Consider the following 57,341-nt stretch of genomic DNA (forward strand, 5'->3'; position numbering starts at 1 on the left):
GGAGCGGGTGGTCGGCGCGACATTTGAACCGGACGCCAATGTTTGGAGCTTGCGCGATCGGCCGGCATTCAAGGATCGATGACGGACGCTTTGATCGCATTGGTAGCCGCGGCCACAGAGCGCACGGGACTGCCGCTCCCGGGTCCAGCGGCTTCACTTCGTCCAAGTTTTCAGGCTCTCTCACATTCTCCCGAGCAGCCAGATCAGCCCAGCGTCCGGCTCGGCCTCAGTGCTGCTGGTACCTGACGCCCTTTCGAGGGCGCAATGGATGTTTCGCAAAGTCGAGGTGCATGACTATCATAGTTAATTGTAACTGCTGGTAACCTTGCGTAACCGGTAGCCATCAGTAGCTTTTGAGCAGAGAACGGTATGTTGTATCCTGGTCGTTTTTTGGGGCCGAGCGATATTGTTATGCTTGCCCACGTTTGTCACTCCGTCTGCAAAGAGCGCGGCGTAGCCCCTGCTTCGAACGAAGCAGCGCGCATTGCTGCGCACGTCCTCAGGCTCTTTATGAACGGCCTGACTGAGGAGGATGAACTGCTCGATGCTGAGAGGAACTGGGCTCGACGGCTCGACCCGTCATACCTGCAGAATCCCGTCAATTACGCTGAGACGGAAGAGGCCGCGTAATCCCCAGGCGCTTGTCAAAGGTGAAATTATGTCGGTCGTGCAGACCGATTAGATCAATCACCAGCCGCGAGCTCCGGATCGGCCGGCTCAAATCATTGGACGAAGATGCGTTGCCGCTAACGGGCAAAGAACTCTGCTAGCGGTCAATTGGGTGGGCGAAATTCTGTGGGCCCACAACGCCAGCAGGATCGCCTCGTACGCACTGCCGATCTCCCAGTCGAGGTAATTTCGGCTGTCATAGCCGATGATTTGCTCCATTGCTTCCTTATCTCGGGCATTGAGAGCTCTTGGGTTCGCGGTCAATCGGACCTCCTGCGCAACCAGCCGCCCAGCCATTCGCCATCCCGTGGAGAAAATTCGCCATCCCGTGGAGAAAAGATGACATGGCGGCCCTCCTCGGGCTCTCTCGATCGGACCAAGGAGCCTTATCAGGCCGAGGCGGTTCGGACGTTTCACGCGCCTCGGAGAAGTCGAATGACCAAAGACCGTCCCCGTTCATTGTCCCGACGTGAAGTCATGGCGGCAGCAGGAGTCGGAATAGCGGCCGGCGTCTCGGGTACGGCCAGCGCCCAGCAAACAACGACCAAAATCTCAGAGAACGGACCCGCGATGCAAGATCCCCGCTCCAAGTACCCGAAGCCGCCATTCGAAGCACAGACGCAGCCCTGGCCCGGCCTGGCACGCGACATGAAGCCGAAACCCGACCACGGAGAGACCAGCTACAAGGGTTCAGACCGGCTTGCGGGTCGCAAAGCTCTGATCACGGGAGGCGATTCCGGTATGGGCCGGGCCGCCGCTATTGCTTATGCGCGCGAAGGAGCGGATGTCGCGATCAACTTCTATCCGTCGGAAGAGCCCGACGCGAGTGAGGTGATCCAACTTATACGAGATGCCGGCAGGACCGGAGTCGCGCTTCCCGGCGATTTGCGGGAGGAGGCTTTCTGCCAGAAATTGGTTGCCGACGCCCTGCAGCAGCTCGGCGGGCTCGATATCGTCGTCTGCAATGCCGGCCGGCAGCAGGCGAAACCCTCCATCCTCGACATAACGAGCGAGGACTTCGACGCTACAATGAAGACCAACATCTACGCGCCGTTCTGGATCATCAAGGCGGTGCTGCCGCATCTGAAGCCAGGATCCTGCATAATCGGAACGACCTCGGAACAGGCCTACGATCCTTCGCCCGAGCTCTACGACTACGCTCAGACCAAGGCCGCGACTATGAACTACGTGAAGTCGTTGGCGAAGCAGCTCGGACCTAAGGGTATTCGCGTAAACGGCGTGGCCCCGGGACCGATCTGGACGCCCCTGCAGATAAGCGGCGGCGCGTCGGAGGAAAAATACAAGAAATTCGGCAGCACAACTGCGTTGGAACGGCCGGGTCAGCCGGCGGAACTGGCCTCCATCTATGTGCAGTTGGCAGCCAACGATGCAAGCTTCGCAACCGGAAATATCTACGGGTCCGGCGGCGGCCAGGGGCAGCCATAAGCAAACAAAGGGGCAAAGGTGATGCTCCCAAGCGGATCCTTCATCACCTCGTCGCCCGCAAGATCCGCTGAGCGGCTGAGCGATGCCATCAGCTCCGCCTGCGGGGATATTCGCCGTGCAGGAGGAACATTTCGCGAGGGGGGCAGTTTGCGATCTGTGTCTTCCACTTCCACGAAACAGGTGCGAAATGACCGTTCGCGAGCTTTTAGAGCAGATCAAGGATTTACCGCCGGACGCTGGTCTGCAGCGCCGAAGTGGACGAAGCCTTTGGCATGAATCCTACTGCGGTAGAAATCGTTGACGACGCTCAAATTGGTAGCCGCAAGTCCGATGGCACCGAGGCGATCCAACTGGGCGGCGGGAGAGATAAGGTGATCGTCATTCGCTGGTGAGGCGCCGAGGGCAGCTTCCGTTCTTCAATAGAATTCACGTCAGCCATCGACGGCAAAGGCAAAACCGAGTTTGGAAGGAGCTTTGTCATGGCCATGCAGTCGAAAGCGCCGGCCTCGTGAAGCGCAGAAGGAGACCGTTCAGCGGGTGACGCACGAGTACAACCACGGCCCGCTATCGCGCCTGGAACTGGAAAGCCCGAAGGGAAGGGGGCCCGGTCTCATCGATGCTCTCAGCACGAAGGGGAATGTCGGCGGCATGATATGTGTTTCGCAGGACAGACCACGTTCCGTGATCCGGCCCCGAGGGCTATCGAGCTTCACACAAACCTTTGAACCCGGTCGGGCAAGCGCGGGATCGCCTGGCGAGGGATGCCGAGTTCGGGACAACTTGCAAAGATCGCAGCTTTCTCTTCACCGAACTGGTCTCATCTCTGCTTCGAATGATGCGAACCCGACCGGGCGCGAGCCAGTGCATGCTTCGTGTGTGGCACGCTCGACTTGAGCGCCGGTTGATGCTTTCCTATCTGGCTGGAGAGGCAAGGAATTGCATGGCAAGACTCGTTCGTCTCATAATCTGGCTGTTGATCGCGCCCGGTGACATTATCTCGATCTCGGATCGGCTTGGCGTTACCAAGGACCAAAACCGCGACCTTGTTCGCATGCTCTTCAATTCGCTCTTTTGGATATTAATCGTCATCATCGGCTTGGCGATCTGGACGTCACGAATGCCGGCGTTTGGCTCGCGCTAAGATATGGTAGTGTCTCGGCCGTCTAATCGCGGACCGAAATGCAAATTTGTATTGGGATGTCGTTTGCCGGGAGCACGGTCGAAATAATCCTGCTGCTGCCAAGCCGTGCACGACGCGGACAAGACCGACGTAACTAGCCGCACGGGCAGTGGCCCTCCGGGAAGCGTATCCGTACGTTTCGCCTCCCTGCGATCGTTTGGCAGAGCAAGTAGCCAAGCTCGCAGCTATGGAAATCGATCAAGGATGACTGGTGAGTGGACAGTTCGCCCCCCGAAACTGATCTTTGACATCGCCACAAGGCGACTAAGCCATCGAGGCCGAGCCCTTGCAAATACGCATGAAGGCTTCGCCCGGAACACCGGCACCGTATCGGGATGAGGTCACGATTTGGTTGATCATAGGAATCGGACTTGCTGTCGATACAGGGGACAGCAATGATCATCGTCTACTCCGCTGGGCCATCGAAGGCTTAAAAGGCCGGTTGTCCAAGCCGTCGGCAGGAGATTGTCATGAAGAAGCATACTTCTCGTGAGGACACATCCGCCGTCCTGTCGAACATGGGCAGGCTGCTGCCCGATCTTGAGGCGCTCTACAAAGACATTCACGCCCATCCGGAACTGTCGATGCAGGAGACGCGAACAGCGGGCATTGCCGCTGAAAGGCTCAAGAACGCCGGTTACGAGGTAACAGCCGGGGTGGGCAAGACGGGTGTGGTGGGATTGCTCCGCAACGGCAAGGGGCCGACGGTGATGCTGCGGGCCGACATGGACGCGCTCCCGATCGCCGAGAATACGGGCCTCGCCTTGGCCAGCAAGGTCACGGCGACGGACGCCGAAGGGAACACGGTGCCGGTAGGGCATATGTGCGGCCACGACATGCACGTCGCCTGGCTTGTCGGTGCGGCCACGCTGTTGGCGCAGACGCGCAAAGACTGGAAGGGTACATTGATGGCCGTCTTCCAGCCTGGTGAAGAAACCGCCCAAGGCACCCAGGCCATGATCGATGACGGTCTGCTTAAACGCTTCCCCACGCCTGATGTCGTGCTTGGCCAGCATGTCATGGTCGGTCCCGCCGGCACCGTCGCCGGCAGCGCCGGGCCAATCACCTCCGCGGCGGACAGCCTTCAAATCCGGCTGTTCGGACGAGGGGCCCATGGGTCGATGCCGCAAGCGAGTATAGATCCCGCCGTTATGGCGGCATCCGTCGTCCTGCGACTTCAGACCATCGTGTCCCGCGAGGTTGCCGCCACCGATGCGGCAGTGGTCACGGTCGGTGTGTTGCAGGCCGGCACCAGTTCACGCCGGGCCTGATCACGGACGGCGGCGAAGTCACAGTCGAATCCACGCAGGAGTTCTTGCGCAACTACATGGCCGAGTTCCATATGTTCATCGCACGGGTCCTTCAGGTGCTTCCAAAGGATGCCTGATGTTGTCACGGAGCCCCTAGACGGCTGCGATCCGGAGGCTGAGGGAAGGGCGGCCTGCTTGCTGCCTTTCGCAACAATGCGAGAGTGATTGATGGCGGATGGCCCACACCGAAGATATCTTCAAGGGAACGGGTAACCCAGAAATGCCACTACGAAGGCATAGTCGTGGAAATGCACTACCACAATCTGCAGTGGCGTCTTTCGGTCGCATTGTGGTGCCGCAGTCAGCTCAATGCGTGGCCAGCCAATCCATAAACCCACGGTCCGTTTTCTTCCCGGTTCAGGAAGCGACGCCCTTTGGACATGGTCGTAACGGTTTCGGCAATGCCAAGGCCGCACTGCTCGAGAAACGCGGCAAACATGCCATCCTTCTCCCGGGTATCGACTCGGGCGAACCGTCCTGCAAGATTTCTCAGATGGACGGCTGTGAGATGGACCGCGTCCAGATCACTGCGCGCGACCATCGGGCCGATCACGTAGCCACGCCCGAACTCGCGACACATGGAGTAGCCGACGATCTCGCCGCCACGGCTCAAAGTGCAGATCGAGGCATCCGCTGAGAGCAATGCGAGCAGCCTCTCGCGGTTTGTTCCAAACGCGCGCGTATCCAGCTCGATGATCTCATTCAGCCTGTCGCTCGGCAGCGTCTGCAATTCACCTTCCAAATCAGCCATGGCCGGGAGTACCAGCGGAACCTCCCCCTGTCGCATATATACGATGGCCTCGGTCGTGAAGCCAAGTGAGACATAGAGAGGATAGGCGACATGGGTGGCGTTGAGCGCCAGATTGCGATCGCCACACTGCTCAAGCACTTGGTCCATAAGCCATCGGCCACCGCCTTGCGCTTGCGTGCGGGGCGTTGTGATCACTACGCCAATGGTGGCGAAATCGTCCCCTTGCGGAAACCACATCGCGCTGCCGAAAACCCGACCAATGCCGTCTACGGCAACAATGCCGCGGCCGGCGCGGCGCAGAATATCCCAGTCCTTTGGCCGATGCGGCCAGCGGACTGAGATCGACAGCGCGTGCAGCAACTCGACGTCAACATCATCGATGTCCCGCGCGACCAGTTCGAAAGACTTCAGGCGCACTGATCTCTGCATTTCAGTCGACCTGCTCCTTATATCCAACTCGCGAGCACGTCCTGTCGTCGCTGACGGTGCCGCAGCCGTCTTTTGCCTTATGATTACACCCGAAAGCCAGCAGGTTTCGCTGGTTCCGGGCCAATATTCGAAATCTTCGGCCAAAGCATAGCTTCATTCGGCACGGAATGCTCTCGCCTGCTGCCACACTTGTCGCATCCAGCGAACTGCGAGTGGAGCGGCGCCCGGTGAATGTCGAAGAAATTCTAGCGACGCTGATCGCGTTCCCCTCGGTCGTGGGCTCGCCCAACGGCGCGATCGTCGACTGGGTGCGTGAATATTGCGAGGCGGCCGGAGCAGAAACGACCGTCCTTTGCGGCCCCGAAGGCGACCGGTCCAACCTGTTTGTCACGATCGGGCCGCGGCGTGCCCGCGGCTACATCTTGTCGGGCCACCTGGATGTCGTGCCGGCCGGTGAGCGGGAATGGAACTCGGATCCCTTTGTTCTGCGCCAAGATGGTGCCAGGCTTCATGGCCGAGGCACCTCCGACATGAAGGGCTTTCTTGCCTGCGTGCTGGCTGCGCTGCCGCGGCTTGCGGCGACGAACTTGCAGCGGCCCATTCATCTCGCATTCTCCTATGACGAGGAGGCGGGTGCCCGTGGTGTGCCGCATCTCATCGCCGCCCTGCCAAGCCTGTGCGAGAAGCCGCTTGGCGCGATTATCGGTGAGCCGAGCCGAATGGAAGCCGTGCGGGGGCACAAAGGCAAGGCGGCCGCGCGGCTCGAGGTGATAGGCAGGTCCGGTCATTCTTCACGGCCCGAGCTGGGACTGAATGCCGTGCATGCAATGTCAGGTCTCGTCACGCAGATCGTGGCCTATGGTCAGACCCTTGCGGATGGGCCGTTCGACACGGATTTCGCGCCTCCATACTCGTCATTGCAGGTTGGTGTCATCGCTGGCGGCCAAGCCGTCAACATCATCCCTGATCGCTGCACCGCCGATATCGAGCTCCGTGCCGTGCCGGGTGTTTCCCCATCATCATTGCTTGAGCCGGTAAAGGCCCAGCTAATCGCTCTCCGTGACAGCGGCTTTGACGTGGCGTGGCATGAGTTGAGCGCGTATCCCGGTCTTTCGCTCCCGCAGAAGAGTGAACTGACAACCCTTCTGGCCGAGTTGACGGGGCAAGAGCCGCTGCCTGCGGTAAGTTACGGCACCGAGGCTGGCCTCTATCAGCAGGCCGGCATCGACGCGATCATCTGCGGTCCCGGCGATATCAGCCGGGCTCATCGTGCCAACGAATATATCGAGATCGGCGAACTTGTTGCCTGCCGGAGCATGATCGAGCGTCTCGGCACGCGCCTAGCCGCATAGCCGGAGAGGGCGGTTTCATGGCTTTTCTTTTCAATTCCGACCCGGTGCGCGCAGCGGTCTTCCGCAAGGTTTTCGCACGCGAGCTCCCGGACGTCGAATTGTTCCACAGCAGCGAATGTGTCGACCCGGAGAAGGTGCGCTACCTCCTGACTTGGACGGCACCAGATGACATCGCGCGCTATCGCAATCTCGAAGTGCTGTTTTCGCTTGGCGCCGGCGTCGACCAGTTCAAGCGTGAGAGCCTGCCTCAGCAGGTGAAGCTGGTGCGCATGGTCGAGGACGGCATCATTCGCATGATGCAGGAATATGTCGTTCTCGGCGTGCTGAGTCTCCACCGGGATATGGTGGCGTATCGTGAACAGCAGAAGCGCCAAGCGTGGCTCGGTCTTGCCGCTCCGCAAGCCGCCGAGCGCCGCGTGGGCTTTCTCGGCCTCGGCATGCTGGCGCAGGCGGCTATCGAGCGATTGCTGCCGTTTCGCTTTCCCCTCGCTGCCTGGAGCCGAAGCAGGAAGGAGATCGACGGCGTCACCTGCTTTTATGGAGCGGATCAGCTTGCCGGTTTCCTCGCGCGCACGGACATTCTCGTTTGCCTGCTGCCGCTGACGGAAGAAACCCGTGGCATCCTCGATGCGGCCCTCTTCTCCCGGCTGCCTGCCGGGGCGAGGCTGCTGCATGTCGGCCGCGGGCCGCAGTTAGACCAAACCGCCCTGCTTCAGGCTCTCGATAGCGGGCACCTTGATGCCGCAATGCTCGATGTCACCGATCCCGAGCCGCTGCCGGACGGCCATCCGCTCTGGCGGCACCCGAAGGTGATGATCACGCCGCACATCGCTTCCGTAACGCAAGCAGATTCCGCGGCGCAATCCGTCGTGGACAATATCCGGCGCCACCGCGCCGGGGAAGAACTGATCGGCCTCGTCGATCGGACACTCGGCTACTAACAGGGAAACATGACATGTCACTTCTGATCACGATCGACACAGATCCAGCCTTCGCGCCGAAGGAGGCATTGCCAACTCCAGAGCGGCTCATTTCGGGCAATCCATCCTTCAAGACGTGGGCGCAGGATGCCTCGAAAGGCGAAAAGGTCCTGACCGGCGTCTGGGAGGCGACGCCCGGCGAGACGCATTCGATCAAGGGCACTACCTGCGAGTTCTGCCACATCGTTTCGGGTCTCGTCGAGATCGAGGAGAAGGGCGGTGAGACCAAGACTTACGGTACCGGAGACAGTTTCGTGATGAAGCCCGGCTTTGTCGGCGTCTGGCGCACGATCGAAACCGTGCGCAAGATCTACGTCAGCGTTTACGACTGAGCTCAACGCTCAAGGTCCGGCCGAATAGCGCGCGCGGCGGTTCCAGAACAATCGACTTTCCAGATTCCGCCCGACGCGATTCGACGCGGTCGGGCGGCTCATTCTCGGCGAAAAATGCGGCGCGCTGTCGACTATTGTTCTGATGAAACCAGGTACGAGATGCCGAATGTCGCTGCAATGTTGAGCAAGCTGCGACCTTCGGTGCCCGTCGGTCTCCAGGAGGACCTCAATGAAGGCTTACACGATAGCGCACATCCCAGGCGACGGCATCGGCAAGGAGGTGACCGAGGCGGGATGGGACGTGCTGCAGGCTGCGGCAAAGCGAGGCGGTTTCGCCCTTGAGAATACAAGGTTCCCATGGTCGTGCGCCTACTACCTGGAAACCGGTGCGATGATGCCCCCAGACGGCGTCGAGATCCTACAGAAATTCGATGCGATCTACCTCGGCGCCGTGGGGTGGCCAGCGAAGGTGGCCGACTCCGTATCGCTTCACGGACTGCTCCTGCCGATCCGCAAAGGATTCACGCAGTATGCCAACATACGGCCGCACAGGCTGTTGCCAGGCGTTCGGGGACCCCTTCGCCGTGATGGTTTCGATATCCTGTGCATCCGCGAGAACACGGAAGGCGAATATTGCGGCGCCGGTGGGCGCATTCATACCGGCACGGCCAATGAGGTCGCGATCGAGACGGCAATCTTCACGCGTGCGGGTGTCGAACGGATCCTTCGCTTCGGATTCGAACAGGCGCGGACGCGCCGCAAACAGCTTGCATCCGTCACCAAATCCAACGCGCAGAGACATTCCATGGTTTTCTGGGATGAGGTCACGCGCGAGGTGGCGAAGGACTACGCCGATGTGGAGGTCTCGCAATACCACGTCGACGCCATTGCCGCCCGCATGGTGCTGGCGCCTGAAAGCCTCGACGTGATCGTCGCCTCCAACCTTTTTGGCGACATCCTCACGGATATTGGAGCGGCCATTCAGGGCGGGCTGGGTTACGCCGCCTCCGCCAATATCAATCCCGATCGCAGCGCGCCTTCGATGTTCGAGCCGGTCCATGGTTCGGCACCCGATATCGCAAATCTCGGTATCGCCAATCCGATCGCCGCGATCTGGTCCGGCGCCATGATGCTCGGGCATCTGGGCGAGCGGCAGGCGGCAGCCGAAGTGATGTCGGCAATCGAGTCCGCAACCGCACGCGGGATAGGCACGATTGCAGGCAAGGACAGGACTGAAGCAATCACGCAGGCCGTGCTGGCCGGATTAAGCTGAAAGAGCAGAGGAAAAGAACCATGAACGCAATAACGAAGATTGGTTTCCTGAAGGATGCGGACCTGTTTCGCCAGCGGGGACTCATTGGCGATGTCTGGCAGCATGCGCACAGCAACGCGACTGTCGATGTGATCGATCCGGCCAGTTTGGAAGTGCTTGGAACCGTACCCGACATGGGCCGGGATGAGACAAGGGCTGCAATAGATGCAGCGCAGGCAGCGTTCAAGGACTGGAAAGCCAGGACCCATGCCGAACGCGGAGCGCTTCTGGAACGCTGGCACAGCCTGATACGGGAAAATGAAGAGGACCTGGCGTTGCTGCTGACGCTGGAACAGGGCAAGCCTCTGGCGGAGGCACGCGGTGAAATCCGCTATGGCGCCTCCTTCGTGAAATGGTTCGCCGAAGAAGCACGCCGGATCGGTGGCTCGACCATTCCGTCGCCAACGCCCGACCGCCGCATTCTGGTGCTGAAGGAGGCCGTCGGCGTCTGTGCCATCGTCACGCCATGGAATTTCCCCAACGCGATGATCACGCGCAAGGTGGCGCCGGCGCTGGCCGCGGGTTGTACGGTTGTCATTAAGCCGTCGGAATTCACGCCATTCTCGGCGCTGGCGCTCGGCGTTCTGGCGGAACGGGCAGGTATTCCGGCCGGGGTGATCAACATTGTCACCGGCATGCCCACCGAAATCGGCAACGAACTGATGGCCAACGAGACGGTGCGCAAGATCTCGTTCACCGGCTCGACCCGCGTAGGAGCGCTGCTCATGCGTGGCGCGGCCGATAGCATCAAGCGGCTCAGCCTCGAGCTCGGCGGCAACGCGCCCTTTATCGTGTTTGACGACGCCGATCTGGGCAACGCAGTCGAGGGGGTGATCGCATCCAAGTTCCGCAATGGGGGTCAAACCTGCGTTTGCGCGAACCGGATTCTCGTGCAGGCGGGCGTTTACGAGGCTTTCGCAGAAAAGCTGAGCCAGCGCGTATCGCGAATGAAGGTTGGCGCAGGGACCGATGACGGCACTGAGATCGGCCCGATGATCAATTCGGCCGCGATCGACAAGATCGAGCGTCACATCGCGGATGCACAGGCGAAAGGCGCGCGGATCATCGCCCAGAGCGAGACGGTGCCGGACGGCAAGCAATATGCACGGCCCGTCGTGCTGGGACAGGCTACGACCGATATGCTGCTGGCATCGGAAGAGACGTTCGGCCCGGTGGCGCCGCTTTTTCGCTTCGAGACGGAGGAAGAGGCTATCGCGATCGCGAACGGTACGCCATTTGGCCTTGCTGCCTATTTCTATACGGAGAACCTCAAGCGCTCGTGGCGTGTGGCCGAGGCGCTGGAGTTCGGCATGGTCGGGCTCAACACCGGCCTCATCTCGACCGAGGTTGCGCCTTTCGGCGGTGTCAAGCAGTCAGGAGTGGGCCGCGAAGGATCGCAGCTTGGCATCGAGGAATATCTCGAGGTCAAGACCCTTCATGTTGGCGGGCTTAACTAGGAAGTAGGTGGAAACACCTGCAGCTTCCAAAGTGTTGGAACAACAAGAAAGGGGCGGTGAAAACCGCCCCTTTCTCCGTATTGCGACCGGTGATCATTAACGAGGTGGGGAGCGCCGCAGCTTGGCGACTGCACTGGCAACAGACGTTCAGGCGAATTCACGAACGGGCTCCAGCCCGACGGCGCCGGCCAGACCGCCGATGTCCTTGATCTCGGTGTATTCGTAGAAGGGGTTCGCGGGCTCGTGGCCGCGATTCACCCAGACCTTGCTCTTGATGCCAAGATCATAGGCGGTCATGAGATCGTAGCGGAACGAGGACGACACATGCGTAATGTCTTCCGGGCCGCAGCCGAGCTTGTCGAACATGTGCTCGAAGCCCTTCATATGCGGCTTGTAGGCGCCGGTCTCCTCGGCCGTGATGACCATGTGGAAAGGTGCGCCGAGTTTCTCCACGTTCGACATGATCAGGCTCTTCATGGAGTTCGACAGGATCACCAGCGGAATCTCCTTGGCGACCTTGGCCAGCCCCGCCGGTACATCCGGGTGCGGACCCCATGTCGGTATTTCCGCATAGATGCGCTGGGCGTCCTCAGGCCGGAACGTCACATTGTTGCGCTTGCAGGCGCGCTCCACGGAATTGTGCACGACCTCGCTATAAGGCTTCCAGGCGCCAAGAACCTCATCGAGACGATAGGCCGAGAAGTCCTTGATGAACTGCGCCGTCACGGTTGCGGATAGTCGCGCGCCATAAACGCGTCGCGCCGCGCCGGCCATGTCGAAGTTGGTCAGCGTGCCATAGCAGTCGAAAGTGATGTATTTCGGTCTGAACTGGGTCATGGGCGTCGATCCTTCCAATCTTTCGGCACTGCGTGCCTTTAACAGCGAGGATCATAATGAGAGCCGAACAAGACGAGTCGCCGCATTCGATGCGCCCCGAAGCAGATTGTTTCGTATCGCGGTAGAGCCTTGGCAGAGAGTTGCGCCCGAGACCGTTTCGGTCTGCGAGGGGAGCGCGATCGGCCCGCTGTCCGTCCGCATAACATGCGGCGCCGGCGGCAAAGGAAAGTCAAAACACCTATCGCTCAGCTCCTGGTCGGAAGGAACTGCTGTCTGCGGCAGCCTACCTTGAGCTCAGAGAATTCAGGCCCGGACTGAACCATGACCACGCAGCAAATTACGCTGGAAACGATGACATTCGCGCATCTGAGGGATGCTCTCGAATTGTCACGTCATGTTGAATGGCCGCACCGTCGTGAAGACTGGGAACTGATGCAATCGCTCAGCCAAGGCGTCGTTGTCCAGGAGGAAGGACGCGTGGTGGGGACGATCTTGATGACGCCCTATGGCGACGATGCCGCCACCGTCAACATGGTCATTGTCGATGCCGCAATGCGTGGTCGCGGGCTCGGTCGCAAGCTGATGGAGGAGGCGCTTGCCAAGGCAGGCGGGCGCACCTGCTATTTGGTGGCGACGCAGGAAGGGCTCGCGCTCTACGAGAAGCTGGGATTCGTCGCGACCGGCAAGATCGTGCAACACCAGGGCCTGGCGCCGTCTGTAGACGCACCGGCACATGTGTCATGGGGCAAGGACGGCGACCACGCGCGCCTTGTTGCTCTGGATCGCGCGGCGTTTGGTCATGACCGGTCGGCGCTCATGCGCTCGTTGCGCGAGCGCGCGAAGTTCGCCGTCGTTCGCGATGAAGGCAATGTTCAGGCGTTTGCCGCAGTTCGTCGGTTTGGCCGAGGGCTGGTGATTGGGCCGGTGGTGGGGAGGAAGCTTCACGAAGCGAGATGCCTGATCGACTTCCTGCTGGCCGACAGTGCGGGCGAGTTTGTCCGTATCGACACCGACGAATCCACGGCTCTCGGCGAGTGGCTCACCCGTCGCGGGCTGGCCCACGTCGGCGGTGGCATCACGATGCGACGAACCGCAGACGAGCCGAAGGTCGAAATCAGGTCACACCAAACTTATGCGCTCGTTAGTCAGGCGCTAGGCTGAATCGGAGGAAGAAATGCTGGCCAACTCATTGATCGAACTCGATCGTGCACATCTGGTTCACCCATTTTCAAGCTATCGGAGCCATGAAGAGACGGGCGTGCGGGTGCTCAAATCCGCCAAGGGCGCAACGGTGACCGAGGCAAGCGGGAAAACCTTGCTGGACGGGTTCGCGGGTCTCTGGTGTGTCAACATCGGATACGGGCAAGAAAGCGTCGTCGAAGCAGCGGCGAAGCAGCTAAGAGAGCTTCCTTATGCGACAGGATATTTCGGGCTAGGATCTGAGCCCGCCATTCGTCTCGCAGCGCGCCTTGCCGAACTGGCGCCTGGCGATCTGAACTATGTCTATTTCACGCTGGGCGGTTCCGACGCGATTGACAGCACGATCCGTTTCGTTCGCTATTACTACCATGCCAAGGGGACGCCGCGAAAAGACCAGTTTATCTCGGTCGAGTATGGCTACCATGGATCCTCTACGGTTGGCGCAGGTCTGACCGCGCTTCCGGCTTTCCATGCTGGCTTCGGCGTGCCTTACGACTGGCAGCACAAGATACCTTCGCACTACGCCTATCGCAATCCGGTCGGTTCCGACCCGCAGGCGATCATCAACGCATCGGTCGCGGCACTGCGGGACAAGATCGCCGAACTGGGTGCTGATCGCGTCGCGGCCTTCTACGCCGAACCCATCCAGGGTTCGGGCGGTGTCCTGGTTCCACCGGCAGGCTGGCTGAAGGCACTGCACGCCGTGTGCAAAGAACACGACGTCTTGTTCGTTGCCGACGAAGTCATCACCGCCTTCGGCCGCACCGGGCCCCTGTTCGCATGTGAGGAAGACGAGGTCGTGCCGGATTTGATGACCACGGCAAAAGGACTGACGTCGGGCTACGTGCCGATGGGCGCCGTCTTCATGACCGACCATGTTTACAATACGATCGCGGACGGGGCCGGCAAAACGGCTGTCGGCCACGGCTATACCTACTCAGCCCATCCGGTGAGCGCGGCGGTCGGGCTGGAATGCCTGCGTCTCTATGAAGATGGCTTGCTCGAGAACGGCCGGAAGGCCGGGAGGCGCCTGATGAAGGGCCTCCGCTCGCTCGCCGATCACCCGCTGGTTGGCGATATTCGCGGTCGCGGCATGCTGGCCGCGGTCGAACTGGTGACCGACAAGGCGCGCAAAACGCCGCTGCCGGCGGCGGCAGATCCGGGACGCCGCATCTTCGACCGCGCTTGGGAGAATGGCCTTGTCATTCGCGCCTTCAACAGCGGCATTCTCGGCTTTGCACCACCGCTCTGCTGCACGGACGACGAAATCGATGGTATCCTGGAACGCACCCGGATGACGCTGGATCAAACCCTCGAAGACAAGGATGTGCGGGCGGCGATGAAGGGCTGATCCTCGCCATCGCCGGAGCTCCCCCGTCCAGGCGGCAGACGCCGAGCGGGGACGAAGCAAACCCTCAGGGTGGTGCCGCATTCCGCCAGGTGCCAAGCAAGTTGCAGCTATGGGACCTCAGCAGAAGAAAACACCGGCGCGCGCTCCAGGTGTTCAGACCGCGGAGCGGCTTTTCATTTGTCGAAAATGACATCGAGAGGCAAATGGGATTTTACGATCGGTGACTTCAGCACGACGAAGCTGAAATATTTGTCGATCCCGATATCCAGTTCGAGCATGCGCTCCATGATCGTCTGATACTCGCTTATGCCCGCTGTGACGAACTTCACAAGATAATCATACCCGCCCGAAATCAGATGGCATTCGATGACGGAATCCACTTTCTGAACGGCTGTGAGAAACCTCGCGAAGTCGTTTTGTTGATGGTGCTTGAGCGTGACCTCGGTGAAGATCGTTAGAGTCTGTCCGAGCTTGGACACATCGATCTGGGCGGAATAGCCGGTAATGAAGCCTTCCGCCTGAAGCTTTTTCACCCGCATCAGGCAAGGGCTCGGCGAGAGGTTGACCAGGTCGGCAAGCTCGACGTTGGTGACCCGCCCGTTCTTTTGCAGTTGGGATAAGATCTTGATGTCGATCTTGTCGAGCTTCATCGCAAACCTGTCACACGTTCGAACTGCGGATCGTCCGGCAGACGGCGTCCGTCACGTCCTGCGTGGTCGCTGTGCCACCCACGTCCGGCGTCAGCACGCCCTCACTGGTCACTGTTTCCACTGCGCTCATCAACCGGACGGAGGCTGCGCTTTCGCCCAGATGTTCGAGCATCTGGGCAGCGGTCCAGAAGGTGGCGACCGGGTTGGCAATACCTTTGCCGGCGATGTCGAAGGCCGATCCGTGAATTGGCTCGAACATCGAGGGGTAGCGCCGCTCGGGATCAATGTTGGCGGTCGGTGCAACGCCGAGACTGCCCGCCAGCGCGCCCGCAAGGTCCGACAAAATGTCGGCGTGAAGATTGGTGGCGACGATCGTATCGAGGCTGCGAGGTTTGAGTGTCATACGCACCGTCATAGCATCAACCAGCATCTTGTCCCACGAGACGTCTGGGAACTCTTGCGCCACCTCGGCTGCGATTTCATCCCACATTACCATGCCGTGACGCTGCGCGTTGGATTTCGTAACCACAGTCAGGAGCTTTCGCGGCCGTGACCGCGCCAGCCGGAATGCATAGCGCATGATGCGCGTGACCCCGACGCGCGTGAAGATCGCGACTTCGGTTCCGACCTCCTCTGGGAGGCCGCGGTGGGCACGGCCGCCATGGCCGGAATACTCACCCTCCGAATTCTCCCGCACGATCACCCAATCCAGATCGCCGGGGCCAACGCCCGCCAGCGGCGAAACGATGCCCGGCAATATCCTGGTCGGCCGCACATTCGCGTATTGATCAAAGCCTTGGCAGATCGGCAGCCGGAGACCCCAAAGCGTGATGTCGTCGGGCACATCGGGAGCGCCGACCGCACCAAAGAAGATGGCATCGAAGCGCTTCAGTTGCGCCACTCCATCTTCGGGCATCATCCGGCCATTGGCCTTGTAGTAGTCCGAGCCCCAGTCGAAGTGCTGGACGCGCAGCTTGAAGTCGCCGCAGCGCTGCTGCAGCGCCTCAAGCGCCTGGAGACCGGCGGCGATCACCTCCGGGCCGATCCCGTCGGCAGGAATGGCGGCAATCTCGTATTCGCGCATCGTCACTTCCCTGTTTTCAGCACGGCTGCTCGCAGCCTTAATCTCGTGTGCGACCGATTGTTACCTGTAAGTTGATCTTCTCAGAATTCAGCGACCTTGCCCCACGCAGCGGTCTTCAGGCGTTCGGGCCTATAAGGACGCGGGTCGACAATAGGCTCGCTGCCTGTAATGATGTCGGCGATCATATGCCCCGCGCCGGGGCCAATGCCGAAGCCGTGACCACTGAATCCCGCCGCCAGGATGAAGCCCGGAATCCCCTCCACTTCACCGATCGCGGGAATGCCGTCGGGTGTACTGTCGATATAGCCCGCCCAGGCATCGGAGATTGCGACGCGCTGGAGTTCGGGGATCAATTCACAGGCTCTTCGATATGTCAGTCGAATCTGTCCCATGTCGGGCTTCGGGTCGAGAATCCGGTTCCGTTCCATTGGCGTAATATCGTCAAGGCCCCATTTGCGCAGGCTTTCATGGCCTTGGCGCCAGCCCTCGAAGGCGCCCGGGGCGAGATTGCGCCAGCGGCGGGCGAACATCGGGATAAACTCGCGGCTGAACCTGAACTGCTGCGGCGTTGGATCGACGCGAGCCCGCCCGCTGATAGCCAGCGTGTATCCACCGTTGCTGCGCCGCGTCAGCGAGACGCTCGCTGTATGCAGGGCATCGGGCAGGCCGCTTGCGCCTGGCGCCACGGCTAGAATGGATTGACGCACGGCAGCTTGCGGGAAGCGCATACCAAGCTGGTTGCAGAAGGAGGAAGCCCACGCGCCTCCGGACATGACCGCGGTCTTCGTACGGATGGTTCCCGCTTCCGTAACGACGCCACTGACCCTGCCAGCGCTCAACTCCAGCCCGCGCGCCGCGCAATGCTGATGGACGGTACCGCCGGCCGCCATGATACCGCGGGCGGCAACCGGCACTGCCTTGGACGGATCCGCCGTTCCGTCAGTCGGTGAGAAAACGCCGCCCTTCCACTTGCGTCCGGTCACCTTGCCCTTCTCGGTGGCTTCCTCCGCGCTCAGCACATGCGTCGTAACGCCCACTGTCCCGGCGAAGTCACGCCACTTCGCCCAGCCCGCCAGCTCATTTTCGTCTTGTGAGAGATAGAGGAGCCCGCACCGGCGAAATCCAGTGTTCTCGCCAGTCTCCTGTGCCACCTTCTCCCAGAGATCGAGGCTCTTGGTCGCCATCGGCAGCTCGCGCGCATCACGGTTCTGCTGGCGGCACCAGCCCCAGTTTCGACTGGACTGCTCGGCGGCCACCCGCCCTTTCTCGACCAGGGCGACGCTGAAGCCGCGGCGTGCGAGATAATACGCCGTGAACACGCCCACGACGCCGCCGCCGATCACGACGACGTCCGCCTCGCGGGGCAGGGAAGGGCTGCACTCGATGTGCATTAGCGGCGCGGGCATCTACGGGACTCCGGTTACTCTGAAGCATTCTAACCCGCGCCGAGAATAGACAGGCTGCGGAGTTGTGTGCCTGGACGGAATATCCTGCGGTTAGTGAGCCTTAGGACATGCAAATTATTGCGTGAAAAGCTCGCTGGCGTCCCACCTCACAGAGGGGAGGTAGGCTGAAGCCTCAAAGCCATCTCGTGTGAAGGGGCGTCGATTGCGTAAGCGGCCTATGGGGTCGAATCCCACGTGCCCGCATGGCAATCCGCGCCGTCGCTGGAGAAGACGTTGTCGCTGCGGCATTGCGGGGCCGGGCCAAGCAAGGCCTCGGCCGGTAGCGAAGCAGACGGCTTGATGTCGGCGTCGGCGAACAGTTGGACAAGGCCGGGCTTCGTCGGTTTGTCGCAAGCGGCTGCGCAGAACGAAAACCGCACGCCTGATCCGCTCTGGATCCGAAGCGCGGTGCCACATCCGATGACAACGCCCGCTTGCGGCCCGAGCACCAGCGGGCCGTCCCGGTCGCCGTGGGGATCAGCTCTCCTTCCACCACGACGATGGTTTCGATGTGGGGGAAGCTTGCGACTTCGAGCTCACCAATAAAGCTGGTTCGGCCCACGATCATCGAGTCCGGTCCTTCCCAGGCGATTTCGCGATGCCCCACCAAGGGGTCGTCCTTGCCGAACGCTGCCCTGCGGAAAGAGCTTGCAACGGGTGCGCCGTCGGCGCGATGCAGCACTATAGCCACGGTCATGATTGCTCTTGCGCCTTGCGTCATGATTTCACTGAAACCTAGCAGTCGGTTCCGTCGTGCTAAGCAGTCAACTGGGATCGCTCAGAGTGTGCGAGATCAGTTCCCGCGGGTGGGTAGCAGGGTAGAGCGGTTGACGTTGCCAGCAACACTTCACATCCTTCCTCGCCCAAGGCCACCGCACTGTGCTCAACGCCATATGGAACGACGATGAACTCTCCGGGTTCGATGATCTCTTCACGGTCACGAAATTTCATGAGCAGGCGTCCCCGGTGAACGAAGAACAGCTGATCGTCGTGCTGCCGAAATGACCAGTTAGAGCTTCCCTTGAACAGGGCGACCTGGATTTGCATGTTGTTGACATGCACCTCGACTTTAGGCTCCCAAGGCGCGTGCAGCCCGGCAAACTCAATTGACAAATTCTTCTTGTGAATTGGCGAAAGGTGCTTGTTCAGGGCAGCGACGTCGCGAATGATCGCGGTGAGTTGGCTTGGTAGGTCATTCCCATTGGCCGGGTACTTGCCATCCAAAGCCGCAGTCCCAATCGTAAAACCAGCTGCGCCTGCGCTTTGGACGACTGCGATTCGTTCAGGGGTGTCGATCGAACCTGCAATGTAGACAGGCTTGGTGACCGCAGCGCAGACAGCCTTCATCAACTCGGGCACGTTCTGCGCCGAACGGTATGCCAGCAGGTCCAGGCCATGCACTCCATCGCGCCCTGCAATCGTCTTGGCACTTTCGACAATTTCGTCGATGGCGCCTTCAAGCACGCTCGGATGACCGGCAATCCGACCCGGAAACGGGAAGTACTGGATGCCGGTGTCCCTGAGGATCGGCAGCACATCGTCGACCCGCGTGCCACCAAGAAGAACGTCAACGCCGATTGCGGCAGCTGCCTTTGCCGAAGCAATTTCGCTTTCGCGGTCCAGTGACACGACTTCCAGATAGGAAGTTGCACCGCCCGTCCTGATGGCTGCATTGAGGCCTTTCAGCTGCTCGATCGGCACGCCGATGTCTTTGAACCCGATGTGCCGCACGCCAAAGCTGAGCGCGGTTTGAAGTTGCTGCGACGCGTCCGGAACCGTGCGGTCATTGCGCGTAAGCATGAAGATAAAGCGTAACCCCATCGGTGGTGGTTCCTTTCGAATCTAGTTCGTTTTGGTTCGCGCCGCTACCAGCCGCTTGGCGTAGGCAAGCGCCGTTTCCAAGCTGGCCTGGTCTGCAATCCCCCGGCCCGCGATGTCGAAGGCCGTGCCATGATCTGGGCTGGTGCGGACGAACGGCAGGCCAAGCGTGATGTTCACGCCCTTTTCCAGCCCGAGATACTTCACAGGGATCAGCCCTTGATCGTGGTATTGTGCCACCACAACATCGAATCGGCCTTGACGTGCTTGCATGAAGACGGTGTCGCCCGGATAAGGGCCAGTGGCGTCGATGCCCTCGGCTCGGGCCGCGTCGATTGCAGGTTGTATGATCCGGATTTCCTCGTCCCCGAAGAGGCCGCCTTCACCTGCGTGCGGATTGAGACCTGCTACGGCGACACGCGGGATCGCGAAGCCGAGAGCTTTTCCACCGTCGTGGGCGAGCCGAATGGCGGATAGCTGAGCGTCGAAATCGCCCTGTTCGATCGCCTTGCTCAGCGACGTGTGGATCGTGACGAGCACCGTGCGGATGTCATCGTTCGCAAGCATCATCGCCACGCGCTTGGCGCAGCCGTAGTCGGCCAGAATTTCGGTATGGCCGGGGTAGCGGATTCCCGCGCTGGCCATCGCCTCTTTATTGATCGGGGCCGTGACGATGCCGCTCACTTGTCCGGACTTCGCTGCTGCGATCGCTGCAACGATGGCGTCGAAGGCCGCCTGCCCGGAGATCGCGCTGATACGCCCGATTGGTGGGGACCCGGTAATGCGGGTGGTTTCGATAACTTCAATTCGCCGCGGCTCGAATTGAGCTGCATCGGCAGCGTTGATGCGTCGCACCTCGATGTTCAACCCGAGCCGGCGTACAATATCCTGCATGACAACATAGCTGCCGAACACGACGACGCGTTCGCCGCCCTTCGCAAGCACCTTCGCCACGATCTCCGGTCCAATGCCGGAGGCGTCGCCCATCGTGAGAGCAAGCGGGGGAATGTTCTTCATTGGGTTGCTCCACGTATCCGCGCGACGGCGCGCGTCAGGGCGTCGTCACTGCCAAAGCCACCGGCCTTCATCGCGAACAGGAGCGAGCGCCCATCGCCAAGCCTGGCGAGACCAAGTGGGAATCCGGGATCGAGTTCTTGCAGGATCTCGAACTCACGGACGTTGAGAAGATCCAGGATCGCGTCCATCGTGTCGCCGCCGGTGGCGATCAAAGCGCCGAAGCGTGGGCTTTGAAGCTCTTGCGCTGCGTCTTGTGCGATACGGCGCAGCACCGCTGCCGAGTCCGCCTCGCGCGCCCTTGGTCCGCGCAGCAGCATCACGCCCCTGACCTCCTGGAGTTGGTCTGCCTGCTGATGACTGCGCAAATTTGCGCTCCCAATGACGACCAAGACATCGCTACTGATGCCATCGAGCAATGGCGGTGGGGTCTTCGCTTGCACAAAACGCCGCGATAGGGCTGCAGCCATTCCGGGAGAACCAACCCAAAGGACCGACTCTGGATCCTCGATGGAAGCAATCTGCGAATCGAGTTCTTCCTGCGTTTCTGCATCAAGCAGCCTGACATTCTTGATGCAGTTGGGGACCAGGTCGACTAGCGCGGAATGCCGCACGGGATGCACGGGGTCATGGCTATACGCACTTTCCGACACCGGGATGCCGTCAACGAACTGAATGCCCCTCACTGTCGTACGTCCGGCCTGGGGGAACGCCGGCGCGAAGAGCAGCGATTTGCGGCCGCTCGCCGCAAAACATGCTTCAAGCTCCTCCGTTATGTGGCCGCGTAGAGTGGAGTCCACCGTTTTATAGAGCACGGCACGGCTGGCAAGTCGTGCGGTCAATCGAGCGACCGCCTCGAACGCTTGCGACGAAGTAGCAGACCGCGAACCGCTATCGACTGCGATTACCGCTGCCGCTTGGTTCGGAAGCTGGCGTCTGCCGATCGATGCAGTCAAGCCGCGGGCGACGAAAGGTGCTGCGCCATCTGCCGCGCTGGTGAGGTCATCGGCGAGGACCGCTATGCTGGGTTGATGATGGGTGCGCATGCATCAATTAACAAAACGTCGCCAAGTATGAATAGCGATAGTTTCTGACGAAATCGGTGATAGATTGTCACTGATGGATCGCTCGGACATACCTTCGCTCGACGACCTGCGAGCGTTCGAAGCAACAGCGCGGCTGGGTTCGGTCCGGCTTGCAGCAGACTCGCTTGCGCTCACGCACGGCGCCGTGAGTCGCCGTATCACCAAACTCGCCCATGACATCGGGGTCAGGTTGTTTGAAAAGAATGGGCGAGGCCTGCGGCTCACCCCGGCTGGCGAGACACTCAACCTGACTCTCGGGAAGTTCTTCGGTGAGTTGGCCACCACAGTGCAAAGCCTGCGTACCGCCAATGCCGGGAAGAATGCCCTTGTGCTCTCCTGCGAGCCTTCAGTTGCCATGCGTTGGCTTATTCCGCGCCTGGCGGCGCTTCAAGTGGCGCATCCGAACATGGCCCTCCACCTCTCCGTGGGTGGTGGGCTTGTGGAATTTCGCAAGAAACAGGTCGATCTCGCTATTCGACGGCTGGACTTCGCTGTGCCCGAGACATGGAACGTCCGGACCCTTTTCCCCGAAACGGTTGGGCCCGTTATGAGGCCGGAAGTGGTGCCAGCGTTCGAACGTGGCGACTATCTCGCTCTCGGGTCGAAGACTCGACCTGACGCGTGGGCGCAATGGCTGAAGACCCATCCGTCGGCGCGTCGACCCACAGAAATGCGATACTACGACAATCACGCGCTGATCGTCGAGGCAGCGTCCGCAGGCTTGGGTGTAGCCCTCAGTCCGCTCGTACTCGCGGTTGACGATGTGGAACGAGGAAGCCTGGCGGCGCCTGCTGGCTTTGACCCCGACGGCAGTCAATATGGGTTGATATGGTTGGGGTCGAGTGAACTGCAAGGTGTGGAGTTTGAACTCGCAGAGTGGCTCCAAGCGCAGTTCAGCGGCCTGAGCCCCCAGCACCTTTGAAAGAGCGCCCTGCGAGCTTCGCCTAGCTGAATGTGGTCGACCGGCATCGAAAAGCAGCAACCGAGCATTGATAGGCCGGGTAGAGTTTCTCGATGAGCGGCACAGTTTGCCGTGCTTGGTTCCGCACTACCATTTTACAGGCATCCTGATGAGGCATCGCATGGGCGCATCACGGGCTTCGTACAGGTGACGCCGGTTACTACCTACCTTCAACGCCTGGATGGGTGCCAATCCATTTCAAATGCGGAAAATCCCGGCGCGGCGGATCGTGCAAATTCCTGTGACAAGGAATGCCGTGCCCGCCTTGGACAGGTCGGCACGGCGGCTGGCCTCATTGCTCATTCATTTTTGGGGCAATCACTCTCAGACTCTCACCTATCCCACGCTATCATCATCAGGCCAAACAGAGTGAAATGCCAATTCGGACGCTCTTTTCAGAAGTTCGTGCTGCTCGCGGGCCAAGTTTCGATGACTCTGCGGAAACAGAACAGTCAAACTGGCTGAAAGAACGGAGCCAACCTCTTTATGGCGGGCAGGCTCCAGAGGACATCCGATAAGGCACAGTTTGCCCCATCGGTGAGTTCTCCAAGAAAAGGGAACACAGTTCGGTACACGGCCGGATTTTCATAAGGGAGTGGCCTGGATGAGCAGAACCCGTCTCTCGCGGCCTCAGCGTGCGAAGCGTCGAGATGCCCAGGCTACGGCTGTTGCGGTGAGGCGCTTCTGCTCAAAGGGCGATGATGCGGTCCGCAACAGCGTGGACCCGCTCGGTTGAAGGGGATCTGATCCAGATGGTCGCAAGCATCCAGGCTGTTGCCCCCCATGACATAGCGCTTTCGGTGCGCGATCTGACCGTAAGCCTGCCGGCCGGGATGGAGCGGGTCCATGCGGTCGAGAATATCTCGTTCGATCTGAAACGCGGCCAGATCCTCTGCATCATAGGCGAGTCCGGATCAGGCAAGTCGGTCACGGCGAACGCGATCATGGGGCTCCTGCCCAAGGTGATCCGCCTCTCATCGGGTTCAATACAGTTGGAGGGGATGAACATCATCGGCATGTCGCCCGACAAGCTGCGCAACCTGCGTGGTCGGGTCGTGTCGATGATCTTTCAGGATCCGCTCTCGGCGCTCAATCCCCTGATGACCGTGGGCGCGCAGATTGACGAGGTCATGGCCGCGCATGGATACGGCACGCCAAAAACCTGCCGCGACCGCGCCATCGAGCTGCTCACTGAAGTGGGCCTGCCTGACCCCGAACTCATGTATCATCAGTACCCTTTCCGGCTTTCGGGCGGGCAGCGACAGCGCGTCATGATCGCCATGGCCTTGGCGCTCGAGCCGACGGTGCTGATCGCCGATGAGCCAACCACTGCGCTCGACGTGACCACCCAGGCACAGATTCTGGAGTTGATCCGCGACATTCAGCGCCGCAAGGGCATGAGCGTGATGTTCATCACCCACGATTTTGGCGTGGTGGCGGAGATCGCCGACAGCGTCGTGGTGATGGAAAAAGGTCACATCGTCGAGCAGGGCAGCGCCGAGCAGGTGCTGAAGTCGCCCAAGCATCCCTATACGCAGCGCCTGATCGCGGCCGTACCGCATCTGACCGGCGAAGATCGCCCTCGTGCGGAAGCCGCCAGCAAGGAGCCGATCCTGAAAGTCGAAGGTCTGGTGAAGACCTATCGTGGCGGCAGCGCGCTATTCGGAGCGCAGCGGATTGTGATGGCGGTGAACGAGGTTTCGTTCGAACTGGCGCAAGGCCGCACCCTGGGCGTCGTAGGCGAGAGCGGTTCAGGAAAATCCTCGCTGGGCCGGCTTCTGATCAAATTGCTGGACAGCGACGGCGGCGAGATTTTGTTCGAGGGATCTGACATCGCCAAGCTTTCCGAAGCGAAGTTCCGCCCACTTCGACCGCGGATCCAGATGATCTTCCAGGATCCCTTCGCGTCTCTGAACCCACGCTCAACGGTCGGCCATATCATCACGGTCGGTCCGGTGGCACACGGAATGCCTTACGCCCAAGCGCGCGAGGAAGCGCGGGCGCTCCTGGCCCATGTCGGTCTCGATGTCGGCGCCTTCGGCCGCTATCCGCACGAGTTCTCGGGTGGGCAACGCCAGCGCATAGGCATCGCGCGCGCGCTGATGTTCAAACCGAAGCTGCTCATTGCCGATGAGGCGGTTTCCGCGCTCGACGTGTCGATCCAGGCGCAGATCCTGCAGCTTCTGGACCAGATCCAGCGCGAGACTGGCGTATCGATGGTCTTCATCACGCACGACCTGCGAGTCGCCAGCCAAATCTGCGATGAAATCGCCGTGATGCAGAAGGGCCGGATCGTCGAGCGCGGACCGCCCTCGCAGATATTCCTGAACCCGCAAGCAGCCTACACGCGCCAACTCGTGGCGGCGATTCCGGGGGAGCGGCCAGGCAATGCCCGTCCCATTGCAGCAAACGCATGAAAAATAACAAGAGAGGAACTACGATGACCAAAAATGCAACGACTACATCCAACTATTCGAGACGCCAGGCACTCCGACTGATGGCGCTAGGGGGGGCTGCAGGCTTGATCGCGCCCAATCTTCTGGGCAAGTCCGCTTTCGCCAAGACCCCTGCCACGGGCCCGGCCGGTCGCGTCGTCGTCGGCCTCTCACAAGAGCCGACGGTGTTCAATCCGCTGATGGCGCATATCGAAGTCGATGACGCGGTCCATTTCTCGGTTTTCGATGCGTTGGTCAGGATGGATGCCGAAGGTGTCCTTCAGCCGAACCTCGCGGCCGAGGTGCCAAGCCAGAAGAACGGCGGCATTTCGGAGGATGGTCTCAACTGGCGCATCCGGTTACGTGACAATGTTCGCTGGCACGACGGCGAGCCCTTCACGGCCGAGGACGTGAAATTCACCCTTGAGCTCATCACCAACCCGAAATTTCGCGCTTGGCGTACAAGCGGCCATTCGCTCGTGCAGGACATTACGGTGGTTTCGCCCACCGAGATCACCTGGCGGATGAAGGAGGCTTTTGCGCCCTATCTGTCGTTCCTGGCCGAAACCTTCATAGTGCCCAAGCACATCCTGGGGAAAGAGGGCGATCCGAATACAGCGGCGTTCAACCAGGCGCCGATCGGCACCGGCGCTTTCAAGTGGAGCCAACGGGTAGCCGGCGACCATATCGAGCTCGTCGCCAACCCCGAGTATGCCGGCGAGGGCCCCTATGTCGAGCAGCTCATCTTCAAATACATCCCCGATATGACGGTGCTCTACACGCAGTTCAAGAGCGGCGACGTCGACCTGGTCGATCAATCCTACATTACCGCCGACCATTATGCTGAAGCCCGCGAATTGCCAGACCGCGTGGTGACACTGGAGACCGGCGCATCCGTGGAGTCGATCTACCTCAATCTGGGGCGCCCGCAGTTCAAGGACCTGGCAGTGCGCCAGGCGCTTTACGCCGCAATGGACAGGAAAGCGATCGTTGACACGATCTATTACGGCGTGGGCACTCTCACCGAGACCTTCATGCCGAAGGAGTCCTACTACTACAATCCGAACCTGCCCGCGCAGGAATTCAATATGGACCGCGCGCGACAAATTCTGGATGAGGCCGGCTGGGCGCCAGGCCCGGATGGAATTCGCGCCAAGGATGGAGTGCGACTGTCCTTTGCCAATTCGACGACGTCAGGCAACAATCTTCGCGAGCAGACGCAGCAGTTCCTGCAGCAGACGTTTGCCGAGATCGGCGTCGAGATGACGATCTCGAACTTGCCGGCTGCGGTCATGTGGGGCGAATTCTGGCTGAAGTCGCAGTTCGACACCGCCATGGTGGGCGTTACCTATCTGATTGCCGCGGACCCCGACGCCACAAACCGCCTCCATACGAAGGCAATCGCTGCTCAAGGCGGGCACGGTTCGAACACCGGGCAGTATTCCAACCCCGAAGTCGATGCCCTGCTTGAAAAGGGTGCTCGCAGCTTCGATCAGGAAGAGCGGCACGGGATCTATAACCGCGTGCAGGAAGTGGTGCGTCACGATCTGCCCTTCCTGCCGCTGTTAGCGATCACCAACGTGCTCGGACGCAAGGCAGGGTTGGACGGTTTCAAGCCCAATGCCAACACGCGCACCGCGTCGTGGCATGCCGCAGACTGGCGCTGGAAGGCCTGATCCATCCTATTGCCGTCGCCGGATTTCACTGCGGCGACGGCAACAGCCTAAAATCGCCAACCCACAACGGAGGACTCAGAATGCGCGGCTTCCTGCTCAATCGCCTCTCGCAGAGCCTGGTGCTGCTTGTGATCGTTTCGATCATCGGCTTCGGCATTCTGAACCTCCTCCCGGGCGGCCCACTGGCGCAATTCGGGCTCGATCCCGGAATGACCCAGCAGGATATCGAGCGGCTGAAGGGATTGCTTGGCCTCGATCGGCCTATATGGATCCAATACCTGGACTGGGCATGGCGGCTGCTGCAGGGCGACTGGGGACACTCCTTCCGCGACGGAGCGCCGGTATTGCAGATCATTGGCAGCCACGTGTTCGCCACGCTGCTGCTGATGGGATCTTCAACCGTGATTGCGATCTCCATTGGCGCCTGGATTGGAATTCGGGGCGCCACACGCCGCTACTCGCTATTCGACTATCTAGCGACTGTCGGTGCCATGATCGCTTTGTCGGTCCCTACCTTCTGGTTCGGACTCGTCGGCATCTACATCTTTTCCCTGAAGCTGGGCTGGCTGCCCGCGGGCAATATGTCCGAGATCGGAGATGCCTCGATCCTGGGATATCTCCACCATTTGATCCTGCCAAGTATCGTGCTGTCGCTGGTCCATGTCGCGATCTGGAGCCGCTACATGCGGACGGCGACCCTCGACGCCATCAGCCAGGACTTCGTCAAGACGGCTCGGGCCAAGGGATTGAGCGAACGGCGGATTCTGATGAGGCATGTCGTCGGCAACGCACTCTTGCCGATGATTACCTTGGCCGGGATGCAGCTTCCCAGTGTTCTCACCGGCGCTCTGGTGACCGAAACCGTCTTTACCTGGCCGGGAATGGGACGGTTGTTCCTGGATAGCCTTGGCTATAGCGACTATCCGGTTGTGATGGGGCTTTTGATGTTCTCGGCCATCCTCGTTCTGCTTGGAAACCTAATCGCCGACATTGTCGTCGCTATTGTCGATCCACGTATTCGCCTGGCTTGAGCGCGCAACTTCCCCGACAGGAGACAGCCGATATGACCGCTCTCACCGCAAATGCAGCTCCAAGCCGATGGACAAACAACCGCGCGGCGCTTCGTTTCATGAGACACCGCCTGGCGCTGCTCGGGTTGGCGATGATCATTTTCCTCGTGCTTGCTTGCGTGCTCGGCCCCCATCTACTGCCTTATGACTCACTGTATATCGATCTGCGGGCCCGCTTTGCCCCACCGCTGACGGGCCACCACTTTCTGGGCACTGATCCGCTTGGCCGCGACCTTGCGGCAAGATTGTTGATGGCGGGACGAATCTCGCTGCTGGTGGGTTTCTTCGCCATGGTGTTGTCGACCCTCGTCGGCACGCTTGTCGGCGTGATCGCCGGCTATCGCGGCGGCTGGATCGGGGCGACGCTGATGCGCACGGTCGATGGCTTCCTGTCGTTCCCTTCGATCTTTCTGCTCCTGGCGCTGGCTGCGGCACTGAAGCCCAGCCCTGTGATGATCACCGTCATCATCGCCCTCACCAGTTGGATGGAGGTTGCCCGTATCGTGGAAGCGGAAGTCCGCTCGTTGCGGGAACGCGAGTTCGTCCTGGCCGGGCGCATGCTGGGATTGAGCGGCACCCACATCATGTTCCGCGAGATACTGCCCAACGCCATGGGACCCATTATCGTTGCTTCCACCCTGACGGTCGCGCGCGCCATTCTGATGGAAGCCTACATCAGCTTCCTGGGCTACGGAATTCAGCCGCCATTGCCCAGCTGGGGCAACATGCTCAACGGCGCCCAGCAATATCTGGGCAGCGCACCTTGGCTGGCCATCATTCCCGGAGCTGCAATCACCATCGCGGTGACCAGTTTCAATTTCATTGGTGACGGACTGCGTGACGCGCTGGACGTCCGGGACGACCATATTTGAAGTGCCGCGAGCGGCCGCTTTCTTAATCCCTGGAACATCAAGAGAAGTCAGTCACGTGCAAGAGCCCAAAGTCGCCGAAAAGAACACGCCCTACTGGTGGGAAGCGGCGCCCGTCATGCCGCTGCCGCGGCAGCCGCTGGCAAAGAAGCTCGATGTGGTGATTGTCGGCGCCGGCTATGCCGGGCTTTCGGCTGGGCTTGTGCTGGCGCGCGAGGGGCGCTCGGTCGCCGCTTTCGATGCGATGCATCCGGGCGAGGGTGCTTCCACGCGCAACGGCGGGATTACGAGCGGCAGCATCCGGCCGGACCATGCCACGATCACCCGGCGCTTCGGTGAAGAGAAGGCCATGGCGATCGAGGCCGAGGGCAAGATCGCGCGCGAATTCCTCTACGACTTCATCAAGACCGAAGGGCTCGACTGCGACTTCCGGCTGGTTGGCCAGTTCAAAGGCGCTTTCGGGTATCAACAGTATGAGATAATGGCGCGTGGCGCCGAGACACTGGCGAAGAAACTGGGGATCCAGTCCTACGCCGTTCCGCATGCCGAGCAGCGAAATTATATCGGCACCGATTTCTACCGCGGTGGAACCGTCCGGATGGACATTGGCGCGCTGCATCCCGCAAAATTCCACGCTGAACTCCTGCGGGTGGCGCTCGGATCCGGGTTGACGGTCCATTCGCATACAGCGGTCAAATCGATCGAGAGGAATGGTTCGGGGTTCCGCGTCACGACACCGGCAGGGACGGTGGATGCACGGCAGGTTCTGGTCTGCACCAATGGCTATACCGACGGCGCCGCTCCGTTCCTGCGTCGCCGCTTGGTTCCGGTCCGCAGCCGGATCATCGTGACCGAGGAACTTGCGCCCGATGTCATGGCGCAACTGATGCCGAAGCTGATGACGATCACCGAAAACCGGCAACTCGGTTTTTATTATCGTCCCTCGCCCGACGGGAAACGCATTCTGCTGGGCGGGCGCGACAGTTCTCGCGTCGGCGATCCGGTGGCGCCGAAACTTCTGCTACGCAAGGGCTTGGTGAACCTTTTCCCGGAATTGGAAAACGTCCGCCTTTCGCATTGCTGGTTCGGCAACGTGGCGATGAACCGCGATATGCTGCCCCGCATCTTCGAGAAGGAAGGTGTGGTCTATGCCACCGGCTTCTGCGGTTCGGGCGTGGTCTGGGCGCCATGGATCGGCATGCGTGCGGCCCACAAGCTGATGAGGCATGGCGAGCAGTCCCGCACGGCGTTCGACTTTCGACCGCCTTCGGCCATCCCGCTCTATCGCGGCGATCCGTGGTTCATGCCTGCGATTATCCAGGGCTACCGGTTGCAGGACCGTATCGCCTTCTGGCGCGCCAGCCGCTGACGGCCAAAGGTGACGGCCTTTTTTGACTATTCGTCGCTGCGGCCCGGCTGGAGGCACCGCGGAGCTTGAGGGCGCTGGCGAAGCGCTATGGAATCAACCAGAAGACCGTCGCGAAGTTGCAGAGTCGAATCTGTGTCCTCGATCTGCCGATTGGGCCGAAGGAGGCGCGGTCGACCCTGCTCACGGTCGATGAAGAGGCCGTCATCGTCGCCTTTTGACGCTATACGCTGCTGCCGCAGGATGACTGCTTCTATGCGTTGCAGCCGACGATCCCGCATCAGGGCAAGCAGCACAAGTTCGTCGCCATCTATCGTACCTCGAAGGGCGCCTTCATGGAATTGCATGAGAAGGCCACCACTGTCGTCTCCCGAGAGTTCCTGCTCCGGCTGATCGCGGCCGTTCCCCATAAGATCCACACAGTGCTCACCGACGATGGAATCAGTTCACCACACCTAATGCCGGAGGCTCGGCCGTGCCGCAGATCAATGAGGCTATCGCCAACGGCGAACGCTTCTGGGCGCACGCCTTCGAATATGCCTGCGCCACGAACGACATCGAGCACCGTACGACTAAGGCCAAGCATTGGACCAATGGACAGGTCGAGAGGATGTACCGCACGATTAAGGACGCCACGGTCAAACGCGTCTACTAGGGAAGTCACGATCAGCTCAGGTAACACCTCGGACTTCTTCGCCGACTACAACTTCGCACGCAGGCTCAAGACCCTCAAGCGCGTTCCAACGGACTCGCGAAGCGGTTACGCCGCCCTGCGCCGAACTGGAACTCGGTCGGGCTTGAGCAGATCGTATCGGTCAAGGGATCAAGAAACCGCACATCTGGCGAAGTCCTAGATGATTTCGGCACATTCTTTCGAGCGCACGATGCGATGAAGGGCTGATCGGAACTTTGCTTCCGCATTCATGGCAGCCGAGGTTGGTTGGAACATGTCGCCCCGAGTCGAGCGCATTCACAGCGATGAGCGTCTCCCGGCCGAAGTCGACGTCGTCATCGTCGGCGGCGGCATCCTCGGCTCTACGGCCGCCTATTTCCTGGCGAAGCGTGGCCTCTCTGTGGCTCTGCTAGAGAAGGGCCACGTCGCCTGTGAACAATCGAGCCGAAACTGGGGTTGGTGCCGTCAGCAGAACCGCGATCGGCGCGAACTGCCGCTCTCGGTGATCTCCATGCGACTGTGGGACGAGCTGACGCGCGATATCAATCGGGACCTTGGATTTCGACGCTGCGGTCTCGTCTATGCGACTCACGACGAGGCTGTGCTCGCCGGCTGGGAAAGGTGGCGCGAGGTCGCCAGGGAGTACGAGGTCGACACCCGCATGCTGAGCCGGGCGGAGGTGGCCGAGCGCGTCCCCGAAGCACGCGACAAATGGGTCGGCGGGACCTATTCAGACCGGGATGGTAAGGCAGAACCTGCGCTCGCCGCGCCGGCTATCGCCGAAGGGGCCAGAGCTCTGGGCGCCACCATCCACCAGGAATGCGCCGCGCGGGCGCTCGACTTGGCCAATGGCAAGATTGCGGGCGTGCACACGGAGAAGGGCTACATCAGAACCGGCGCGGTGCTGTGCGCCGCTGGCGCCTGGTCCTCGCGCTTCCTTAGGCCGCTCGGGATCAGTTTCCCCCAAGCAAGCATCCGGCAGACCGCGCTGCGTTCCACCCCGACAATCAACATAGGCGAGGCGGTCTCCACACCCTACTGCACGATCACGCGCCGACTGGACGGCAGCTATACGCTTGCGATCAGCGGCAAGGCGAACCTCGAAATCACGCCCCAAGCTATCCGGTATAGTCGGGAATTCATGCCGCAATTCTTGCGTCGCCTAAAGAACGTCAGGCTCGGCATCGGCCAATCGTTCCTTTCGGGGCCGGATTCAATGCCGGCGCTGCTGACCAGCGACGATCGGATCTTCGAACAGAATCGGGTGCTGGATCCTCCACCCTTAAAATGGCTGGTAAGCCAAGTGGTGGAGAGTGTCCGGAAGACCTTCCCCCAACTCGGCGACATAGAGATCGATAGTGCCTGGGGCGGCTTCGTCGATTGCACGCCGGACGCAGTGCCTGTGGTGTCGCAGGTGGACGCGGTGAAAGGTCTCGTCCTCGCGGCGGGCTGCTCGGGCCACGGCTTCGGTTTGGGCCCGGGGCTTGGCTATCTGGCCGCAGAGCTGGTCGTAAACGACACGCCTTGCGTCGATCCTACACCGTTCCGCCTGTCGCGTCTGGTCGACGGCTCGAAGCTGGACATCGCCGCTATCTGAAGATCAGTGGGAAGTCAGGCCTGACGCGCACCAACAAGCGCCGCTATGGCCTGCAGGACAAGATCGCCTGGTGGCGGGCCCAACGCTGACGGCTAAAGCTGGCGGCCCATTGACCATGCGGCGCTGCGGCCCGGCTGAATGATCGCGTCTCCAACGAAGACCATCACATGCACTACATCTCCACACGCGGCCATTGGTTGGGACTAGCCTCAAGGGGGCGATCTACGGCACGAACGTCCATGGCAGAATTCTGATGGCGACGATGACGCTGGTTTCTCACTCAGGCTATCGAATCTGGGACTTGGTTGCCATTCGGTCGTTGGCGGTGGACCGGAGTCTTGAGCTCCATGCGGCGCCATGAACCACGGCTCGGCTGTAAAGGTCTTTTCCAGTGCAGCGGAAAAATTCGTCGGCTGGGATCTGCCGGTGTGAAGGCGGTCAGTGGTGGGACGCTTTCGCGCGGATCAGCGCGTTGGCCATGTAGAGATCCTGGAGAGAGATACCGGAACTGTCGAAGACAGTGATTTCATAGTCGAAGCGGCGTCCGGGGGCACGCCTTTCAATGACGTCGCCGATTGGTGTTATCGCATGCACGCCGGCATCGATCTCGTCGAGCACGTGTTGGAACTCGCCGATCTGGACGGACTGGGAAAGCAGATCACAAAAGAGACGTGCTCTGGGAAATAGTTCTCTCGGCAATTCGCACTTGCCCGGAGCATCCGACCCCATGCTGACGATATGGGTTCCGGGTCCCACCCAAGCGGAATCGAACAGGGCTTCGCGTGAGGGTGTCACTGTGACCACGATGTCGGCTGCGCGGACGGCTTCTTCGGGCAAGGCAGCGCGCGCGTCCAGGCCCCTTCTCGCGATCTGATCGAGAAGAGCGTCGCGCCGTGGTGAAGGCCGGGCGACGACCAGCACGGTTTCGATTGGGCGGATGCGTGCCAGCGCCATCACTTCGAAGCCCGCCTGATTGCCGGCGCCGAATATCGCCAGGACCTTGGCTTGCTTGCGCGCAAGGAAATCGGCAGCAACCGCGTCGGCTGCGGCCGTCCTGTAGGCGTTGACCTTCCCAGCCTCGATAACGGCGCGGAGCCGACCTGAATGCTGATCGAGCAGCACGATTGTGGAGTTGTGGCGGGGAAGGCCACGTGCCGGGTTGCCCGACCAGAAGGAGCCAATTTTCACCCCGGTTAGGTCATCCGACGAACCGGATTTGATTGAGAAGGTATTGGTTGCCTCCTGTGTGCGCCCGAGAACAGCGGGAAAGATCCAGCTCCGCCGCGACGCTGCTGCCACGAAAGCCTCCCGCGCCGCCTCGAAAGCAAGCTCATGCGTGACAAGGGCGGCCGATTCCTCCTCGCTGATGTAGATCATCCAAAGTTCCCCATGTGCGTCAGTCGTTTATCGCTGGTTGCAGCTACGGCGTTACCGAGGCTGAAATCGCACCCCACGGCGAACGATGCGGACCTCAGCCGATCGCAGGGCAACCAGGCGGAGCGATTCTAGGTGCCCGATAGTCCTCGCCTGATTTGCGCAATTTGGGATGCCGAGGAACTGCTTAAAACGAACAATCCCGCTGAATTGAAAGCGCAAAACAGCAGCGAAATCTGTCCGCCGGACGCCACTCTAAGGTGCGACTTCAATCCTGGATCGAATGACAGCGTTGCACTTATGGCAATTGAGCATGGCACAGACATCGTCAGCAACCAGATGGAGCTGATGAAATTGGAGCCCCGCCATTTGCCGGGCGCGTTGAAGCTGTCGCAGGAGATGGGCTGGCCCTATCGCCTGGAGGATTGGGAATTTGCCGCAATGGTTGGAAATGGTCTGGTCCTGGAGCGGGGAGGACACGTGATCGGCACGGCCATGTCCTGGAGCTACGGACCGACCTATGCTTCCGCCGGAATGATCATCGTCACCGGCTCCGCGCAAGGCGGCGGCAACGGCTCCCGGCTCTTTGATGGATTGCTTGCGGCTACACAGGGGCGCCACGTGCTGCTCAATTCGACCGAAGAGGGGCTCGCGCTCTATAAACGGCGTGGCTTCACTGCCTGGGGCACTGTACTTCAGCACCAGGGCCCGCTGACTGTTGCCGTGACGCAGACGACCCCTGACATCCGTCAGGCGACGGTCTTAGACCTCGCGGCAATCCAGGCCTTCGACGAACGGGCCACCGGCATGCCCCGGACGGCGATGGTGGCTGCGCTCGCCGATGCGGGCAAGGTCGTCGTTATCGAGCGCGCGGGGCGGGTTGCCGGCTACGCCATCGCCAGGAAGTTCGGGCGCGGCTATGTTGTCGGCCCCTGTGCGGCCGAAAGCGTGGAGGACGCGCGGCTTCTGATCCTGGCCCACCTTTCGAAGCTTCGCGATCAATTCGTTCGCATCGACGTCTATGCCGAGGATGGATTGGGCGACTGGCTTGAGAGCCTCGGCCTCAAGCGGACCGGCAGTGCCACCGCTATGGTCAAAGGGCAACGACCCGTTTCTGACGGGCTGGCCCACATGTACGCATTGGCAAACCAGTCGTTCATTTAGGAAACAAGGTCATGGACAATAGGGCGGCAAATCTATCAGGGAGCGCGACGGCGAAGAGTATCGACGCCCTTGTGACGCCGACCCTGCTGCTGGACCGCGGACGGCTCGGACGCAACATTCAACGCCTCGCTGAACGCGCCAAGAAGCTCGGCGTGGTGCTGCGTCCGCACATGAAGACGGCCAAGAGCATCGACGTCGCTTGCGACGTGTTTCCACAGGGACCCGGTCCCATCACGGTCTCGACCGTCGCCGAGGCGGCGTATTTCGCGGACCACGGCTTTCGCGACATCACCTATGCCGTCGGCATCTCGCCGGCTTCGGCAAGGCGCGCCATGGAGCTTTGTCGCCGTACCGGCGCCGATGTGAAGCTGCTTCTCGATTGCGTGGACCAGGCCGACGCCCTGGCCCGAGTGCGCGAAGCCACCGGCATGACGCCCTCGGTCCTCATCGAACTGGACTGCGACTACCATCGCGGTGGCTTGAGGCAGGACGACCCAAGATTGCTCGACGTGGCCAACAGGGTTGTCGCTGCCGGTGCCAAGCTCGTCGGCGTTCTCGCTCACGCGGGCGAATCCTACGGCTTGAACACACCCAATGCGCTGGTCAAGGCAGCGGAGAACGAGCGTTCAGCCGCCGTGCGCGCCGCTGAAATCCTGCGCGCTTATGGCCACGCCTGTCCGGTCGTCAGCGTCGGCTCGACGCCGACAGCGCATTTCGCCCAGAACCTGGAGGGTGTCACGGAGCTGCGCGCCGGCGTCTACATGTTCTTCGATCTCGTCCAGCATGGGGTTGGCGTCTGCGACCGCGACGATCTCGCAATTTCCGTTTTAGCCACCGTTATCGGCTCCAAGCCGGAAAATGGATGGGTGCTGGTTGACGCTGGGTGGATGGCGCTATCGCGCGACCGGGGAACCGCAAACCAGCAGATCGACCAGGGTTACGGCGTGGTCTGCGACGAAAAGGGGCGCGTGCTTGAAGATGTGATTGTGGCCCAGGCCAGCCAGGAACACGGTATCCTCTCCATTCGTGCCGGTTCCGGGAAATCCATGCCCGAACTGCCGCTCGGGTCTCGGGTCCGGATCCTGCCCAACCATGCGTGCGCGATGGCTGCCCAGCATGACTTCTACAGCGTCGTCAACGGGGACAGCCCCAAGATTGAAACGCGTTGGGAGCGGATGCGCGGCTGGTAGACGCGCGAACACACGCCTCGGACGAGCCCACTCTAATCAGCACTGGCGGTCAAGAAAATGAAATTTGCCTCTTACTGGTTGGATAAGTCGACGCTGATAGGCAGCACCATGACTGATGTCATGGATGGGCGCCCCGACCTGAACCTCTGGAAGGATTTCGAATGGCCAGCGATACCCGGCTATTTCGGGCGCCCCTGGTTCCTGCCGGTTCTGGGTGCCTATTCCCGTATTAAGGATCTTGTCGCGTGATCCCGCCCCTCGAACATCTGTCGCGCAACGGCCACCTGGACAAGTTCTTCATCGACGGTCGATGGGCCGAGCCACGCGGCACCGCCAAGGGCTTGGTGGTGAACCCCTCCACCGAAGAGGTTGTGGCTCGGTTTCCGCTCGGAAACAGCTTGGACGTGGATGCGGCCGTTGCAACGGCCCGCCGGGCATTCGCCGCCTGGAGCCGGACCACGCCGGAATATCGTGCCGGTCTGCTCGACCGCCTGCAGGCGCTGGTCGAGGCGCGCAGTGAACTGCTTGCGCAATGCCTCACCCTCGAAATGGGCGCGGCGATTGGATATGCGCGCACCGCCCAGGTGCCGCTGGCGATCGCGCATATCAAGGTCGCTCGCGATGTGGTGACAGCCTTTCCCTTCGTCAAGCAGCGGGGCCAAACCGCCGTCACCCACGAACCGATCGGTGTCTGCGCCTTGATCACGCCATGGAATTGGCCCCTTTACCAGATCACCGCCAAGGTTTCGCCCGCGCTCGCGGCAGGCTGCACGGTCGTGTTGAAGCCGAGCGAGCTTTCTCCCCTGGACGCTCTGCTGTTCGCCGAGGCGATCGAGGAAGCCGGCTTCCCTGCCGGCGTTTTCAACCTCGTGCAGGGTAATGGTCCGGGCGTAGGTGCTTGTCTCGCCTCCCATCCCGATGTCGACATGATCTCCATTACCGGGTCCACCCGCGCGGGCATTGCGGTGGCCCAGGCGGCAGCGCCGACGGTCAAGCGTGTCGCGCAGGAGCTCGGCGGCAAGTCGCCCAACGTGATCCTGCCGGACGCCGATCTCGACCGCGCCGTTTCCCTGGGCATAGCCGCCGCCTTCCGCAATCTCGGCCAGTCATGCAGCGCTCCGACACGCATGATCGTGCCACGTCCGCTGCTCACCGAGATTGAGGCAATCGCCAAGAGGGTCGCGGCCCAGATCGTCATTGGCGATCCTCTTTGCGAAGCCACCACTCACGGTGCGATCGCCAATCGTGCCCAATTCGACCGCATCCAAACCATGATCGGCGTCGGCATATCGGAAGGCGCCAAGGTCGTCATCGGCGGACCTGGTCGTGCACACGATCTGAACGTCGGCCTCTATGTGAAGCCGACGATCTTTTCGGCCGTGCGCACTAACATGCGCATTGCACAGGAAGAGGTTTTCGGTCCAGTTCTCTGCATCATCCCCTACGACACAGTTGATGAGGCCGTCAGCATTGCCAATGACACGGTCTATGGTCTGGGAGCCCATGTGCAGGGCAATGATATGGACGCCGTCAGAGACGTCGCATCGCGCATTCGCTCCGGTCAGGTGCATCTCAACTACCCGGCCTGGGATCCGCACGCGCCGTTTGGCGGTTTCAAGCAGTCCGGAAACGGACGCGAATATGGGATCGAGGGCATGCTGGAATATCTGGAGGTCAAATCCATCCTCGGCTATTTCTAGGCGATCTTTGCCCGGCGCAGAGGCGCGCCGTCGGAGCCATTCATGCCAAGAGTACAAGAGACCGACGGTGAATTGGTCGAGATCATCATGAACGAAGCCAAGTTTCGCGGCCAGTTCGTCCTGTTCGACCTCAGAGAGCCTTTATGAGCCTCCATTGGTTCAATCCCCCGGTCTCTATCAGGACTGGCAAGCCTGGCATGACGTATAGCTGCAACAACGTCGAGGGTGCAGCTCGGGAGCTCATGGGGTGGAACGATCGCGGCCCCAAATGGGACCTTGCGGTACGCGCCTGCCTGTCCTGTTTGGCTGGCGACATGACACCTGAGGATGTCCGCCAGGCGTTCATTGCCGCTGCTGAGGAGGGAGGCAAGCTGCTTGCCAGCGGTTGAGACTATAGCTTACTCCATGTCTGGCACGTCGCCACCCACAAACAGCGTCGTCGGCTCCCGTATTCGCGCAGTACCGGGTTGGCTTCACGCGACCTCGCAATGACGCCGGCATGGTTCCCCGCCAAGTCCTTGCGGTCCATATCGCCCGATCTCCAGTCGGCTGGTCCGAAGACAGGCCGGAGGTCGCCAGTCTCATCGCGGCCAAAGGCGGTGACGACGATTAGCTTCGGGGCTTTATGTTGCGGCATCAGGTTATCTGAGATGGGGGTCCTCTTTGGGCTGGAGCAAGAGCCGGTGGACGTTGAGCGGTGGAGGGGGCAGAACCTCGGTCATCTCGAATAGAGGCACCGATAGGCCGCCTTGCTCTGGCGCTGTGTGCTTTGACTTAAGGTCCGCTATTTCCTCGTCGCGTCTGGCAATTCGGCTTTCCAGATTGGCGATACGCTCAGTCAGCAAATACCGTCCAACAGCGAAGCCGCCGCCTCCAAACAGCACGGCAAACGTGGCAAAGGCTGCCGGGTTGGCCGCTACCAGCGCAGAGTTACTCTCAATGAAAGCGATAAGGTCATGCATTGAGGGTTGTCTGTCTCACCCCAGCACAGGCGGCGTAGGATCGAAGCTGATCGCCACGAGCCCCGGATGCCTGTGAGCGAGGGCGAGGATCTGTGTCTCAAGCTCGCAGTTGTAAGCCATGAGCGCCTTTACGGTCTCAAGGGGCGTTTCGTAGCGGGCGATGAGCTTCTCCGCCTCCGCGTGTAGTTCGGCTTTGGTTTCGGCGTCTAGGTGCATCGTGCCCATTGCAGTATTTTCCTAACGGGTTGCTCTGCGGGGTGCCGAGCGCGCGTCAAGGCGGTCCTGAAGGTAACCGTTGAGAACGATCATTTCCTTGAGGGCCTTCATCAACGTCGCCCTTGTGTACGGCAACGAACCTGTCGACGGTGGCTTGAAGGGCAGCCTCTTGCCGGCTGTCGAGTGACACAACGCAATCCACCTGAACGCCTCCTAATGTCGTGGACAGTGAACAAAAATGGAACAAAACTGTCAAGAGTGAAATGACTAGACGAGGAATAAATCCCTTTTTTTGGGCTCTGCCTGACAGGGATGGAAGACGGAAGCGCGGGCCGCACGCCGACACCTGAAGCGTGCGCGTCAGTGCCTTCATGGGCATGATCAAGTGAGCAGAGAAACGGTTGAGAGAATCGATGGGATGATCATAGCCCTGGCCGCGGAGGAGTGCTCTTTCTTTGCTTCCTCTTCCCCTTCGGCCATCGAACGACGCGGAACTCTGAGGCCGCCTCGTCCCTTTAAGGCATAGCTCTACCTGCTGAAGGCAACCAGGATGCCGAGCTCTTCCTGCATGGCGCCATGTGGCCCTCGATGCAGGAACTCGCAGTCCATCGAGGGGCCCCGCTGGCTCCCGCCGGCGGGCTCTTCAGTCACCCAGCGAAACGAAGCCGCTTCCGGCAAGTCCGGAGACTAAAGGAGGTTCCGATGAGAGAGCACGGCGGCGGACCCGAAGATGACGAGGGCATGCAGTTGCTTGCTCGGCGGCTGGCTTGAGAGGTCGGCATCCCGGAACGAGAACCGCGCGGTCAAGCTCATTGGTACCGACTGGAGTTCTTTGGGCGCGAAGCAAGTTTCCTGAAAAACCAGCGCTGGCCATTGTGATCTCGGCCAGGATCGCTGCCCTTGAAGGTCTTGCACGGCCGGAGGTCTTGCTGCATGTTTTCGGTGTTGGATTCCCGGGAGAAAATCATGCCAATTCAACAAAAGGCGGCGGAGGCCGGTATTTTCGACGCATCTGAGTTGGCACTGCTTGGGCGGGTTTTCGACAACCTTAAGCTAGGCAACCCATCGCCGGATGAGCGCGAGTTCATTGCCTCCCGAATTATCGCGAATTACATGGCAGGTGTGGTCGACGAGGCGGAGTTGGTTTTGCTCTCGAAGCAGCCGCTTGGCCGTTAGCCAACTCGCGGAACTTACCGCCTGCCCAGTTTTTGCGCTTCGGGGCCTTGTCGGTCTTTTTCTTTGACGCGAACAACGTACTCTTTCCGAAGTTGGAGCGCCGGAAGCTTCGCAGCGATACTCCCAGCTTCCGCAGCCCGTCTCGCCCACGGCAATGGCTTGCGGCTGTGGTATCCGAGTCGGCAGGCAGAATGATAACCATTCGCGCCTGACGCCTCGGGAAGAGCGGTCTTCCCGCTACCAGAAACACGATGACGAGAGCGCATAGCGCCAAGACTGCGGCGAAGGTGTTTGCTGTGAACTCGCCAAGTTGCATGACCATCCTCGTAAGGGACACGCGGTTAGACGAGTACCCGAAGATACCGACGAACAAGGGATCTTATTCCACGGTGCTTCGCAAAGGGCGGCAAAAAGATCGATTGGAATGGAATAATATCGGGCACAGCTCAGTAGATGGCCCAAGAACGAGCGTGAACGGAAATGCGTGGCGCGTAAACCGATCGTCACGATGATACAGGGAGCGGTAGCGAGTGCTGGAGGGTGGCTTGCCTCTCGCAGCTTGCAGGCGGGAGGAGCACGCTCCCATCGGCCCAGCGGTTGCCTGTCCCTGTCCCTGACCGCTGGGCCGATCCTCGGGTTTTCGGCCGGCAGACGATGAGTCCGAGTTGGAAATGGCGCTCGGGCTAACGCAGTATGAGACGGGATGAAAACGACGATCGACGTCATACCGCATCTGGAGGATCTTTGGCGCTACGGCCGGGTGCTCACAGGCAACGATTCCGACGCCGACGATCTGGTGCAGGAGGCCCTCGCCCGTGCGCTGTCGATGGCGGGCGGCTATGACACCTCCAGACCGCTGCTTCCCTGGCTGATACGGATCGTTCGGAACACTTTTTTGACCGGCGCTAGCCAGGCCAATGCCGACCGACGACGCTTGGCGTCCATCGCGGACATGTCCGACACTGCGTGGCCGCCATCGCAAGAACATTGCGCCGAGCTCTCCAAAGTCGGAAGGGCGCTCGCGCGAATGCCGGCCGATCAGGCCGAAATACTCCATCTGGTTGGAGTGCTGGGCTTTACCTACTCCGAAGCGGCCGAACTGCTTGGAGTGCCGCCAGGAACCGTGATGTCCCGGCTTAGCCGAGCTCGCGCTGCCTTGAAGCACAACATGGAAAATTTGGACGATGGAGCTTCCCCTCATTTGAAGGTCGTGGGAGGGCGTTATGTGGCCCGATAATCGTGTTTCGCAAGAGGATATCGGCCGCTTGCTGGATGGCGAGCTGTCGCCGTCGCAGAGATCCGAGCTGGAAGCCAGGCTTGCCCGCGATCCGGAACAGGCGGCAGAGGTTTTTGCCCACGCGCAGCGCATGGAAGCGTTGCGCAAGTCCCAACCCCGGCGGTTGTTTCCGCCCAGCGTGAGCCTGAAGAAAGCCAGGCAGCTGGAGAGGGCGTTTCGCCGCAGGAAGATGTTCACATTGCTCAGACTTCAAGTCGCGGCCGTCGCGCTGGTTGCGATCGGGTGGTCGGCCAACTCGCTGACCGTGCCGCTTCGCCAGGGAGGCAAGACAGCCGATGAGACCTTCATCCTGGCCGCCCGAGATGCCTTGCGGGTGGCACAACTGAATGCAGGTCCGGAGACGGGCACCGAGCCGAAGCAGGACAAGATCGAGCGACTGGTTGGCGCCGTCAACGTCAGCATGCCGACCCTTCCATCGGTATGGGTTGTGAAGGATGTCCAAGTACAGCCTTGGAACGGACAGCAAAGCCTGGTCGTGACGGCCGACACACCAAGCGTCGGTCGGATCACACTTGTCGCGGCTCCGATGAACGGCGAGGACGCCGTTTCGCCGACCACAGCGACCGACGGTCGCGTCCCGACAGTCTATTGGCAATCGGGAGGCACAGCCTACGCCCTGATGGGCTCGGCCGCGCCGGACCGGCTTGAGGTGGAAGCAAAGCAAATCGAAGTGGCAACGCGAAGAAACGTCTCTGCGAAGATCAGGGGCTAAAAGGTTGGCAATGGCAGAGGGAAACATATGCGCTCAGCAATTGGTCTATGGAACTCCGTACCGTTCGTGATCAGTTGGAAAGGTACAGGTTGGACTTGCTTTGATCGGTCGGCGACGGCCAGCGCGCCGATAGCAAAGACAGAGCAATGAACGTCCTGTCATTCGAAAGGCGGTATTTTCCCGCCACGTGCCCTGTCTGCACCGGCACGGCGCTCGAGGCCGACGTCACTCTTCGCAAGATCGAATTCCAATGTGCGTCTTGCGGAGGTTTCGAGATCACTTCCGCCGCGCGCTCTGCAATGAAAGGGCTGTCGCAGGAAAACCGTTCACTGTGGTTGTCGCAAGCTAGGCAACAGGGTTCCACGATTCCGCTGGTTGCTTGCGCAAACGAGACCCTCCTAACCGACCACTTTGATGACACAGGCTGATGTCCAAGGAAGTGCGACCGCGCGGGCACTTCCTGACGGCCCGGCACCAGGCTGGGGTGGTGTCGGGCCGTTTGCATCTTGGCGCAATGAGTTCCATCCCAGGGTCCTATTCTTGATATCGTGACGATCACCATGCGCAGATTGGAAGAGTACGAGGAAATTGGTCTCATAGGGTATCCCGGTGACGGAGAGTACATCGCCGTTCTGCGAGACAGCGAGCGCCAGAACTGGCTGCTCGGCGGTGAACGGTGTGGGCTGAACGGGACCCTCCTGGCGCATCAAGCAGCGGCTCTGCCCAGGTACTACCCGCACGGATCTCGCCTCGTTCTGGTGACGATAAGAGACAATTGGATTGTTGCGCTCCGGGACTACGGCGGCGCGGAAAACAGCCAAAACGCCAACGGATGATCGCGAGAAGGGCCTTGACTGCTGGGAAGAAGGATACGGCCAGGCGGCACACCGATCTTCAGGCCGCGGCCATGCTACGTGCTTCGACGATAGCCTTTGATGTGCGCACTGAAACGGCAATTTCGGAAGTCGCCGCCGAGATGAGCCTCGATCGGTTGGAGGTCATTCGCCTTGCGCTTCGAGAATGGCTGGCGATGCGCAAAAGCCTGCGCTTTCCCTCGGACATCCCGGAGTAGTTCATCATCCCTGGCTGAGGCAAGCCATGCCGCACAGGCACGTCAAGGCCGGCACAGTCTGGACTTCTACGAGCCGATCAACGTCCTCAAGCCCGTGGCCTCGATCTGGATTGTCGATGGACCTGAAATCAGGTTCGGCGTGGGCTGGCTGAAATTCCCCTTCACGCATAACGATCCTTCGGCCGCGCTGTGGCGAGCTGGTCCTGCATTCGTCTGTGAGATCTTGCGTCTGTGAGATCTTGCCCAAACTGCGATCGGGGATCGGAATGCTGGGATCAATTCGGTTCCTGGTTGCGCCGAACTGGTTTCACCGTTGGTGCCTGCCTGATTGGAAAGCTGCTGTCTCCCCAGATATGCTGGTGGCCACCGGCACCGGCCCTTGAAGCCACGCTTCATACATGGTCGCGCCTCCATTGCGACGGTCGCGCGACATAGCGCTGCCTGGCGAAAGTCCAAGATCGGCAATCAGCTCTTGGTGTTGTCCTGAGCTACGCTGTTCGCCGGGATTGTGTCCATCGCTGCCAATTTGTCCGCACATAGATCTGCGGCGCCTGGCACATCCTTCTTCATGCCGGCCAGTTTGACCCACCCGCCATCGCTGATGAAGCTGTCTCTCTGGTAGGAAGACGTATCCTTCAGCTTGGCCAGGTTGTCGCTCGCGTTGGACGCAGTGATGAATTTTTCCACACAAAGATTGGCCGCCAGTTCAGCCTTGGCCTTGATAGCGGATGTATTCGCCATTTCCGATGCCGTCCCTGCCGTCGTCCAGCCACCGGCGGTGAAGCCGACGATCATCGTCAATACAGCAGCACCCACTAGCGACCAAAACCAAAGTGTCTTGGAAGGTTGGTATTCGTCGAAGCGTTGCGACAGTGTTCGATCGGTTGTCATAGTTTCCTCCTTTTGAGATACGCTCTTCGTTTCGGGGTGATTTCCGCAGCCGTGGGCCGACAGTGGCCGGAATTCGAGCGATCATCGGCAGGACAATGCTCCCCGGCAAGATCGATCCAGTTCAGGAAACAGGGCAGGGGGATGCAGGGTCCGATTGGCAGCACTTTCGGGCGCGAGCACGTGGGCGCCGATCCTCTATCGTCCTCACCCATCTCCCGCACTCTGGCGCCTGAGACGACGTGCTTGAGCATCCGGAAATTTCCCAAAACGGCAAGAGCGGACAAACTTCACCTCGATGCTGCATATACCGAGCCTGCCGCCAAACTATTCCAAGCTAGTCTCGATTATGTGAAGTCGCGGTAGGCTCCGTCGCCAATAGCCGGAGCTGACGACATGGCGCAAACGGCGCCCTCATAGGATTGAGGCCCCGCAAACAGCCCGGTCAACTACGTCGGCAATCAACGGGAGGTGAATGGCTGCTCAGCAACTCCTTGCCTGGAAGCTGACGATCGGATTGCAGTCCCACCGCAGTCGTCCAGTGGCAGATCAGTTGGATATCCGGCAACGTCCATAACCATCATCTTTTTTTGCTGGTCTGCGGGCATCTGATCGATCAGTTCGGCGCGCTACGGCTCCTGCTTCTCCATCTCATTCGATTGGCCGCTTCTTCAGCGGGTGTGGCGCGGATTGAGCAACCGGTTCCGCGAGGGGTAACAGAAAGGGCCAAAGGCTCTAATCGCCACTGGATCACAGTGCAGTGGCAGGTCAGGAAATAGCAATCCCCGACCGCAAGAGCAGAACTGCAAATCTCACGCTCCGCCCATATAGATGTCCATGATCTGCCGGTCGTCGTGCACGTCCTGAGGCCTTCCCTCGAAGCGCCTTTCGCCGGCCGCCAAGATGTAAAGTTTGTCTGCAATGGGCATGGCCTCGCGGATGTTCTGCTCCACCATCACGATGCCGATGCCACGCGAGGTGAGGGTGGTAACGCGTTCGAGCGTCTCAATGACCATGGCCGGCGATAATCCAGCGGAAGGTTCGTCGAGTAGAATGAAGCGAGGTTGCGAGACCAGCGCTCGCGCCAGCGCAAGCATTGCCTGCTCGCCGCCTGAAAGCGAACCGGCCGCGGTGCGCCGCCGCCGCGCCAAAGAGGGATATTGCTCGATCAGCGCCTCGATGCGCTGCTCGACTAACCGGCGGTCCGCGATGGCGTAGCCACCCATACGCAAATTTTCCATCACCGTCAGGCGTGGGAACACGCCGCCGCCCTGGGGCATCAGCACGAGCCCTTCGCGCACTATCTCATGAACGGCAAGGTTGGAGAGCGTTGTATCGCCCAGGCTCGCCCTGCCGCTCCACACCGGCAGCGCGCCGGCAATGGCCTTGAGCAAGGTCGACTTGCCACACCCGTTCGGTCCGAAGATGCAGGTGATCTTGCCAGCCTCCGCATTAAGCGAGACACCGTGGACGATCTCCTGCTTGCCATAGCCGGTGACGATGTTTTCTGCCGTGAGCGTGGCGCTCATTGCGGCCGCCCCAGATAGGTCTGCATGACTTCCGAGTCGCGAACAATGTCGTCGAACGAGCCGCTAGCCACGACACGGCCTGCGTCCATCACGATGATGCGGTCGCACACATTGCGCACAATCTCCATGTCGTGCTCGATGATCAGGAAGGTGACGCCGCGCTTGCGCAGCCGCGCGATGGCCTCGACGATAATGTTCCGGATATTTGGATGCACGCCCGCCGTCACCTCGTCGAGCAGAATGAGCGAGGCCTGGCGCATGATGACGCGCCCGAACTCCAGCAGTTTCTGCTGGCCGCCCGAAACGTCGGAGGCGCGATTGTCGGCGACATGGTCCAGCTTCAGCAGCGCCAGTGTTTCGGCCGCCCGTTCACGCGCGCCCTGCCAATGGCCCTCGGCCGCTGCTGCCAGTAGGTTTTCTATGACGGTCATATTGTCGAACATGGCCGGAATCTGGAAGGTGCGGGCAAGCCCCAGCCGCGCGATAACGTGAGTCTTTCGGCCGCCGATCTCGTGACCGTCGAAGCGGATCTGGCCGCGATCAGGGGTGACCGCGCCCGATACCAGGCTGAACAGTGTCGACTTGCCCGACCCATTAGGCCCGATCAGGCCGGCGATCTCGTGCCGAGCGACGTCCAGGGAGACACCGTTGACGGCTTTGATGCCGCCGAAATGGCGGTAAAGTTCGCGCACGACGAGGATAGGGTCGCCGCCGCCAGCCGTTCGGTCGTCGGCCACGCTCAATTGGGCTCTCCCTGGTCACCGCCGACAAGCTTGTCGACCGCCTTTTCCAGCACGGCGCCGGAGTTGCCGGCGCGCTTCGAAAACAGGCCGGCGATGCCGTTCGGCATGAACAGCACCACCAGCACGATGGCCGCGCCCAATATGGCGATATAGAAGGCGGTGTCGCCCCAATACATCCAGATCAGCCGGTTGACGACGAACAGCCCCACGCCGCCCAGTGCCGGCCCCCACAGGCTGCCCAGCCCGCCCAGCAGCACCATGACCACCATCTGGTCGGTGATGTCGCCGCCGAAGACGCTCTTCGGATTGATAAAGGTGACCCAGTAGGCGAAGATCGCGCCGAACACGGAGGCGGTGACGGCGCTGAGCACAAAGGTCTGCAGCTTGACCAGCGAAGTGTTGATGCCCATTGCCTCGGCCGCCAGTTCGTGGTCGCGCAGCGCCTTGACCTTCAGCCCAAAACGTGAGCGCTCGAACAGCGCCCAGGTGATTAGGTAGGTCAGCGCCGCTGCGGCGAACATGGCGAAGTAGAAGAAGCGCTCATCGAGAAACGGCGGCAGTCCAATTCCGCCGATGCCGCCGGTGAAGTCCATCACCGAGGCGAACTGGATAAGCACCTCGGCGAAGGCCCAGGTGGCTATGGCGAAATAAGCGCCACGCAGGCGCAGCGTCGGCGCTCCGATTATGATGGCAAACAGCGCTGTCACAACCATACCGGCGGGGACGGTGGCGAAGAAGGGCCAGGCGAGCTTGTCGCCCATCAGCAGCGCGGTGACGTAGGCGCCGAGCCCGAAAAAGGCCGAATGGCCGAAATTGATGTAGCCGGCATAGCCGCCAAGTATGTTCCAAGAGCAGGCCAGCCCCGCCCACATCAGTGCGCCGGTGGCGATACGCAGCCAATAGTTGTTGACCAGCATCGGCAGCAGCGCCAACACGCCGATCACCGCGATCAGCAGGAGGACGCCGGCCCAGCGTGGGTTCATGTCCGGTCTCACAAGCCGTGCCGCAGGATCCCGCGCGGGGATACGAGCAGGACGAGGAACAGCGTGGCGAATATCGCCAACAGTGAATAGCTCGACCCGACATAGGTCGCAACGAAGGCTTCGATGACGCCGAGCAGCAGCGCGGCGACAAGGGCACCGCCGACGGAGCCTAAGCCGGCAAGCACAGCCACGAAGAATGCGAACAGCGTATAGCGCAGGCCGACCTCCGGATTGACTGAAAAAATTGCACCCATCAACACACCGGCCATGGCAGTGATGCCTGCATAGAGTCCGTAAACATTGGCGCTTAGGCGGCGGATGTCGACGCCCATCAGCGCCGCGTTCTGCCGGTTTTCGGCCGTCGCTCGGATCGCCAATCCATAGCGGGTGCGGTAGAGGAATATGAACAGTCCGCTGGCGATGGCGACCGCGAACACCGCCGCCGCCACGCGGATCAGCGGCACCGTCAACGGGCCGACGGCGAGGCTCTCGCCGCTCAAGGCCGTCGGAACGCTGTGGGTATTGAAGCCCCACGCGGTCAGCATGCCGCCGCGCAGCAGCGTGAACAATCCGAAGGTCAGCGCCAGCGCCATCAATTCCGGCCGCGCCGTGCGGCTGTTGCGGACATTGTAGAGGATCGGCCCGATCAGATAGCCGATGGCGCCGAACAGCACGAAGGCGACCGGGATCGCAAGGAATCCGTCGACGCCCAGTCCAGCGGCCATGTAGTAGCCGAGATAGCCACCCAGTACGACCCAGCCGCCCACGGCGAAATCGATGACGTGCAGCACGCCGAAAGCGAGCTGGAATCCGATCGTAAAGGTGGCGATGACGCCGCCGATCAGAAGGCCGTTCAGCAAGGTCTGTAGGAAAAGATCCAAGGTGCAAACCGTCCCTCAGTAGGCAAGCGAAAGAGCGGGAATGCCATGGCGAGGCGAGCGCGCTCAACGGCATGGTCCGTCATTTTCCGCGCACGCGCAACCGTGGTTCCGCCTGGCAGAGTGATGGCGACGAGGCCGCCCACACCCTGTCCAAAACCGCCTATTTCCAGGCCGGCAGCGGGTAGGTGAGGTCTGCTGCCGCGGCTTCCTTCGGCCCCACCGCCACGGTCTTGCCACCCTGAATCTGGATCAGCACCGGCACCGGCTGGACGTTGTCGTGGTAGTGGTTGCCTTCCTTCTCGAACTTGATCGGCCCATAGAAGGTCTGGATGTCGGTGGCGGCTATCGCGTCCTTCAGAGCCACCCTGTCTTCGGGCGTGAGCGCCGGCTTCTTGCCAAGCCGCTTGACGGCATCGCCGAAAACGAGTCCGCTGGCCGCGCAGGCCGCTTCGGTATAGTCGGGCTCGTGTCCAGACTTCTTTTGCGCCATCTCGGCAAACTGCCTTGCGGTGCCGAAGACGTCGTCCTTGTACGGCACCGATGGCAGCCACACGGAGACGCCGCAGGTGCCGTCGGCGTCAGCGGCAAGCGCCTGGGCAAAGGCCGGGTCGGTGACGCCATAGTGCATTATCAGCGCCTTGGGCCGGAAGTTGAGCGACTTCGAGGTCTTGACGACGTTGATCAGCGGCTCCTCATGGCCGCCGACGGCGACGATGTCGGGGTTGAGCGCTGCGATCTTGGAGATGACCGGGGTCAGGTCGCCCGAGGCCGGTACCAATTCGTAGGCGACGAGTTCCAGTCCGGCTTCCTTGGCCCCGTCGCGAAAACCTTCGCCGGTTTCCTTCGAGAAGGGCTCGTTGACACCAATCACTGCAATCGTCTTGGCCGCTGGGTTGGACAGTTTCGCCAGTACGGCCAGCGACTTGCCTGCGGTGGTGTCGACGGCCGGGATGATGCCGAAGTTGAATTCCGGCTTGGCCTTCCAGACGTTTGGCGATTCCGCGGAGCCGGAAATCATTGGCACCTGGTACTTCTGGCAGATCGGCTGCACGGCGATGGTCGAGCCGCTGGTGTAGGGGCCGAACAGCACATCAACCTCGTTCTGCACGATCAGGCGCTCGGCGGCATCGGCTCCCGTCGCCGGGTTGCTCTGGTCGTCACCGTAGAACATGTCGACCTTGAAACGCTGGCCGGCGACCTCGACGCCGCCCTTGGCGTTTATGGCCTCTGCCCAGAGATCGTAACCGCGCTTGGTCAGGTTGCCACCGAGTATGTTCTCGCCCGACAGCGAGGTGATGACACCGGCCTTGAAGGTCGCCACCTGCGCGCGTGCCGTTCGCACGAACGGTATCCCCAACGTGCCGGCCGCCAAGGCGACGGCGCTGCCGCCGAGGAACCGGCGGCGAGAAACTTTGCTTTTGATGGACATCATTCAACTCCCTTTGTCCGACTGTCAGATTGGAAACCGATGATGTTCTTGTTCATACCACAAGACGCGGTTGTGCGGCCAGGAAGATTGCCTCACGAGGCGGCTTTGGGTCCGAGCGGTCTTCGCTGGATCGAAAAGACGGAGAGCTTTGCGGGAGCTACAGGAGGGTTGAGGATGAGAAGGACGGTTCACACCGAGCAAACGGGGTGGCGCCCAGGCTGAAGGAACGGGCTGGCACGACAGGCCGAGGTTCTCGTAGAGCGTGACGCTCCCGGCGCTGCTGGAAACGGCGGTCGCCGAATGGTCGATGCCAAGACAAGTTTCGCCGTCTGATCGATCGCCCGCTTGAACTTCAGCACCTTGTCCGGCGCGCTGAAAGACAGAAACAACACGCCCAACAGGCAGCGCACAGGGAACGTGGCGAGGATAGCGGGCGTCGGATGCTTTCTTCGGGCTCCGGCTGAAGTGCGCGCTCGGCGCGCTCCCGACTCAGTCTTACATTGGAGCGTTGGATTGGTTCGCAAGCCGCGATCACATTCATGTTCCTGCGCGTTACCGCATTGTAATGGCGCCAGCCGGACCTTTTGGTCCGCGGTTGCGTTTCATGGGAGCCGGCTGACCTGGCAGTGGCGATAATTTTAGTTCCAGGCGAGCTTCTTTTCGAATGAGTTCTCCATGTCCGATCACAAGCCTCTGGCGCGGCAGAAAGCCATCGTAACGGGGGCTAATTCAGGCATCGGCGAGAGCGTTGCCGTTGCGCTTGGCCGGGCGGGCGCCGACGTGGTGGTGAACTATGTCGAAAACGAGAACGCCGCGAACGCCGTCGTGGACCAGATCCATCGGGCCGGCAGCAAGGCGATCGCCCACATGGCCGATGTCTCGATGGAAGACCAGGTTCGAGACATGTTCGAGCGCACGATGCGCGAGTTCGGCACCATCGACATCCTTGTCGCCAATGCCGGCCTGCAACGCGACTCGGCGTTTGCTGACATGCCTTTGGCGACCTGGACTAACGTTCTCGGCGTCAATCTGACCGGCCAGTTCCTTTGCGCCCAGGCTGCGACACGCGAGTTCCTGCGGCGCGGCGTGGTGCCGTCCGTCTCGTGCGCGGCCGGCAAGATCATCTGCATGAGTTCGGTGCACCAGGAAATCCCGTGGGCAGGCCATGCGAACTACGCCACCTCCAAGGGCGGCATCAAGCTGCTCATGGAAAGCATGGCGCAGGAGCTGGCCCCCAGACGCATCCGCGTCAACGCCATCGCGCCCGGTGCGATACGCACGCCCATCAATACCTCCGCCTGGGATACGCCCGAAGCGCTCAAGGGCCTGCTGACGCTGATTCCGTATGGGCGGATCGGCCTGCCGGAAGACATCGCGCGGGCAGCCGTCTGGCTGGCGTCCGACGATTCCGACTACGTTGTCGGTACCACGCTTTTCGTCGATGGCGGCATGACGCTCTTTCCTGGCTTTTCGACCAACGGCTGATCGGAATGGACGGCGGTCGGCGATGCGAGCTTCTTCCCTCGATCGCGGTGGTCAATCCCACACTGACAATCATCGCCAACGCGCGTCGTGTGGCGGATAGGAGCGGCTTACATGACGGCGACATTTTCATGTGACCTGAACGGACTGGCGACGGAACTGCCGCATTTCTGGGAACACACGATCGGCAGTGGGCACGCCACGCTCGGCCTGCGCGCAGACTGGCAGGCGCAACTGAAGCGGACGCATGATGAGCTCGGCATGCGCTATGTCCGCTTCCACGGCATATTGTGCGACGAGATGGGCACGCTGATCGGCGAGGGCAACACATTGTTCTATTCGTTCTTCAACGCCGATCTCATCTTCGATTATCTGCGCTCGATCGGTATGAGGCCGTTCGTCGAATTGAGCTTCATGCCCGTCGCCCTGGCGTCCGGCGACAAGACCGCCTTTCACTACCGCGCCAATGTCACGCCGCCGAAGGACTACGCGCAATGGGCGGTGCTAATCCGCAAACTGGTGAGCCACTGGGTGGGCCGCTACGGCCTGGACGAGGTGCGCCAATGGTTCTTCGAGGTCTGGAACGAGCCGAACCTGACCGCCTTCGGCAGCGGCAAGCAAAGCGACTATTTCGAGCTTTATCGCTATACCGCCGAAGCCATCAAAGGCGTCGATAAGCTGTTGCGGGTCGGCGGTCCGGCGACGGCCGATAACGCGTGGATCGAGGATTTCCTGAATTTCTGCCGGACCGGCGACCTGCCCGCCGATTTCGTCAGCACGCACCATTACCCGACGGACGATTTCGGCCAACCAGGCGACGACACCGAAGCGCAGCTCGCCGCCAGCAAACGCAGCGCCCTGCGCGACGAGGCGCGAGGCGCGCGCAAGCAAGCGGGCGACGTGCCCCTCTATTATACCGAATGGTGCACCTCCTCGAACCCGCGCGATCCCTTGCATGACGACCCTTATGCCGCCGCGTTCATCGTCAAGACCGTTCTGGAAGCGAACGGACTGGTTGAGGGATACAGCTACTGGACCTTCTCCGATATTTTCGAGGAGAATTATTTTCCCTCGCTGCCCTTCCAGGGCGGGTTCGGACTGTTGAACATCCACGGCATCGCCAAGCCGGCCTATCGTGCCTTTCAATTGCTGCATGGCGCTGGCACCGAGATGCTGCCGGTCGAGGGCGCTCACGAGACGGTCGACGCCTGGTTCGTCCGCGGCGACGGCGCGTCTACGCTGATACTGACGAATTTCGCCCTGCCGCGCCATCCGATCAAGACCGAGGAGGTGTTGTTCACGCTGAAAGCCGCGTCGACTGCGACCACGGCTTGCGTGCAACGCATCGACGCCGAGCACGCCAACGCCAAGCGCCGCTGGGAAGAAATGGGCAAACCCGAATATCTCGACGCGCCGACCGTGGATAGACTCAAACATCTTTCGGAGCTTCGCAGCGAGCCGGTCGCGAGCAAGAGCGAGGCCGGTAGCTTGGTCCTCAAAATTGCGCTGCCGCCGCTATCGGTCGCCGCCATTCGTCTGGCGAACACGTAAAGCCGAGGCCCGCTTTCGGAGACGTACGCTAGGCCGGCCGCTTCACGACGCTGACCACTTCTCTGGCTTGCATGAATTCAGGACGGCGTCTCGCGCACGCTGACCGTCCTCGGTATGGTTTGGCTTGCCATTCAAATCCATTGCCAGGTTGGCGTGGCAGCAAATATGCACGCCCCGTTCGGGTTCGGGCTGAACGGGGATTTTCGTAACGTGATAGCCTTGTCGTCGGAAACTTGTGGGGATTGGCGCCTTTAGGTCGCCAGAATCGCGATAGCTGTGGCATCGCTCGTGACCGCCTGGGGTCGACATCTGGCGCGCCTTGCCAGGTGGTTTGAATCGGACCGCCCAAACCCGACCAAAGTCTGATTCCGAAGCGCAAAGGTCTGAAGCGTGAAACAACGCAGGCGAGGTCACATTAGTAAGGCGACCGCCGATCACCAGTCCCTTCATCGCCGGTCGATTGAGTACCCGCTTCATGTGGCGGGTACTAATATGGTGGCTTGGCCGGCAGCCTGGTACATGATTTGTGTTCGCAGCGGTTTTGGTGAGTGTTCCTTGTTTTCGGCAAGCCGTTGTAGCCCAAACGACAGGCTCGATGGTGATCATGCTGCCCGTCCATACAATCGGCCCCGCTCTGAATGGCTGACTGCCAAGCGACATGGCTGACGAAGAACGGCTGGTCCTTAAGATCCTACAGGCCGGCACCCAAGAATTCCGCCGGCGTCGGCATTGAAGTGACCCATCAAATGTGCCTAGATTGGACAAACATCGCTGGGGAGGAATGGCGATGATGGCCACGCAAACAGATACCACTCGAATGCTGGTCGAGGCTGCGCGGTTGAGTGTTCGGCGTACCGGACTGGAGATTGACGAACTTCACCGGAGCCTGAGCTTTTCCCGGAAGGCCGTCGAAGCCTCGCGCCAACTCTTGAAGCGCCTTCATGAGCAGCAGAAAGATCGCCAGCCGGGATCGTGCTCCGAATTTATCGGGCAGGCGGCAAAGGCACCGAGCGACATCTCCGCATTTGATTGCGACATTCTGCGCGAAGTGTTCAAAAAACTGGTTTTGGAAACCAAAGTGCCGGAAGACAAATGGCGCGATCTGGCTACAAGCCTGATCGTGGAATTTACCGACCGCAAACAGATCGAACCCGCCTTGATAAACTGGATCATCCGCAAGTAGGCACTGCCGCCGTGGAGGGTTGCCAGCCCCCTCTCTCGTCGCGAAAAGTTGTTCGGCGAATCTCGCTGGCTGAACTTCAGGTCCTGCTTCGTCACTGCGTGCCCCTTAACGCCGGCCTTGCCGATCTCAGGCACCCGCATGAAGGAACTGCTTCTCGACCGCCCTAGTATCGCGCTCGCCTTCTGGTGGAACACGCTTCAGGATGAAGGGCTGTTGCGCGAACGCATTATCGATGAGGGAAGGCGCGACGCCTTTTCGCGCATTGGATTTCTGATATATGAAATTTTCGTGCGCATGCGGGCTTTCGGCGACATTGTTGACGAGAATTTTGAATTCCCGATTACCCAAGTGGATCTGGCGGACGCGACAGGCCTCACACCTGTTCACGCCCGATATACCGAGACCTGCGCCCGCAAGGACAAAGACAGGGATAACCGAGAGGCCATCGTCAAAGCTCCCCACAAGACGAACAATTGGGATCATGGTGCGGTCTATGTGACGGCGACGCAATCGGCGTTGAGTCGGAGCAAGGCGTGGAATAGGCAACGCCAGGGCAAATGAACGCGTCGGCCAAGACATGAAGCAGAGATCGACGATCTGCGGCGCAAGGGGCTCGTCATTGGCATAGCAGCCTAGCGGTTATGCTTTCATCCGCTAGGAAAGCGCGCGGAGCGCAGCGGCATTCTTGACTTCCGGCGAACGTCGGCAAGTTCGTCAAGCAACCGCTATATGATCCCTGCCGAAGCATGGAACGATTTCGAGCTGGCGATGTTGGACCCTCGCACTGTTCCCATTCAGTGCTGTGTTCCCGCTGATTGCCCGCCGCCGAAAGGTGGCGGGCTTTTTTAGCATCGTGGAACATACCTCCACCTTCGCAGTTTATAGCGTTCCGATTGCTGCGTGTGGGGAAATCATGAAGCGAGACTTTGCAGACCTGTGCGCTTGGGCGAGCGCACGGGGCGTTACAATCTACCAGCGTTCAAAGACAGTATGGATCGCGGCTGGCGGCTATCGAGGTCGCGATTTGGAAGTTAAGGGGCGGTCGCCAGCTATTGCCCTCGCACTATGGATTGAGGCTACCCGGTACCGAGGCTCGATGTATGGCTGTTCTTAGCAAACAATTTGCTCGCACCCGTGCCGAGCCAAGGTGGCCGGCGCCCTTGTTGCGGGGGCGGGTGGGATAAGCCTGCCAGCCGCGCGGTGCAGCCTGGACCCTACAGCATGCCCACTACACGGGCAGGAGGGCACCTACCCCACCATCCGAAGCGGCATGTCATGACGGGAAATGATGCGTTCGAGTTCGCCTTCGTCCTCGATGCCGGCCTGAAACAGCGCCATCAGCTCACATGCTGCGTCGTTGGCCATGGCGGAATCCAAACTGCACCGTCTCTCTGAACAATACTGGATAAGAACCCGCTGCAGCAGTTCGAGATCGGTTGGATAAATGGCGATGTCTGCTGGATGATGCATGCGCATGCTGTGGTCCTCCGCAAGCCGATGCCTTTGTTCAGCAGCTTAAGGGGAGCCGCTGAGCACCCCCATCGCATCCTGCTCCTGCGCCGTCATTTAACTATGATATGCCCGCCCTGGATCTGCCGCCACCAGCCACGTCGCGGCTCTGTTTCCCGATCTTGTTCGTCGGTGGTCAACTAGTGCTCCCGAGGCATCGATCCCGCGCCGCAGGGAACACTTCCGCCAAGTCGAAGTTCGGCTTCCACAACGGAGAACCAATATGGCGGCCACTCGAAATTCAAACGACAATCGCATGCCAGAAAAGATGCTGCTCGGTACGGTGGAGATATCGCGCAAGCAAGCGGAGGATGAAGTCAGGGCACGACGCAGGTACAAAATGGCGAGGCGGGCTCGGGAATCAAGGCGAGGCCCGGCCATGCCTCGCATGGTTCTTGACGGACGCCACTAGCAGACCGCGGTTGCAGCCGCCTGGATCGACCTCTCTATCTAAGAGATGTGGCACCCTCGGCACCCGCGACCCGGCAGATCGGCACGACCTTTCACTTGGCAATATTCAATTCCCCAACTGCGATGCCGAACCTCCGAGCACCATAGGTTTCAGGGGATGCGCATGCCGCCGTGGGGCGTGCCAGGGTAGAGGTTGGTAGCCGCGGGGACGAACTGGGCTCGCGTTGCGGAACCGGGGTTCGTGTTCCCGAGACGACATGCTGAGTGCAAGTTCCGGGGATGCTGCCGACTTTCTCGGCCCCCCAGAAGGCGAAGACCGCAGCCTTCGCGTGGTTCCTGCTGTCGGATGCTGCTGCAGATGTGACCGGCAGGCAATACGTGGTCGATGGCGAGTTAACGATGCTGTAAACCGCGATCGCCGTTGGAGCTCTGGTAGCGTGGGCTGATCGACGGGCGGCGAGAACCGTGCCTACGCTGCCCGTTCAGATCCGAGCACTTCCGTTGCCGACTTGCCGAAATCGATCATGTGATGCTCGTTGGCATGAGGGGCACTCAGATGGGCTGTTGATGAGGCAAACCGACCCGATCCGATCAGGTCCGCGCGGGTCGTCGCAGACGAGCGGAAACTGTTCCCTCGTTAAGCATGCAGCTGGCGCTCTCTTCCGAGCTTGCAGAACTACTGCCAGGCGAGCGGTCGGCAACTGCCTGCATCATCATCAACTCAGTTCGAGCAACCTACACCTTCCCTCAGACCCCGCCGCTGTCTCCGCGATTATAGGCTTCGCGAACTGGCACATCGTCCGCCGACCTCAGATTGACGCACGGCCCTTTCGCTGCAAAGATATTAAGCATTTGTTTACCAAGCATCAGCAAGCGCTGACGATCGGAGGGGGTGTGGAATCGTTTCTGGGTACGAACCGCCTTAATTGGGATGATCGGGCCGAACTGCATTCGACTGACACAACGGGCAGCTACCAGATCGAAAACGTGCTGGCAGGGGGATCCAATCTCTATGAGCTTGAGACGAGCGAGCTCGGTAATATTGTCGGCAAGGATATCATCCATCTACAATGTCACATTGGGCTCGACACGATCAGCTTGAAAAATCTCGGCGCGCGCAGCGTGACCGGCCTCGACTTTTCACCGACTGCCATCGCCGCTGCGCGGGATTTCGCTTCCAAGGCAGGCACTGATGTGCGCTTCGTGGAAGCGCCGCTATTCGAGGCAGTCGAAGCGCTTGGCCGGACCTTTGACGTCGCTTACGTGACTTGGGGTTCGGTAAACTGGCTCGACGACGTGGGCCGGTGGGCGCGAGTGGTTGCCGATCTCCTGCGACCCGGCGGTCGGCTCTATATGGCTGAGGGCCATCCGTTAATGTTCCAGTGTGATCGCAAGGCCGCGGCACTCGAGTTGAAGCACGACTGGCGAACACCCATAGCTCAGCCGCTCGCCTGGAACGAGGAACTTACCTATACCGGCGACGACCGGCGCTTGAAGCATCCTCGCTACTATGAGTGGATTCATCCCATCAGCGATGTCG

General features: G+C 60.7%; 53 protein-coding genes and 2 pseudogenes (1 of these 55 only partly in view). 36 read left to right on the forward strand and 19 right to left on the reverse strand.

Annotated features, from left to right (window positions below; genetic code table 11):
- Positions 1-717: 717 nt before the first annotated feature.
- Positions 718-933 (reverse strand): hypothetical protein, encoded by a 216-nt coding sequence (locus tag FJ490_RS25355; protein ID WP_140523309.1) that lies wholly within the window; start codon positions 931-933, stop codon positions 718-720.
- Positions 934-1,104: 171 nt separating this feature from the next.
- On the opposite strand from FJ490_RS25355, the gene FJ490_RS25360 reads away from it, so the two are divergent.
- The 5 genes and pseudogenes from FJ490_RS25360 to FJ490_RS33280 all read left to right on the forward strand — a co-directional run.
- The gene (locus tag FJ490_RS25360; RefSeq protein ID WP_140555432.1) at positions 1,105-2,115 is read left to right on the forward strand and encodes an SDR family oxidoreductase; all 1,011 of its coding nucleotides are present in this window, start codon (positions 1,105-1,107) and stop codon (positions 2,113-2,115) included.
- A gap of 254 nt (positions 2,116-2,369) precedes the next feature.
- Positions 2,370-2,507: a hypothetical protein gene (locus FJ490_RS25365; protein ID WP_224656193.1), complete on the forward strand. Its 138-nt coding sequence runs from the start codon at positions 2,370-2,372 to the stop codon at positions 2,505-2,507.
- Between the two features lie 512 nt (positions 2,508-3,019).
- Complete coding sequence (locus FJ490_RS25370) at positions 3,020-3,256, forward strand: hypothetical protein (protein WP_140523311.1); 237 nt, start codon at positions 3,020-3,022, stop codon at positions 3,254-3,256.
- Between the two features lie 623 nt (positions 3,257-3,879).
- A complete protein-coding gene (locus tag FJ490_RS25375; RefSeq protein ID WP_318013174.1) occupies positions 3,880-4,566 on the forward strand; it encodes an amidohydrolase in 687 nt (228 codons plus the stop codon).
- Positions 4,548-4,682 (forward strand): annotated as a pseudogene (locus FJ490_RS33280) (ACP phosphodiesterase); the annotation flags it as partial. The gene FJ490_RS25375 and the pseudogene FJ490_RS33280, both read left to right, overlap by 19 nt.
- A gap of 224 nt (positions 4,683-4,906) precedes the next feature.
- On the opposite strand, the gene FJ490_RS25385 reads toward FJ490_RS33280, so the two are convergent.
- Positions 4,907-5,785 (reverse strand): GNAT family N-acetyltransferase, encoded by an 879-nt coding sequence (locus FJ490_RS25385; RefSeq protein ID WP_140523314.1) that lies wholly within the window; start codon positions 5,783-5,785, stop codon positions 4,907-4,909.
- A gap of 227 nt (positions 5,786-6,012) precedes the next feature.
- On the opposite strand from FJ490_RS25385, the gene argE reads away from it, so the two are divergent.
- The 5 genes from argE to FJ490_RS25410 all read left to right on the forward strand — a co-directional run bounded on the left by argE (position 6,013) and on the right by FJ490_RS25410 (position 11,218).
- On the forward strand, positions 6,013-7,137 hold the full coding sequence (gene argE / locus FJ490_RS25390) for an acetylornithine deacetylase (RefSeq protein ID WP_140523316.1): 1,125 nt from the start codon (positions 6,013-6,015) through the stop codon (positions 7,135-7,137).
- Between the two features lie 17 nt (positions 7,138-7,154).
- Complete coding sequence (locus tag FJ490_RS25395) at positions 7,155-8,078, forward strand: glyoxylate/hydroxypyruvate reductase A (RefSeq protein ID WP_140523319.1); 924 nt, start codon at positions 7,155-7,157, stop codon at positions 8,076-8,078.
- 14 nt (positions 8,079-8,092) lie between these two features.
- A complete protein-coding gene (locus FJ490_RS25400) occupies positions 8,093-8,449 on the forward strand; it encodes a cupin domain-containing protein (protein ID WP_140729077.1) in 357 nt (118 codons plus the stop codon).
- 229 nt (positions 8,450-8,678) lie between these two features.
- Positions 8,679-9,722, forward strand: a complete 1,044-nt coding sequence (locus FJ490_RS25405) for a tartrate dehydrogenase (protein ID WP_140523325.1) — start codon at positions 8,679-8,681, stop codon at positions 9,720-9,722.
- Between the two features lie 20 nt (positions 9,723-9,742).
- Entirely contained in the window at positions 9,743-11,218 is a 1,476-nt protein-coding gene (locus FJ490_RS25410; RefSeq protein WP_140523327.1) for an NAD-dependent succinate-semialdehyde dehydrogenase, read from the forward strand.
- 147 nt (positions 11,219-11,365) lie between these two features.
- On the opposite strand, the gene FJ490_RS25415 is transcribed toward FJ490_RS25410, so the two are convergent.
- Complete coding sequence (locus FJ490_RS25415) at positions 11,366-12,055, reverse strand: haloacid dehalogenase type II (RefSeq protein WP_140523330.1); 690 nt, start codon at positions 12,053-12,055, stop codon at positions 11,366-11,368.
- Between the two features lie 321 nt (positions 12,056-12,376).
- Here FJ490_RS25415 and FJ490_RS25420 point away from each other — a divergent pair, with 321 nt between their 5' ends.
- Entirely contained in the window at positions 12,377-13,216 is an 840-nt protein-coding gene (locus FJ490_RS25420) for a GNAT family N-acetyltransferase (RefSeq protein WP_140523333.1), read from the forward strand.
- 13 nt (positions 13,217-13,229) lie between these two features.
- A complete protein-coding gene (locus FJ490_RS25425; protein ID WP_140523335.1) occupies positions 13,230-14,606 on the forward strand; it encodes an aspartate aminotransferase family protein in 1,377 nt (458 codons plus the stop codon).
- Between the two features lie 173 nt (positions 14,607-14,779).
- Here FJ490_RS25425 and FJ490_RS25430 read toward each other — a convergent pair whose 3' ends face one another.
- The 6 genes from FJ490_RS25430 to FJ490_RS25460 all read right to left on the reverse strand — a co-directional run bounded on the left by FJ490_RS25430 (position 14,780) and on the right by FJ490_RS25460 (position 21,663).
- Positions 14,780-15,256 carry an Lrp/AsnC family transcriptional regulator gene (locus tag FJ490_RS25430; protein WP_140499549.1) on the reverse strand — a complete coding sequence of 159 codons (477 nt, stop codon included), beginning with the start codon at positions 15,254-15,256 and terminating at the stop codon, positions 14,780-14,782.
- 10 nt (positions 15,257-15,266) lie between these two features.
- Positions 15,267-16,340, reverse strand: coding sequence for a tartrate dehydrogenase (locus FJ490_RS25435; RefSeq protein ID WP_140523338.1), 1,074 nt, complete (start codon positions 16,338-16,340; stop codon positions 15,267-15,269).
- An 80-nt stretch (positions 16,341-16,420) separates the two neighbouring features.
- Entirely contained in the window at positions 16,421-17,746 is a 1,326-nt protein-coding gene (locus FJ490_RS25440; protein ID WP_140555434.1) for an FAD-binding oxidoreductase, read from the reverse strand.
- Between the two features lie 795 nt (positions 17,747-18,541).
- Positions 18,542-19,606, reverse strand: a complete 1,065-nt coding sequence (locus FJ490_RS25450) for a cupin domain-containing protein (protein WP_140499543.1) — start codon at positions 19,604-19,606, stop codon at positions 18,542-18,544.
- 21 nt (positions 19,607-19,627) lie between these two features.
- Positions 19,628-20,620, reverse strand: coding sequence for a 4-hydroxythreonine-4-phosphate dehydrogenase PdxA (gene pdxA, locus FJ490_RS25455; protein WP_140523343.1), 993 nt, complete (start codon positions 20,618-20,620; stop codon positions 19,628-19,630).
- On the reverse strand, positions 20,617-21,663 hold the full coding sequence (locus tag FJ490_RS25460) for a four-carbon acid sugar kinase family protein (protein ID WP_140499539.1): 1,047 nt from the start codon (positions 21,661-21,663) through the stop codon (positions 20,617-20,619). Before FJ490_RS25460 ends, pdxA begins: the two co-directional genes overlap by 4 nt.
- Positions 21,664-21,736: 73 nt before the next feature.
- Here FJ490_RS25460 and FJ490_RS25465 point away from each other — a divergent pair, with 73 nt between their 5' ends.
- The 8 genes and pseudogenes from FJ490_RS25465 to FJ490_RS25500 all read left to right on the forward strand — a co-directional run bounded on the left by FJ490_RS25465 (position 21,737) and on the right by FJ490_RS25500 (position 32,349).
- Complete coding sequence (locus FJ490_RS25465; protein ID WP_140499537.1) at positions 21,737-22,624, forward strand: LysR family transcriptional regulator; 888 nt, start codon at positions 21,737-21,739, stop codon at positions 22,622-22,624.
- Positions 22,625-23,415: 791 nt separating this feature from the next.
- Complete coding sequence (locus tag FJ490_RS25470; protein ID WP_140499535.1) at positions 23,416-25,080, forward strand: ABC transporter ATP-binding protein; 1,665 nt, start codon at positions 23,416-23,418, stop codon at positions 25,078-25,080.
- Positions 25,081-25,103: 23 nt separating this feature from the next.
- Entirely contained in the window at positions 25,104-26,774 is a 1,671-nt protein-coding gene (locus FJ490_RS25475) for a peptide ABC transporter substrate-binding protein (protein ID WP_140499533.1), read from the forward strand.
- Positions 26,775-26,854: 80 nt separating this feature from the next.
- Entirely contained in the window at positions 26,855-27,805 is a 951-nt protein-coding gene (locus FJ490_RS25480; RefSeq protein WP_140499531.1) for an ABC transporter permease, read from the forward strand.
- A 32-nt stretch (positions 27,806-27,837) separates the two neighbouring features.
- Positions 27,838-28,716 carry an ABC transporter permease gene (locus tag FJ490_RS25485; protein WP_140499530.1) on the forward strand — a complete coding sequence of 293 codons (879 nt, stop codon included), beginning with the start codon at positions 27,838-27,840 and terminating at the stop codon, positions 28,714-28,716.
- 55 nt (positions 28,717-28,771) lie between these two features.
- A complete protein-coding gene (locus FJ490_RS25490; protein ID WP_140499527.1) occupies positions 28,772-30,082 on the forward strand; it encodes an FAD-binding oxidoreductase in 1,311 nt (436 codons plus the stop codon).
- A gap of 62 nt (positions 30,083-30,144) precedes the next feature.
- A pseudogene (locus FJ490_RS33285) lies at positions 30,145-30,755 on the forward strand (IS481 family transposase); the annotation flags it as partial.
- 271 nt (positions 30,756-31,026) lie between these two features.
- Positions 31,027-32,349, forward strand: a complete 1,323-nt coding sequence (locus tag FJ490_RS25500; protein WP_140499813.1) for an FAD-binding oxidoreductase — start codon at positions 31,027-31,029, stop codon at positions 32,347-32,349.
- Between the two features lie 438 nt (positions 32,350-32,787).
- Here FJ490_RS25500 and FJ490_RS25505 read toward each other — a convergent pair whose 3' ends face one another.
- Positions 32,788-33,726, reverse strand: a complete 939-nt coding sequence (locus FJ490_RS25505) for an ornithine cyclodeaminase family protein (RefSeq protein ID WP_140499525.1) — start codon at positions 33,724-33,726, stop codon at positions 32,788-32,790.
- 132 nt (positions 33,727-33,858) lie between these two features.
- Here FJ490_RS25505 and FJ490_RS25510 point away from each other — a divergent pair, with 132 nt between their 5' ends.
- The 5 genes from FJ490_RS25510 (at position 33,859) to FJ490_RS25530 (ending at position 38,166) form a co-directional block, all read left to right on the forward strand.
- A complete protein-coding gene (locus FJ490_RS25510) occupies positions 33,859-34,887 on the forward strand; it encodes a GNAT family N-acetyltransferase (RefSeq protein ID WP_246672834.1) in 1,029 nt (342 codons plus the stop codon).
- Between the two features lie 11 nt (positions 34,888-34,898).
- Positions 34,899-36,077: an alanine racemase gene (locus FJ490_RS25515; protein ID WP_140499523.1), complete on the forward strand. Its 1,179-nt coding sequence runs from the start codon at positions 34,899-34,901 to the stop codon at positions 36,075-36,077.
- 57 nt (positions 36,078-36,134) lie between these two features.
- Positions 36,135-36,326, forward strand: coding sequence for a hypothetical protein (locus FJ490_RS25520; RefSeq protein WP_224646634.1), 192 nt, complete (start codon positions 36,135-36,137; stop codon positions 36,324-36,326).
- Entirely contained in the window at positions 36,323-37,777 is a 1,455-nt protein-coding gene (locus FJ490_RS25525) for an aldehyde dehydrogenase family protein (protein WP_140729078.1), read from the forward strand. Before FJ490_RS25520 ends, FJ490_RS25525 begins: the two co-directional genes overlap by 4 nt.
- A gap of 143 nt (positions 37,778-37,920) precedes the next feature.
- Positions 37,921-38,166, forward strand: a complete 246-nt coding sequence (locus tag FJ490_RS25530) for a DUF982 domain-containing protein (RefSeq protein ID WP_140499519.1) — start codon at positions 37,921-37,923, stop codon at positions 38,164-38,166.
- A gap of 252 nt (positions 38,167-38,418) precedes the next feature.
- On the opposite strand, the gene FJ490_RS25540 is transcribed toward FJ490_RS25530, so the two are convergent.
- Both FJ490_RS25540 and FJ490_RS25545 read right to left on the reverse strand, forming a co-directional pair.
- A complete protein-coding gene (locus FJ490_RS25540) occupies positions 38,419-38,739 on the reverse strand; it encodes a hypothetical protein (RefSeq protein ID WP_140499517.1) in 321 nt (106 codons plus the stop codon).
- 15 nt (positions 38,740-38,754) lie between these two features.
- Complete coding sequence (locus tag FJ490_RS25545) at positions 38,755-38,964, reverse strand: hypothetical protein (RefSeq protein WP_140523352.1); 210 nt, start codon at positions 38,962-38,964, stop codon at positions 38,755-38,757.
- 957 nt (positions 38,965-39,921) lie between these two features.
- Between FJ490_RS25545 and FJ490_RS25555 the strand changes: the two genes are divergently transcribed.
- The 5 genes from FJ490_RS25555 to FJ490_RS25570 all read left to right on the forward strand — a co-directional run bounded on the left by FJ490_RS25555 (position 39,922) and on the right by FJ490_RS25570 (position 43,212).
- Complete coding sequence (locus FJ490_RS25555; protein WP_140499810.1) at positions 39,922-40,131, forward strand: hypothetical protein; 210 nt, start codon at positions 39,922-39,924, stop codon at positions 40,129-40,131.
- Between the two features lie 703 nt (positions 40,132-40,834).
- The gene (locus tag FJ490_RS25560; RefSeq protein WP_140499513.1) at positions 40,835-41,368 is read left to right on the forward strand and encodes a sigma-70 family RNA polymerase sigma factor; all 534 of its coding nucleotides are present in this window, start codon (positions 40,835-40,837) and stop codon (positions 41,366-41,368) included.
- A 130-nt stretch (positions 41,369-41,498) separates the two neighbouring features.
- Positions 41,499-42,140: a hypothetical protein gene (locus FJ490_RS25565; RefSeq protein ID WP_224656192.1), complete on the forward strand. Its 642-nt coding sequence runs from the start codon at positions 41,499-41,501 to the stop codon at positions 42,138-42,140.
- A 548-nt stretch (positions 42,141-42,688) separates the two neighbouring features.
- Positions 42,689-42,976: a hypothetical protein gene (locus FJ490_RS32835; RefSeq protein WP_140736593.1), complete on the forward strand. Its 288-nt coding sequence runs from the start codon at positions 42,689-42,691 to the stop codon at positions 42,974-42,976.
- Positions 42,977-42,990: 14 nt separating this feature from the next.
- Positions 42,991-43,212 (forward strand): hypothetical protein, encoded by a 222-nt coding sequence (locus FJ490_RS25570; RefSeq protein WP_140499509.1) that lies wholly within the window; start codon positions 42,991-42,993, stop codon positions 43,210-43,212.
- A gap of 465 nt (positions 43,213-43,677) precedes the next feature.
- Here the strand turns inward: FJ490_RS25570 and FJ490_RS25575 are convergent, their stop codons facing one another.
- From FJ490_RS25575 to FJ490_RS25600, 6 genes are all read right to left on the reverse strand, one after another.
- Positions 43,678-44,103, reverse strand: a complete 426-nt coding sequence (locus FJ490_RS25575) for a hypothetical protein (RefSeq protein WP_140523354.1) — start codon at positions 44,101-44,103, stop codon at positions 43,678-43,680.
- Positions 44,104-44,912: 809 nt separating this feature from the next.
- A complete protein-coding gene (locus FJ490_RS25580) occupies positions 44,913-45,629 on the reverse strand; it encodes an ABC transporter ATP-binding protein (RefSeq protein ID WP_140523358.1) in 717 nt (238 codons plus the stop codon).
- The gene (locus FJ490_RS25585) at positions 45,626-46,366 is read right to left on the reverse strand and encodes an ABC transporter ATP-binding protein (protein WP_224656199.1); all 741 of its coding nucleotides are present in this window, start codon (positions 46,364-46,366) and stop codon (positions 45,626-45,628) included. The genes FJ490_RS25580 and FJ490_RS25585 overlap by 4 nt, the downstream gene beginning before the upstream one ends.
- A 2-nt stretch (positions 46,367-46,368) precedes the next feature.
- Positions 46,369-47,355, reverse strand: coding sequence for a branched-chain amino acid ABC transporter permease (locus FJ490_RS25590; protein ID WP_140523360.1), 987 nt, complete (start codon positions 47,353-47,355; stop codon positions 46,369-46,371).
- Positions 47,356-47,363: 8 nt separating this feature from the next.
- On the reverse strand, positions 47,364-48,236 hold the full coding sequence (locus FJ490_RS25595) for a branched-chain amino acid ABC transporter permease (RefSeq protein WP_140499499.1): 873 nt from the start codon (positions 48,234-48,236) through the stop codon (positions 47,364-47,366).
- A 160-nt stretch (positions 48,237-48,396) separates the two neighbouring features.
- Positions 48,397-49,665: an ABC transporter substrate-binding protein gene (locus FJ490_RS25600; protein ID WP_210239474.1), complete on the reverse strand. Its 1,269-nt coding sequence runs from the start codon at positions 49,663-49,665 to the stop codon at positions 48,397-48,399.
- Between the two features lie 675 nt (positions 49,666-50,340).
- Between FJ490_RS25600 and FJ490_RS25605 the strand changes: the two genes are divergently transcribed.
- From FJ490_RS25605 to FJ490_RS25620, 4 genes are all read left to right on the forward strand, one after another.
- Positions 50,341-51,150, forward strand: coding sequence for an SDR family oxidoreductase (locus tag FJ490_RS25605; protein WP_140523363.1), 810 nt, complete (start codon positions 50,341-50,343; stop codon positions 51,148-51,150).
- A 111-nt stretch (positions 51,151-51,261) separates the two neighbouring features.
- Positions 51,262-52,698 (forward strand): glycosyl hydrolase, encoded by a 1,437-nt coding sequence (locus tag FJ490_RS25610; protein ID WP_140499496.1) that lies wholly within the window; start codon positions 51,262-51,264, stop codon positions 52,696-52,698.
- Between the two features lie 790 nt (positions 52,699-53,488).
- Positions 53,489-53,881 carry a hypothetical protein gene (locus tag FJ490_RS25615; protein WP_140555438.1) on the forward strand — a complete coding sequence of 131 codons (393 nt, stop codon included), beginning with the start codon at positions 53,489-53,491 and terminating at the stop codon, positions 53,879-53,881.
- A 138-nt stretch (positions 53,882-54,019) separates the two neighbouring features.
- Positions 54,020-54,442, forward strand: a complete 423-nt coding sequence (locus FJ490_RS25620) for a hypothetical protein (RefSeq protein ID WP_140499492.1) — start codon at positions 54,020-54,022, stop codon at positions 54,440-54,442.
- A gap of 687 nt (positions 54,443-55,129) precedes the next feature.
- Here the strand turns inward: FJ490_RS25620 and FJ490_RS25625 are convergent.
- Positions 55,130-55,357, reverse strand: a complete 228-nt coding sequence (locus tag FJ490_RS25625) for a hypothetical protein (protein ID WP_140499490.1) — start codon at positions 55,355-55,357, stop codon at positions 55,130-55,132.
- Positions 55,358-56,080: 723 nt separating this feature from the next.
- Here FJ490_RS25625 and FJ490_RS33580 point away from each other — a divergent pair.
- Together FJ490_RS33580 and FJ490_RS25630 are read left to right on the forward strand one after the other, a co-directional pair.
- Positions 56,081-56,209 (forward strand): hypothetical protein, encoded by a 129-nt coding sequence (locus FJ490_RS33580; RefSeq protein WP_263497500.1) that lies wholly within the window; start codon positions 56,081-56,083, stop codon positions 56,207-56,209.
- 444 nt (positions 56,210-56,653) lie between these two features.
- A protein-coding gene (locus FJ490_RS25630) for a class I SAM-dependent methyltransferase (protein ID WP_224656190.1) crosses the window boundary here: on the forward strand, positions 56,654-57,341 show its 5' portion. 212 nt of this gene lie beyond the right edge of the window; only the first 688 of its 900 coding nucleotides appear in the window; the start codon lies at positions 56,654-56,656; its stop codon lies beyond the right edge, outside the window.

Source organism: Mesorhizobium sp. B2-5-11 (genome assembly GCF_006440835.1).
Classification (GTDB): Bacteria; Pseudomonadota; Alphaproteobacteria; order Rhizobiales; family Rhizobiaceae; genus Mesorhizobium.

What these genes read in the sequence shown, in the direction of transcription:
- FJ490_RS25360 (WP_140555432.1), top strand. Translation starts at nt 1,105, where the DNA reads ATGACCAAAGACCGTCCCCGTTCATTGTCCCGACGTGAAGTCATGGCG.
- FJ490_RS25370 (WP_140523311.1), top strand. Translation starts at nt 3,020, where the DNA reads ATGCTTTCCTATCTGGCTGGAGAGGCAAGGAATTGCATGGCAAGACTC.
- FJ490_RS25375 (WP_318013174.1), top strand. Translation starts at nt 3,880, where the DNA reads ATGCAGGAGACGCGAACAGCGGGCATTGCCGCTGAAAGGCTCAAGAAC.
- FJ490_RS25385 (WP_140523314.1), bottom strand. Translation starts at nt 5,785, where the DNA reads ATGCAGAGATCAGTGCGCCTGAAGTCTTTCGAACTGGTCGCGCGGGAC.
- FJ490_RS25395 (WP_140523319.1), top strand. Translation starts at nt 7,155, where the DNA reads ATGGCTTTTCTTTTCAATTCCGACCCGGTGCGCGCAGCGGTCTTCCGC.
- FJ490_RS25400 (WP_140729077.1), top strand. Translation starts at nt 8,093, where the DNA reads ATGTCACTTCTGATCACGATCGACACAGATCCAGCCTTCGCGCCGAAG.
- FJ490_RS25405 (WP_140523325.1), top strand. Translation starts at nt 8,679, where the DNA reads ATGAAGGCTTACACGATAGCGCACATCCCAGGCGACGGCATCGGCAAG.
- FJ490_RS25410 (WP_140523327.1), top strand. Translation starts at nt 9,743, where the DNA reads ATGAACGCAATAACGAAGATTGGTTTCCTGAAGGATGCGGACCTGTTT.
- FJ490_RS25415 (WP_140523330.1), bottom strand. Translation starts at nt 12,055, where the DNA reads ATGACCCAGTTCAGACCGAAATACATCACTTTCGACTGCTATGGCACG.
- FJ490_RS25420 (WP_140523333.1), top strand. Translation starts at nt 12,377, where the DNA reads ATGACCACGCAGCAAATTACGCTGGAAACGATGACATTCGCGCATCTG.
- FJ490_RS25425 (WP_140523335.1), top strand. Translation starts at nt 13,230, where the DNA reads ATGCTGGCCAACTCATTGATCGAACTCGATCGTGCACATCTGGTTCAC.
- FJ490_RS25430 (WP_140499549.1), bottom strand. Translation starts at nt 15,256, where the DNA reads ATGAAGCTCGACAAGATCGACATCAAGATCTTATCCCAACTGCAAAAG.
- FJ490_RS25435 (WP_140523338.1), bottom strand. Translation starts at nt 16,340, where the DNA reads ATGCGCGAATACGAGATTGCCGCCATTCCTGCCGACGGGATCGGCCCG.
- FJ490_RS25440 (WP_140555434.1), bottom strand. Translation starts at nt 17,746, where the DNA reads ATGCCCGCGCCGCTAATGCACATCGAGTGCAGCCCTTCCCTGCCCCGC.
- FJ490_RS25450 (WP_140499543.1), bottom strand. Translation starts at nt 19,606, where the DNA reads ATGGGGTTACGCTTTATCTTCATGCTTACGCGCAATGACCGCACGGTT.
- pdxA (WP_140523343.1), bottom strand. Translation starts at nt 20,620, where the DNA reads ATGAAGAACATTCCCCCGCTTGCTCTCACGATGGGCGACGCCTCCGGC.
- FJ490_RS25460 (WP_140499539.1), bottom strand. Translation starts at nt 21,663, where the DNA reads ATGCGCACCCATCATCAACCCAGCATAGCGGTCCTCGCCGATGACCTC.
- FJ490_RS25465 (WP_140499537.1), top strand. Translation starts at nt 21,737, where the DNA reads ATGGATCGCTCGGACATACCTTCGCTCGACGACCTGCGAGCGTTCGAA.
- FJ490_RS25470 (WP_140499535.1), top strand. Translation starts at nt 23,416, where the DNA reads ATGGTCGCAAGCATCCAGGCTGTTGCCCCCCATGACATAGCGCTTTCG.
- FJ490_RS25475 (WP_140499533.1), top strand. Translation starts at nt 25,104, where the DNA reads ATGACCAAAAATGCAACGACTACATCCAACTATTCGAGACGCCAGGCA.
- FJ490_RS25480 (WP_140499531.1), top strand. Translation starts at nt 26,855, where the DNA reads ATGCGCGGCTTCCTGCTCAATCGCCTCTCGCAGAGCCTGGTGCTGCTT.
- FJ490_RS25485 (WP_140499530.1), top strand. Translation starts at nt 27,838, where the DNA reads ATGACCGCTCTCACCGCAAATGCAGCTCCAAGCCGATGGACAAACAAC.
- FJ490_RS25500 (WP_140499813.1), top strand. Translation starts at nt 31,027, where the DNA reads ATGTCGCCCCGAGTCGAGCGCATTCACAGCGATGAGCGTCTCCCGGCC.
- FJ490_RS25505 (WP_140499525.1), bottom strand. Translation starts at nt 33,726, where the DNA reads ATGATCTACATCAGCGAGGAGGAATCGGCCGCCCTTGTCACGCATGAG.
- FJ490_RS25515 (WP_140499523.1), top strand. Translation starts at nt 34,899, where the DNA reads ATGGACAATAGGGCGGCAAATCTATCAGGGAGCGCGACGGCGAAGAGT.
- FJ490_RS25520 (WP_224646634.1), top strand. Translation starts at nt 36,135, where the DNA reads ATGAAATTTGCCTCTTACTGGTTGGATAAGTCGACGCTGATAGGCAGC.
- FJ490_RS25530 (WP_140499519.1), top strand. Translation starts at nt 37,921, where the DNA reads ATGAGCCTCCATTGGTTCAATCCCCCGGTCTCTATCAGGACTGGCAAG.
- FJ490_RS25540 (WP_140499517.1), bottom strand. Translation starts at nt 38,739, where the DNA reads ATGCATGACCTTATCGCTTTCATTGAGAGTAACTCTGCGCTGGTAGCG.
- FJ490_RS25545 (WP_140523352.1), bottom strand. Translation starts at nt 38,964, where the DNA reads ATGGGCACGATGCACCTAGACGCCGAAACCAAAGCCGAACTACACGCG.
- FJ490_RS25555 (WP_140499810.1), top strand. Translation starts at nt 39,922, where the DNA reads ATGCCAATTCAACAAAAGGCGGCGGAGGCCGGTATTTTCGACGCATCT.
- FJ490_RS25560 (WP_140499513.1), top strand. Translation starts at nt 40,835, where the DNA reads ATGAAAACGACGATCGACGTCATACCGCATCTGGAGGATCTTTGGCGC.
- FJ490_RS25565 (WP_224656192.1), top strand. Translation starts at nt 41,499, where the DNA reads ATGGAAGCGTTGCGCAAGTCCCAACCCCGGCGGTTGTTTCCGCCCAGC.
- FJ490_RS25575 (WP_140523354.1), bottom strand. Translation starts at nt 44,103, where the DNA reads ATGACAACCGATCGAACACTGTCGCAACGCTTCGACGAATACCAACCT.
- FJ490_RS25580 (WP_140523358.1), bottom strand. Translation starts at nt 45,629, where the DNA reads ATGAGCGCCACGCTCACGGCAGAAAACATCGTCACCGGCTATGGCAAG.
- FJ490_RS25590 (WP_140523360.1), bottom strand. Translation starts at nt 47,355, where the DNA reads ATGAACCCACGCTGGGCCGGCGTCCTCCTGCTGATCGCGGTGATCGGC.
- FJ490_RS25600 (WP_210239474.1), bottom strand. Translation starts at nt 49,665, where the DNA reads ATGTCCATCAAAAGCAAAGTTTCTCGCCGCCGGTTCCTCGGCGGCAGC.
- FJ490_RS25605 (WP_140523363.1), top strand. Translation starts at nt 50,341, where the DNA reads ATGTCCGATCACAAGCCTCTGGCGCGGCAGAAAGCCATCGTAACGGGG.
- FJ490_RS25610 (WP_140499496.1), top strand. Translation starts at nt 51,262, where the DNA reads ATGACGGCGACATTTTCATGTGACCTGAACGGACTGGCGACGGAACTG.
- FJ490_RS25615 (WP_140555438.1), top strand. Translation starts at nt 53,489, where the DNA reads ATGGCCACGCAAACAGATACCACTCGAATGCTGGTCGAGGCTGCGCGG.
- FJ490_RS25620 (WP_140499492.1), top strand. Translation starts at nt 54,020, where the DNA reads ATGAAGGAACTGCTTCTCGACCGCCCTAGTATCGCGCTCGCCTTCTGG.
- FJ490_RS25625 (WP_140499490.1), bottom strand. Translation starts at nt 55,357, where the DNA reads ATGCGCATGCATCATCCAGCAGACATCGCCATTTATCCAACCGATCTC.
- FJ490_RS33580 (WP_263497500.1), top strand. Translation starts at nt 56,081, where the DNA reads ATGCTGCCGACTTTCTCGGCCCCCCAGAAGGCGAAGACCGCAGCCTTC.